46 protein-coding genes and 2 pseudogenes (1 of these 48 running past the window's edge) are annotated in these 57671 nt (G+C 63.5%); 20 read left to right on the top strand and 28 right to left on the bottom strand.

What is annotated here, in order from left to right:
• The 3 genes in view from OZ411_RS22965 to OZ411_RS22955 are tightly spaced (at most 7 nt apart) and all read right to left on the bottom strand, a layout consistent with a single transcriptional unit that may run on beyond the window.
• Positions 1-500: the start of an iron chelate uptake ABC transporter family permease subunit gene (locus OZ411_RS22965; RefSeq protein ID WP_282529765.1), read on the bottom strand. 601 nt of this gene lie to the left of the window's left edge; 500 of the gene's 1101 nt are visible here — the first part of the coding sequence; the start codon lies at positions 498-500; its stop codon lies off the left edge, out of view.
• Positions 497-1447 carry a hemin ABC transporter substrate-binding protein gene (locus OZ411_RS22960; RefSeq protein ID WP_282529764.1) on the bottom strand — a complete coding sequence of 317 codons (951 nt, stop codon included), beginning with the start codon at positions 1445-1447 and terminating at the stop codon, positions 497-499. The genes OZ411_RS22965 and OZ411_RS22960 overlap by 4 nt, the downstream gene beginning before the upstream one ends.
• A gap of 7 nt (positions 1448-1454) precedes the next feature.
• A complete protein-coding gene (locus tag OZ411_RS22955) occupies positions 1455-1661 on the bottom strand; it encodes a hemin uptake protein HemP (RefSeq protein ID WP_282529763.1) in 207 nt (68 codons plus the stop codon).
• Positions 1662-1923: 262 nt separating this feature from the next.
• Here OZ411_RS22955 and OZ411_RS22950 point away from each other — a divergent pair, with 262 nt between their 5' ends.
• The 6 genes and pseudogenes from OZ411_RS22950 (at position 1924) to OZ411_RS22925 (ending at position 7566) form a co-directional block, all read left to right on the top strand.
• Positions 1924-4317, top strand: a complete 2394-nt coding sequence (locus OZ411_RS22950) for a TonB-dependent hemoglobin/transferrin/lactoferrin family receptor (protein ID WP_282529762.1) — start codon at positions 1924-1926, stop codon at positions 4315-4317.
• 179 nt (positions 4318-4496) lie between these two features.
• On the top strand, positions 4497-4832 hold the full coding sequence (locus OZ411_RS22945) for an antibiotic biosynthesis monooxygenase (RefSeq protein WP_130581534.1): 336 nt from the start codon (positions 4497-4499) through the stop codon (positions 4830-4832).
• A gap of 10 nt (positions 4833-4842) precedes the next feature.
• Positions 4843-5339, top strand: a pseudogene (gene hutX, locus OZ411_RS22940) (heme utilization cystosolic carrier protein HutX); the annotation flags it as partial.
• 207 nt (positions 5340-5546) lie between these two features.
• Positions 5547-6278 carry a tonB-system energizer ExbB gene (gene exbB / locus OZ411_RS22935; RefSeq protein ID WP_130581545.1) on the top strand — a complete coding sequence of 244 codons (732 nt, stop codon included), beginning with the start codon at positions 5547-5549 and terminating at the stop codon, positions 6276-6278.
• A 3-nt stretch (positions 6279-6281) separates the two neighbouring features.
• Positions 6282-6728 carry a TonB system transport protein ExbD gene (exbD, locus tag OZ411_RS22930; protein WP_282529761.1) on the top strand — a complete coding sequence of 149 codons (447 nt, stop codon included), beginning with the start codon at positions 6282-6284 and terminating at the stop codon, positions 6726-6728.
• 7 nt (positions 6729-6735) lie between these two features.
• Positions 6736-7566 carry a TonB family protein gene (locus tag OZ411_RS22925; protein WP_282529760.1) on the top strand — a complete coding sequence of 277 codons (831 nt, stop codon included), beginning with the start codon at positions 6736-6738 and terminating at the stop codon, positions 7564-7566.
• A 142-nt stretch (positions 7567-7708) separates the two neighbouring features.
• Here OZ411_RS22925 and OZ411_RS22920 read toward each other — a convergent pair whose 3' ends face one another.
• The 4 genes from OZ411_RS22920 to OZ411_RS22905 all read right to left on the bottom strand — a co-directional run bounded on the left by OZ411_RS22920 (position 7709) and on the right by OZ411_RS22905 (position 12199).
• Positions 7709-8605 (bottom strand): carbohydrate ABC transporter permease, encoded by an 897-nt coding sequence (locus tag OZ411_RS22920; RefSeq protein ID WP_282529759.1) that lies wholly within the window; start codon positions 8603-8605, stop codon positions 7709-7711.
• Complete coding sequence (locus OZ411_RS22915) at positions 8598-9554, bottom strand: sugar ABC transporter permease (RefSeq protein ID WP_130583112.1); 957 nt, start codon at positions 9552-9554, stop codon at positions 8598-8600. The genes OZ411_RS22920 and OZ411_RS22915 overlap by 8 nt, the downstream gene beginning before the upstream one ends.
• 123 nt (positions 9555-9677) lie before the next feature.
• On the bottom strand, positions 9678-11018 hold the full coding sequence (locus tag OZ411_RS22910) for an extracellular solute-binding protein (RefSeq protein ID WP_282529758.1): 1341 nt from the start codon (positions 11016-11018) through the stop codon (positions 9678-9680).
• A gap of 137 nt (positions 11019-11155) precedes the next feature.
• A complete protein-coding gene (locus OZ411_RS22905) occupies positions 11156-12199 on the bottom strand; it encodes a C-terminal binding protein (RefSeq protein WP_282529757.1) in 1044 nt (347 codons plus the stop codon).
• 240 nt (positions 12200-12439) lie between these two features.
• On the opposite strand from OZ411_RS22905, the gene OZ411_RS22900 reads away from it, so the two are divergent.
• Complete coding sequence (locus tag OZ411_RS22900; RefSeq protein ID WP_282529756.1) at positions 12440-14125, top strand: methyl-accepting chemotaxis protein; 1686 nt, start codon at positions 12440-12442, stop codon at positions 14123-14125.
• Between the two features lie 253 nt (positions 14126-14378).
• Here the strand turns inward: OZ411_RS22900 and OZ411_RS22895 are convergent, their stop codons facing one another.
• Positions 14379-15332 (bottom strand): tripartite tricarboxylate transporter substrate binding protein, encoded by a 954-nt coding sequence (locus OZ411_RS22895; RefSeq protein ID WP_282529783.1) that lies wholly within the window; start codon positions 15330-15332, stop codon positions 14379-14381.
• 122 nt (positions 15333-15454) lie between these two features.
• The gene (locus OZ411_RS22890) at positions 15455-16405 is read right to left on the bottom strand and encodes a DMT family transporter (RefSeq protein WP_282529755.1); all 951 of its coding nucleotides are present in this window, start codon (positions 16403-16405) and stop codon (positions 15455-15457) included.
• Positions 16406-16540: 135 nt separating this feature from the next.
• Between OZ411_RS22890 and OZ411_RS22885 the strand changes: the two genes are divergently transcribed.
• Positions 16541-16942: a DUF1330 domain-containing protein gene (locus OZ411_RS22885; RefSeq protein WP_282529782.1), complete on the top strand. Its 402-nt coding sequence runs from the start codon at positions 16541-16543 to the stop codon at positions 16940-16942.
• A 128-nt stretch (positions 16943-17070) separates the two neighbouring features.
• Here OZ411_RS22885 and OZ411_RS22880 read toward each other — a convergent pair whose 3' ends face one another.
• On the bottom strand, positions 17071-17880 hold the full coding sequence (locus OZ411_RS22880) for an MlaD family protein (protein ID WP_282529754.1): 810 nt from the start codon (positions 17878-17880) through the stop codon (positions 17071-17073).
• Positions 17881-18052: 172 nt separating this feature from the next.
• Here OZ411_RS22880 and OZ411_RS22875 point away from each other — a divergent pair, with 172 nt between their 5' ends.
• Positions 18053-19717, top strand: a complete 1665-nt coding sequence (locus OZ411_RS22875) for a GMC family oxidoreductase N-terminal domain-containing protein (RefSeq protein WP_282529753.1) — start codon at positions 18053-18055, stop codon at positions 19715-19717.
• Between the two features lie 153 nt (positions 19718-19870).
• Entirely contained in the window at positions 19871-21232 is a 1362-nt protein-coding gene (locus tag OZ411_RS22870; protein ID WP_282529752.1) for an FAD-dependent monooxygenase, read from the top strand.
• A 53-nt stretch (positions 21233-21285) separates the two neighbouring features.
• Here the strand turns inward: OZ411_RS22870 and OZ411_RS22865 are convergent, their stop codons facing one another.
• From OZ411_RS22865 to OZ411_RS22810, 12 genes and pseudogenes are all read right to left on the bottom strand, one after another.
• Positions 21286-24654 carry an adenylate/guanylate cyclase domain-containing protein gene (locus OZ411_RS22865; protein WP_165421140.1) on the bottom strand — a complete coding sequence of 1123 codons (3369 nt, stop codon included), beginning with the start codon at positions 24652-24654 and terminating at the stop codon, positions 21286-21288.
• 310 nt (positions 24655-24964) lie between these two features.
• Positions 24965-25804, bottom strand: coding sequence for a DUF2066 domain-containing protein (locus tag OZ411_RS22860; RefSeq protein ID WP_130579403.1), 840 nt, complete (start codon positions 25802-25804; stop codon positions 24965-24967).
• A 546-nt stretch (positions 25805-26350) separates the two neighbouring features.
• Positions 26351-27343 carry a copper homeostasis membrane protein CopD gene (copD, locus tag OZ411_RS22855; protein WP_245476212.1) on the bottom strand — a complete coding sequence of 331 codons (993 nt, stop codon included), beginning with the start codon at positions 27341-27343 and terminating at the stop codon, positions 26351-26353.
• Between the two features lie 43 nt (positions 27344-27386).
• Positions 27387-27734: a copper resistance CopC family protein gene (locus OZ411_RS22850; protein WP_130579399.1), complete on the bottom strand. Its 348-nt coding sequence runs from the start codon at positions 27732-27734 to the stop codon at positions 27387-27389.
• A gap of 3 nt (positions 27735-27737) precedes the next feature.
• Entirely contained in the window at positions 27738-28742 is a 1005-nt protein-coding gene (locus OZ411_RS22845; protein WP_130579397.1) for a hypothetical protein, read from the bottom strand.
• 54 nt (positions 28743-28796) lie between these two features.
• On the bottom strand, positions 28797-29165 hold the full coding sequence (locus OZ411_RS22840) for a DUF2946 domain-containing protein (protein WP_130579395.1): 369 nt from the start codon (positions 29163-29165) through the stop codon (positions 28797-28799).
• A 236-nt stretch (positions 29166-29401) separates the two neighbouring features.
• Positions 29402-30832, bottom strand: a complete 1431-nt coding sequence (locus tag OZ411_RS22835; protein ID WP_282529751.1) for a DUF1254 domain-containing protein — start codon at positions 30830-30832, stop codon at positions 29402-29404.
• 353 nt (positions 30833-31185) lie between these two features.
• Positions 31186-33417, bottom strand: a complete 2232-nt coding sequence (locus OZ411_RS22830; RefSeq protein ID WP_282529750.1) for a hypothetical protein — start codon at positions 33415-33417, stop codon at positions 31186-31188.
• Between the two features lie 343 nt (positions 33418-33760).
• Positions 33761-35518: pseudogene (locus OZ411_RS22825) on the bottom strand (adenylate/guanylate cyclase domain-containing protein).
• A gap of 319 nt (positions 35519-35837) precedes the next feature.
• Positions 35838-37067 carry an ABC transporter substrate-binding protein gene (locus OZ411_RS22820; RefSeq protein WP_282529749.1) on the bottom strand — a complete coding sequence of 410 codons (1230 nt, stop codon included), beginning with the start codon at positions 37065-37067 and terminating at the stop codon, positions 35838-35840.
• A 449-nt stretch (positions 37068-37516) separates the two neighbouring features.
• A complete protein-coding gene (locus OZ411_RS22815) occupies positions 37517-37987 on the bottom strand; it encodes an SgcJ/EcaC family oxidoreductase (protein ID WP_282529748.1) in 471 nt (156 codons plus the stop codon).
• A 71-nt stretch (positions 37988-38058) separates the two neighbouring features.
• A complete protein-coding gene (locus OZ411_RS22810; protein WP_282529747.1) occupies positions 38059-38514 on the bottom strand; it encodes a cupin domain-containing protein in 456 nt (151 codons plus the stop codon).
• A gap of 404 nt (positions 38515-38918) precedes the next feature.
• Between OZ411_RS22810 and OZ411_RS22805 the strand changes: the two genes are divergently transcribed.
• Together OZ411_RS22805 and OZ411_RS22800 are read left to right on the top strand one after the other, a co-directional pair.
• Positions 38919-39788 carry a GNAT family N-acetyltransferase gene (locus OZ411_RS22805; RefSeq protein WP_282529746.1) on the top strand — a complete coding sequence of 290 codons (870 nt, stop codon included), beginning with the start codon at positions 38919-38921 and terminating at the stop codon, positions 39786-39788.
• A 172-nt stretch (positions 39789-39960) separates the two neighbouring features.
• Positions 39961-41049, top strand: a complete 1089-nt coding sequence (locus tag OZ411_RS22800) for a substrate-binding domain-containing protein (RefSeq protein WP_130579385.1) — start codon at positions 39961-39963, stop codon at positions 41047-41049.
• 157 nt (positions 41050-41206) lie between these two features.
• Here OZ411_RS22800 and OZ411_RS22795 read toward each other — a convergent pair whose 3' ends face one another.
• From OZ411_RS22795 to OZ411_RS22785, 3 genes are all read right to left on the bottom strand, one after another.
• Positions 41207-42136 carry a DMT family transporter gene (locus OZ411_RS22795; protein WP_282529745.1) on the bottom strand — a complete coding sequence of 310 codons (930 nt, stop codon included), beginning with the start codon at positions 42134-42136 and terminating at the stop codon, positions 41207-41209.
• Positions 42137-42350: 214 nt separating this feature from the next.
• Positions 42351-42755: a helix-turn-helix transcriptional regulator gene (locus OZ411_RS22790; protein ID WP_130579381.1), complete on the bottom strand. Its 405-nt coding sequence runs from the start codon at positions 42753-42755 to the stop codon at positions 42351-42353.
• A gap of 8 nt (positions 42756-42763) precedes the next feature.
• Complete coding sequence (locus OZ411_RS22785; RefSeq protein WP_282529744.1) at positions 42764-43741, bottom strand: LysR family transcriptional regulator; 978 nt, start codon at positions 43739-43741, stop codon at positions 42764-42766.
• 166 nt (positions 43742-43907) lie between these two features.
• Between OZ411_RS22785 and OZ411_RS43375 the strand changes: the two genes are divergently transcribed.
• The 4 genes from OZ411_RS43375 to OZ411_RS22765 are packed head-to-tail and all read left to right on the top strand — an operon-like array spanning position 43908 to position 47133.
• Entirely contained in the window at positions 43908-45125 is a 1218-nt protein-coding gene (locus OZ411_RS43375; RefSeq protein WP_349017029.1) for a GNAT family N-acetyltransferase, read from the top strand.
• A 5-nt stretch (positions 45126-45130) separates the two neighbouring features.
• Complete coding sequence (locus tag OZ411_RS22775) at positions 45131-45724, top strand: isochorismatase family protein (protein ID WP_282529743.1); 594 nt, start codon at positions 45131-45133, stop codon at positions 45722-45724.
• Complete coding sequence (locus OZ411_RS22770; protein ID WP_130579376.1) at positions 45717-45935, top strand: hypothetical protein; 219 nt, start codon at positions 45717-45719, stop codon at positions 45933-45935. Before OZ411_RS22775 ends, OZ411_RS22770 begins: the two co-directional genes overlap by 8 nt.
• A 13-nt stretch (positions 45936-45948) precedes the next feature.
• Positions 45949-47133, top strand: a complete 1185-nt coding sequence (locus OZ411_RS22765; RefSeq protein WP_282529742.1) for an MFS transporter — start codon at positions 45949-45951, stop codon at positions 47131-47133.
• A gap of 8 nt (positions 47134-47141) precedes the next feature.
• On the opposite strand, the gene ybaK is transcribed toward OZ411_RS22765, so the two are convergent.
• Entirely contained in the window at positions 47142-47615 is a 474-nt protein-coding gene (gene ybaK / locus OZ411_RS22760) for a Cys-tRNA(Pro) deacylase (RefSeq protein ID WP_282529741.1), read from the bottom strand.
• Positions 47616-47901: 286 nt separating this feature from the next.
• On the opposite strand from ybaK, the gene OZ411_RS22755 reads away from it, so the two are divergent.
• Genes OZ411_RS22755 through OZ411_RS22745 form a run of 3 tightly spaced genes read left to right on the top strand, consistent with a single transcriptional unit; the run spans position 47902 to position 51284 of the window.
• A complete protein-coding gene (locus OZ411_RS22755; protein WP_282529740.1) occupies positions 47902-49194 on the top strand; it encodes an adenylosuccinate synthase in 1293 nt (430 codons plus the stop codon).
• A 36-nt stretch (positions 49195-49230) separates the two neighbouring features.
• A complete protein-coding gene (locus tag OZ411_RS22750; protein ID WP_282529739.1) occupies positions 49231-50817 on the top strand; it encodes a hypothetical protein in 1587 nt (528 codons plus the stop codon).
• A gap of 47 nt (positions 50818-50864) precedes the next feature.
• Positions 50865-51284 (top strand): DUF5413 family protein, encoded by a 420-nt coding sequence (locus OZ411_RS22745; RefSeq protein ID WP_282529738.1) that lies wholly within the window; start codon positions 50865-50867, stop codon positions 51282-51284.
• A 451-nt stretch (positions 51285-51735) separates the two neighbouring features.
• On the opposite strand, the gene OZ411_RS22740 is transcribed toward OZ411_RS22745, so the two are convergent.
• Positions 51736-52008 carry a hypothetical protein gene (locus OZ411_RS22740; RefSeq protein WP_282529737.1) on the bottom strand — a complete coding sequence of 91 codons (273 nt, stop codon included), beginning with the start codon at positions 52006-52008 and terminating at the stop codon, positions 51736-51738.
• Between the two features lie 143 nt (positions 52009-52151).
• The gene (locus OZ411_RS22735; protein ID WP_282529736.1) at positions 52152-56114 is read right to left on the bottom strand and encodes an autotransporter domain-containing protein; all 3963 of its coding nucleotides are present in this window, start codon (positions 56112-56114) and stop codon (positions 52152-52154) included.
• 377 nt (positions 56115-56491) lie between these two features.
• Between OZ411_RS22735 and OZ411_RS22730 the strand changes: the two genes are divergently transcribed.
• Positions 56492-57367: a helix-turn-helix domain-containing protein gene (locus tag OZ411_RS22730; RefSeq protein ID WP_282529735.1), complete on the top strand. Its 876-nt coding sequence runs from the start codon at positions 56492-56494 to the stop codon at positions 57365-57367.
• Positions 57368-57671 lie beyond the last annotated feature (304 nt).

Here is a 57671-nt window from a genome sequence, read left to right as displayed (position 1 = left end):
CTGTAGAGGATGATCGTCGTCACGAGCGAGCCGGCGAATGCTGACAGCGGCAGCAATTGGTGCTGCATGAAGCGGACGCTCTCGCCGATGTGGCTGTCGGTGAAGACGATCGCGGCTGCTGCAGCAAAGGCGCCGCCGCTGGAGACGCCGACGAGCGCGGGATCGGCGAGAGGATTGCGGAACAGCCCCTGCATGATCGCGCCGGATGCCGCCAGGAGGCCGCCGACCATCGCGGCGGCGACGATCCGCGGAATCCGGATCGACCACAGCACGAGCTGGTCGCGCGCAACCAGCGGATTGGCCGCGCTGTCATTCCATAGGCCGAGCGCGGCAGGCAGGCGGGCGAGGGGAATTCCAGCCGCACCCAGCGTCACTGCAATGAGCGCAACGCCGACAAGCGCGGCGCAAAGGCAAAGCAGTGTCAGCGATGCTGGCGGGCGCAACGAGCGCTTGGTGCGAGGATCGGCGGTATTGCCGCGCGCGTCCGCCAAGGCGCTCATTGCCGGCAATTCGCCGTGAGCGCCGCGGGCACGAACTTCTCCGCCTGCGGCACCAGCGCCGGATATAGTTTCGTCGAAAGGTCGCGCGCTGCGGCCGCCGTGCGCGGCCCGAAGCCGAGCAGATACAGCCCTTCCATCGAGATGAAGCTCTTGTTGGCCGCGACCGGCGTCAGCGCGAAGGCCGGATGAGCATAGATCGCCTCGGCTTCCAGCGAATCCTTGCCGCGCTGGATCGACAGCACGACGTCGGGCTTGGCGGCGACGATCGCCTCGTCGCTGACGATCTTGTAGCCGTCATAGCCTTGGACCGCATTGACGCCGCCGGCGAGCTGGATGATCTCGTTTGCCGCCGTCTTCTGGCCCGCCGCCATGGCGCGGCCGTTGAGCAGCGACATCACGAACATCACCCGCACCGGCTTCGTCACCTTGGCGCGCAACTCGCGCAATTGCGCGAGATCATGCGCGACGGCGGTGGTCAGGCATGCGGCGCGCGGATCGGCATCCATGGCGTGGCCGACCAGCTTGATCTTGTCGAGCAATCCCTGCTCGGAGAAGGTCTCGGGCACCAGCACCAGCGGCACCTTGGCCGCTTCCAGCACGTCCATGGTCTCCTTCGGTCCCGAGCCCTGCACCGCCAGCACCAGCGAGGGGTTGAGTCCCAGCACGCCTTCGGGCGAGAGCTGGCGCATATAGCCGACATTGGGTTTGTCGCGCAGCGCCGCGGCCGGATAGAGGCTGGTCGCATCGACGCCGGCGACGCGGTCCTCGAAGCCGAGCGCATAGAGGATTTCGGTGATCGCCCCGCCGATCGAGACGATCCGCGACGGGTTGTCGATGATGACGTCGCGGTCGCGCGCATCATGCACGGTGGTGCCTGCGGCCGGCGCCGCCTCAACGGGCACGAGGCTGGCGATCAGCAGGACTGCGAGCGTGCGACAAATTGCCATCGAGGGATCACTTGGTCAGGATCAGCTTGTTCTGCGAGGTCAGACGCAACCGGTAAATCTCGTCGCCATGCGCGATCATGATCTCCCGTTCGCTCTGGAACAGCTCGCGGCTGTCGATCCGGTTGCCGGTCATGGAGAGGTTTCTCACGGCGGGTGAGGCATTTGCTGTGCGCGCCCCGGCGCCTTCGGTATCGTCTCCGGAAGTTGCCGCCATATCCTCTTTGCTGCGCCCCGAACGTTCTCTGGATGGCTGTTTGTACAGGTCGCCCGCACCGCAATCCAATCACTGCAGTTTACAATCGATATAAACTGTGCCGTGCCGTTGTTGACCACTTTGTTACCGCGACGTAACGAATGTGAACGTGGCGCGGGCGGGTGGCCCGCACTGTATATTTTGGTAGCCAGCAAGCCGCTCGCATCATTTCGCGAGCGCACGCCAGCCAGACCCAAAAAGCAGATCTTTGGATTGGGGCAATATGGCTGACGGGGCTAGGATTTCGCGCGCCCTCATTTTGGGCGCATCAGTGGTTTCAATCGGGTTGCTGCTTTCCGAGTCCGGGTTCGCCCAGACCGCGGACGCGCAGCCGGCTGGTCGTGCGTCGGAGCGCGCCAAGCAGGCGAAGCGCAAGCCGGCGAAGCCGAAAGTGGAACAGCAGGCGGCGGCGGCCGTGATGAATGCGCGCGCGCAGATCGGCGGCACGCCGGTGCAATCGCTCGACACCATCACCGTTGCCGCATCGAAGATGGAGGAGCGCGCGATCGACGCGCTTGCCCCGGTCAGCGTCGTCACGCTCGAGCAGATCCAGGGCCGCCTGCCCAACACGGTCGGCGATCTCCTTTATAATCTGCCCGGCGTTTGGGTGCAGAATCGCGGCGACGAGCCGTCAACGTCGATCAACATCCGCGGTCTGCAGGATTTCGGCCGCGTCGCGGTCGTGGTCGACGGCGCCCGGCAGAACTACCAGCGCACCGGCCACTTCGCGAACGGCTCCTTCTTCCTCAATCCGGAGCTGATCAGCAGCATCGACATCGTGCGCGGCCCGACGGCCAACATCTACGGCTCCGGCGCGATCGGCGGCGTCGCCTCGTTCCGCACCAAGGACATCGAGGACGTGGTGCGCGCCGGCGAGCGCTGGGGCGTCGACGTCAACAACGTGTTCGGCAGCAATGAGGGACGCTGGCTCACCTCGACGTTCGGCGGTGTTCGCGTCAATCCCAATGTGGACGTGTTCGCGGGCGGCACCTACGGCACGCAGGAGAACTACAAGGACGGCACCGGATTTGAAGTCGCCAATACCGGCAACCGGCTCTCCAGCGGCATCGCCAAGCTGACGGTGCGCCCGGCCGATGGGCACGAAGTCAAGCTCGGCACCATCTTCCAGGAAGATATCTACAGCGTCGGTCAGCCGGCGCGGCGTGCGGGCGACCCCAACTCGACCAATGCGAACGGAACCAACAATCTCTCCGGCACGTCGGTCTACGCGAGCAACGTGAAGAACTACACGACGACGCTCGGCTGGACCTATTCGCAGCCCGATGACCGGTTGTTCGACTGGGATGCGAAGGTCTACTGGAATCGCACCGAGAACGACCAGGTCAAGACCGGGCATACCACCACCACGCCGTCGGCTTTCTGCGGTGGCGTGCCCGGCAACGCCGTCTCCGGCTGTATCGGCAGCAATCGCGGCTATCTCCTCGACACGTTCGGCGTCGACATCCACAACACCTCACGTTTCGATTTGTTGGATTGGCACAATGCCATCACCTACGGTCTTGATGCGTTCCAGGACCAGGTGAGCACGAACGACAGGAGCGGCACGTCCGAGGTGACGACGCCAGGCGGCCGTCGCACGGTGTCCGGCGGCTTCGTGCAGTGGAAGGCCAATTACCAGAACCTGGTCGAAACCATCTCGGCGCTGCGTTACGACAATTACCAGTTGGAATCGGGGACGACGTCCTCCAGCGGCGACCGCCTTTCGCCGAAGATCACGGTCGGACTGATGCCTGCCGCGATGCTGACGCCCTATGTCAGCTATGCCGAAGGCTACCGCGCGCCGTCGATTACCGAGACGCTCGTCAACGGCCCGCATTCCGGCGCCACCATCAACGATTCGTTCTTCCGTTGTCCGTCGGGCACGCCGGGGCCCGGCGCCGACTCGACATTCTGCTTCGTCCCCAATCCGAACCTGAAGCCCGAGATCGGCAAGAACAAGGAGATCGGCTTCAACCTGAAGAAGAACGACCTGTTCGTGCCGGGCGACAGCATCCGCGGCAAGTTCAACTTCTTCCGCAACGATATCGAGAACTACATCGATCTGGTTTCCTATGGTCCTCCGCTGGTGGTTCCGACCGGTCCGCCGCCCGCACCGCGCATCACCGTGTTGCCCTTCGTGCAGTACCAGAACATCGCCGAGGCCCGCATCGAGGGGTTCGAAGCCGAAACGATGTACGACGCGCGAACCTGGTTCGTCGGTATTGCCGGGAGCTACATGCAGGGCAAGAACCTCCAGACCGGCCTCGGGCTCTACAGCATCCCGCCGCAGAAGATCACCACCACGGCCGGCGTGCGCCTGCTCGACAACACGCTGGTGATCTCCGCGATGTGGACGTCGGCGCTGGCCAATAACAATATTCCGCCGACCTTCACGCCGGCGACGTCCTACGATCTCGTGAATCTCTACGTGGCCTACACGCCGACGCGCGATCTGGTGCTCAACTTCTCGGTCGAGAACCTCCTGGATCAATACTACCGTCCCTACGCCATCCCGGTCGGCTCCACCGGCGACACCCAGAACGACGTCAAATGGGCCAGCGCGGGGCCGGGGATCGTCTTCAAGGGCGGCCTCAGATATCACTTCGGAGGGACCTGATCGAGGAACCGGCAGCCCTGACGGGAGGGCCATCACCATCATGCCGCCGGCCGCGCTGATGCCAGCGCGGCTTGGCGCGTTCTTGTTTTCAACCAACTTAACCGGCAGGCTGCGCAAGCGGCGCAGCGCCGAAAACCCAACGAGCGGCCAGCGCCGCAAACCAGAAGGAGAATTCGACAATGTTTATCGCCATGAACCGCTTCCAGGTGAAGAAGGGCTCGGAGCAGGCGTTCGAGACCGTCTGGGCTACCCGGGAATCCTATCTCGGCAACCTGCCGGGCTTCGTCGAATTCCATCTGCTCAAGGGGCCTGAGGCCGAGGACCACACGCTGTATTCGTCACACACCACCTGGGTCGACAAGGCGGCGTTCGAAGCCTGGACGCGCTCGGAAGAATTCCGCCGCGCGCATGCCCGTGCCGACAACAAGACCGGCGAGAGCCTCTATCTCGGTCATCCCAAGTTCGAGGGCTTTGAAGTGATCCAGACCGAACGCAAGGCGAGCGCTGCCGCGTAAGGAGACCGCCATGTCGAGTACGGAGCTTGCCGATCTCAGGGCCTACATGGCCGACAATCCCGGCGCCGTGATCGAGGACGTCGCGCGTGAGCGAAAAGTTTCGCCGCTGGCGGTGATCGAGGCGCTGCCGGGCGAGATGGTGCGGATCGGTGCAGGCGGCGAATTCGCCGCCGCCATGCAGGACATTGCCGGTTGGGCGAGGTGACGCTGATCGTCCACACCGACGATGCGATCTTCGAGTTCACCGGCGCAATACCGGGTGGCGAGATCGGCCGCGGCTATTTCAACCTGATGCAGCCGAAGGGCTTGCACGGCCATCTCCGCCACGAGCGTTCCGGGGCGATCGCGTTTGTCGAGCGCCCCTTCATGGGCAAGTCGTCGGCCTTCATCGCCTTCATCAATGTCGACGGCGGCATCATGTTCAAGGTGTTCGTCGGCCGCGACGAGACCCGCGCGCTGCGCGGCGACCAGCTCCAGCGCTTCCGTGCACTCGCGGAGCGGATCGCGCCTAGAGCGTTTTCGAGCGGAGTGGACACCGGTTCGCATGAAGAAAACGCGTCAATACAAGAGTCTAGAGCTTCGGTTCTGATTCAATCAGAACCGAAGCTCTAGGGGCGGGGCCTGAGGAAGCAACGGCGGGAAGCGATCATGCAAGCATGGTTCGATGGATTTTGCCGGCGCCCGATCGTCACGGCGCTGATCGCTTCCAGCGCAATGCTGTGGCCGGCTGCTTGCTTCGCCGCCGACGATAACGCGCTATTGCCTCGCAACCTCTCGCCCTGGGGCATGTTCCAGAGCGCCGACATCGTGGTGAAGGCGGTCATGATCGGCTTGGCCTTCGCCTCGCTGGCGACGTGGACGATCTGGCTGGCGAAAACCATCGAGATCCGCCGCAAGACGGCACTGGCGAAACAGCGGCTGCGCCTGCTCGAGAAGGATACGCTGCTGGCTGAGGCGGAGCAGGCGAGCCGCGGCGGCGACGACGCGGTGGCGCAGATCATCCAATCGGCGGCGCGCGAGGCGAGCCTTTCCGGCGGCGTGTTCGATGACGGCTTCAAGGAGCGTACCGCGCTCAGGTTGGAGCGGGTGGAGGCCGCGATGGCACGGCAGATCGCGCGCGGCACCGGTGTGCTCGCGACCATTGGCGCCACCGCGCCCTTTGTCGGCCTGTTCGGCACGGTCTGGGGCATCATGAATTCCTTCATCGGCATCTCCGAGGCGCATACGACCAACCTCGCGGTGGTCGCGCCCGGCATTGCCGAAGCGTTGCTTGCGACCGCGCTGGGGCTGGTCGCGGCGATCCCCGCGGTCGTGATCTACAATCATCTGACGCGGTCGATCGCCGCCCATCGCGCGCTGCTTGGAGATGCCTGCGCGATGGTGCTGCTCCTGGTCAGCCGCGAGGGCGACCGTGGCCTGTTTCGCCTCGCCCGCGCCGCGGAGTGAATGATGGGCGTCAGGCTCGGGGCGGGCAGCGCAGGGGGCGGACGGTTTCGAGCCGAGGACGATCTAGTCGAGGCGCATGAGATCAACGTCACCCCCTTCATCGATGTCATGCTGGTGCTGCTCATCATCTTCATGGTCGCGGCACCGCTCGCCACCGTCGATCTCGGCGTCGACCTGCCCGCGAGCACCGCCGAGCCGCAGCCGCGCCCCGACAAGCCGGTGTTCGTCACGGTGAAACCCGATCTCTCGGTCGCCGTCGGCGAGGACATCGTCGCGCGTGACGCGCTCGCCACGACTATCGACGGCGCCACCAAGGGCCGCAAGGACGAGCGCATCTTCGTGCGTGCCGACAGGGCGGTGAGCTACGGCGAATTGATGGAGGTGATGAACCTGTTGCGCAACGCGGGCTATCTCAAGATCGCGCTGGTCGGCCTCGACGGCCGGAGCTGATCCTCAAATGAACGCCTTCGCGCTGCATGACGTCACCGACCAGACCGCGTTGCGGCGCTGGAGCATCTCGGCACTCGCGATCCTCGCCACCCATGCGGCGCTGATCGCGGCCGGCATGAAATGGTATCGCGAGCAGCCGCTGCCCGGTGTCTCCCTGCCTGCGATCATGGTCGACATGGCGCCGGCGACGTCGGCGCCGCAATCGACGCCGCTGGATCTCGCGCCGGGCCCCGAGATGCAGGCCGCTGACGCTTCGCCGCCCGAACCGGCGCCGCAGCAGGCGGTGGAAGAGCTGATCCCGCCGACCCCGCCGCAGGAAAAGCCGGAGGTGGTGGCGCCACCGGAGCAGAAGGTGCAGCCGGCGCCGCCGACGCCCGAACCTGCAAAGCCCGTTCCCGACCATAAGCCGGCGCCGGTCAAGCCGAAGGTGGTCCGCCCCGACGCCAAGAAGCCGACGGAGGCACCGCCGGCGCCGCGCACCACTGCGTCACCACGCGTCGAGCGCCAGGGACCGACCATGTCCGCCGTCAGCAGCGGCGCATCTGCTGCCGCCGTCGCCTCCTACAATCAGATCGTCCGTGCCCATCTCCTGCGCTTCAAGCAATATCCGCCGGGTGCCAAGTCCGCCGGACAGCAGGGCGTCGCAAGCGTCGTTTTCACACTCGGCCGCAATGGACAGGTGACGTCGAGCCGGCTCGGCCGGTCGTCGGGCAATCCCGCGCTGGATGCGGAGGTGGTGGCGATGGTTCGCCGGGCCCAGCCGTTTCCGCCGTTCCCCGCCGACATGAAGCACCCCGCGATGGGCTTCAACGTGCCGATCTCGTTCTCGCTGCGATAGGCGCCGCATGTAGCCCGGGTGAAGCGCCAGCGTAACCCGGGACCGCTGGTAGACGTTGACGCAGATGCCCCGGGTTGCGCGGAGCCTGTCATCGGGCGCGCGTTCGCGCGACCCGTTGGCTCCACCCGGGCTACACTCTCATTTATTCCTTCACCGCGCCGGTGAGCGAGGAGACGTAATAGTCCACGAACAGCGAGTAGAAGATCGCGACCGGCAACGAGCCGAGCAGCGAGCCCGCCATCAGCGCCCCCCATTGATAGACGTCGCCGGAGACGAGCTCGGTCAGGATCGCGACCGGCACGGTCTTGTTGGCGCTGCTCTGGATGAAGGCGAGCGCGTAGATGAACTCGTTCCACGACAGCGTGAAGGAGAAGATGCCGGCCGAGATCAGCCCGGGCACGGCCAGCGGCAGCGTGATCCGTCGCAGGATCTGCAGCCGCGTCGCGCCGTCGACCAGCGCGCATTCCTCGAGCTCATAGGGGATCGACTTGAAATAGCCGATCAGCAGCCAGGTGCAGAACGGCACCAGGAAGGTCGGATAGACCAGGATCAGCGCGAGCGGGCTGTCGAACAAGCCGAACTGCACCACGACGGTCGCGAGCGGAATGAACAGGATCGACGGCGGCACCAGATAGGCGAGATAGATGCCGAGGCCCACATAGGGGCTGCCGCGGAAGCGCAGCCGCTCGATCGCGTAAGCCGCGAGCGTGCTCGCGAGCAGCGACAGGAAAGTAGAGCCGATCGCCACCAGCATCGTCGTCTTCAGCCAGCGCGGATAGGCGGTGTTGAACAGGAGGTGCTGGATGTGCGCCAGTGTCGGCGAGGAGATCCAGAACGGGTTGTGCTCCTTGTAGTTCAGGAGCTCCGCGTTCGGTTTGAACGCGGTCACCGCCATCCAGTAGAACGGGAACAGCAGGATGATGACGAAGCAGGCCAGCGGCAGGTAGATCATCATCACCCGCCGCGCGCGGGAGTCCCACGCCATGGTGTCGGGGGCGGCGCTGGCGACGTTGGTTGGTTGCGCGACTGCGTCAGTCATCGCTCTCTCCCTGCTGCCATTTGCGCCGGGCCAGGCCGAAATAGCTGAACAGCGTCGCGAACACCAGGAACGGCACCATCGACACCGCGATCGCCGCGCCCTCGCCAAGCTCGCCGCCGGCAATGCCGCGCTGGAACGCCAGCGTCGCGAGCAGGTGCGTGGAATTCACCGGCCCGCCGCGGGTGATGGCGTAGACGAGCTGGAAATCGGTGAAGGTGAAGATGATCGAGAACGTCATCACGATGGCGAGGATCGGCATCATCATCGGGAAGGTGATGTAGCGGAAGCGCTGCCAGGATGAGGCGCCGTCCAGCATCGCCGCCTCGTACAGTGACGGCGAGATGGTCTGCAGGCCCGCGAGCAGCGAAATCGCCACGAACGGGATGCCGCGCCAGATATTGGCGGCGATCAGCGAGAACCGCGCCGGCCAGGCCGAACCGAGGAAGTCGATATTGGTCGAGCGCCAGTGCAGCACATCGACCAGCAGATAGGAGATGATCGAGAATTGCGGATCGTAGATCCACCAGAATGCCAGCGCCGACAGCACGGTCGGCACGATCCATGGCAGCAGCACGATGGCGCGCAGGATGCTCTTGAACGGGAAGTGGTTGTTGAGCAAGAGCGCGAGCCAGAAGCCGAGTGCGAATTTTCCGAAGGTCGCGACCGCCGTATAGAAGACGCTGTAGAACACCGCGCCCCACCACAGGGGATCGCTGAGCAAGTACTGGAAGTTCTCCAGCCCGACATAGATGCCGCGCCGCCCGATCGTGGTGTCGGTGAAGGCGAGCCAGACGCCGAGCCCGAGCGGATAGGTGAGGAACACGGCGAGTAGCCCGATCGCCGGCGCAAGGCACACGACGATCAGGAACGGCTTGTAGTCGAGCAGGCGCGCGAACCAGTTCGGCTGGCGCAGCGCGATGCCTCGGGGAGATAGTGTGGTCACGGACATGAATACGTGTCCTGCTTTGGGCTGTCATTCCGGGGCGATGCGCAGCATCGAACCCGGAATCTCGAGATTCCGGGTCTGGTCCTTCGGACCATCCCGGAATGACGGAACGCGACTAGTGCGGTCTCATCTGCGGAAATATCGCTTGCAGCGCCGCTCGGCTTCAGCGGCCGCGGCCTCCGGCGTTGCGGCATCTGTCGCGACCGACGCGCACATCTGCACCAGCACATAGTCGGCATTGACGGCGCCGGTCGCGGTCGAGATCGGGCCCTTGTAGCCGGCGTAATACTGGCTCTTCATGGTGTCCTTGAAGATCTTGACCTTGGGATCGCCGGACCACACGGCAGCATCCGCGTAGGCCGCGAGCGGCTGCGACCAGTACCCGCTGTTGGCGTTCAGCCACGGCTCGTACTGCTCCTTCTCCAGCATGAATTGCAGGAAGGCTTTGGCGGCGTTCGGATAGGGACTGTGTTTGAACACCATGGCGTTCAGCGTCAGCCCCGACATCGGCGTGGAGGCTGCGAGGCCCTTCGGCAGGAACTGATGCTCGGTGTCCTCGGCGATCGCAGCGGTCGCCGGATCGTTCTTCAGCGCGAAATAGAGCGAGACGCCGTTGGCCGTCAGCGCGATTTCCTGCGAGGAGTAGGCGCGATTGTTGGAGACGTCGTTCCAGGACGGCGTGCCGGCGATGAAGGTCGGATACAGCTCCTTCAGATATTTCAGCGCGGCCACCGTCTCCTTGCTGTTGATGGTGACGTTGCCCTCTTCATCGAGCAGGGAGGCATTGTGCGACCACAGGATCCAGTTGGCAAAGCCGTTGCCGTCGCCGACGGCGTTGCCGAGCGCGTAGCCTGCGGGCTTGCCGGCCTTCTGCAGCTTGCGACAGACGTCCAGCACGCCCGCATGATCTTCCGGTATCTTGTCGTAGCCGATCGATTGCAGCACCGACTTGCGGTACACCAGCGGCCCGCCGCTGGCGCCGAACGGCAGTCCGATCCAGGCGTTGCCCTTGGCGCGCTTGCCGTATTTCTGGGCCAGCGTCTGCCAGCCGCCATAGCGCTTGCCGAGATACTCGGCGACATCGGTGAGTTCGATCAGCTTGTCGGCGTAGATATGCGGCGCGTCCGAGAAGCCGATGATGATGTCGGGACCGGCGCCGGAGTTCGAGGTCACCGCCGTCTGCTGGTTGATGTCCTCCCAGCCGACGAAATCGACCTTGACCTCGACGCCCATCTTCTCGGTGAACTTGGCGGCGTTGGTGCGGAACACGTCCTCGTCGGCCTTGACGAAGCGGACCGGGCGCAGCATCCGCAGGCTCGCGCCCTTCTCGATCGGTAGCGACGGTGCGGCGATGTCGGCCGCCTTGACGCGCGATTCGGTTGATTGCGCCGAAGCGCCGGTTGCCGCCAGCGCCGCGGCCGAGAGGCCGAGCACCAACGCGTCACGACGGGTGAGGTCGTTCCCCATAGTCTCCTCCCTTGTTTTTCGTTCCCGGCGTTACTCGCCGGTGAACGTGAGCCTCAGTCCTCATGGGGCCGAAGCGATCGCCTTGAGACTTTTGCCCCGCAATTTCCGCGTCACGGGAAACGCGCGTTCCCCGCCGGCTAGCTGTTCGGGCCGCGATCCATGCTGACAGGCTGCCAGCGCCGGAGCGAGGTATTCTGCAGCACCGACGGATTGACGCAGCTTACCGGCCACAGCCCGGAAAGCACCAGTGACAATTCGTAGCCCACGCGGCGCTTGCGCGCTTCATCGAAACGTGCAGATGCGGAGGCGACATGGGCGGTCAGCGTGACGTTGTCCATGCGGAGCAGGGGATTGTTGTGCGACGGCGGCTCTTTCTCCAGCACGTCGAGCGCGGCATGCGCGATCCAGCCTTCCTGCAGCGCCTTGATCAGCCCTTCCTCCTCGACCGTGGCGCCGCGTCCGGTATTGATGAAGATCGCGCTCTTCTTCATCTGCCGGAAATGCTTCTCGGTGAGCATGTGATGCACCTCGGGCCGTGCCGGCGCATGCATCGAGACGAAGTCGGATTGCGACAGCACCTCCGACAGCGTCGCCGGCAGCACGTTGTGTTCCGACATCAGCGTTTCCTGGATGAACGGATCGTAGGCGATCATCCGCAGGCCGAACGGGGCCGCGCGCTTCGCCACCGCGCGCGCCACGCGTCCGAACGAGATGAAGCCGAGCGTCTGTCCCATCAGGCGCGGAATTTTCAGCAGCGCCGGGCGTCCTTCGGTCCAGCGTCCTTCGCGCACCATCTTGTCCTGCTCGACCAGGCGGCGGAAGCCGGCAAGCAGCAGCATCATCGCGTGATCGGCGACTTCCTCGATGAAGGTGTCGGGGATGTTGGTGACGGGGATGCCGCGGGCGGTTGCCGCCTTGATGTCGACGCTGTCGACGCCGACGGTGCCAAGCGTGATCACCTTGCAGTTCTCGAGCGCATCGATGACCGCCTTGGTGATCGGCATGCCCTTGGCGTAGATCGCATCCGCCGTCCTGGCGGCGGCGATGAATTCCGCCTCGTTGGCGGGCGCCTCGATGATCTCGGCGCCGATCGGATCGAGCGCTTCCTTTTCATAATCGTAGCCGCCGCCGGCCACCGTGAAGCTTGCGCCCTTCGGCGTCACCACCCTGAACTTCGACATCTCCTGCTCCGATTTTCTTCTTCGGTTGTTGGTTGTTCGGCCGTAATTTCGGCCGCGACAAGTCGTCGCTGCCGCGTCCTCGCGAGCCGAAGCGCTCCGCGCCGTTCCCGGTTGCCTTGGGGGCGGCTTTCCCGGGCTTTTACGGAGAGGCTTCGTAACCTGACGCTAAAGGCTCTCACATTAGGGTGGGCCGAATCAATCCGCCAAACACGCAAGCGCGCCATTCCCCGGAGACGCCCTGTGAAGCTGACCAACCTCAAGATCACCCCCAAACTCGGCATTTTGGTGGGGGTGACCATCCTTGGCCTCTGCGCCGCCGGCGTCCTCGCGGGTCATCTGATGCAGCGCGAAATGATGAAGGCGCGCATCGACCAGACCAAGGCGATGGTCGAGATGGCCGTGAACATGGCGGCCGGCCTGAAAAAGGAGGTCGATGCCGGGCGGATGACCAAGGAGGCGGCGCTCGCCGAGCTCGGCAAGCGCGGCAACTCCATGACCTATGACAACGGCTCCGGCTACCTGTTCGGCACCTCCTATGATGGCATCACCGTCCTTGCGCCCGATCCCAAGCAGATCGGCGCCAACCGCATGGACGTGGTCACCAACGGCCGCAAGCTGTCCCGCGAATTGATGGATGGCGTGAAGGCGAAGGGCGAAATCCTCCTCACCTACGAATATGTGCGGCCGGGCGAACAGAAGCCGATCCGCAAGATCGGCTATGCCGTCGCCGTTCCCGGCTTCGACATGTATCTCGGCACCGGGGCTTATATCGACGATATCGATGCCAAGCTGGCGCCGATCGCCTGGCTGCTTGGCCTTTCGATCCTCGGCATCGCCATCATCTCCGGCTCGATCGCCTGGCTGATCGGGCGCAGCATTACCAGGCCGCTCGGCCAGCTCGGCACAAGGATGCGGGAACTCGCCGACGGCAAGCTCGATGGCGATATTCCCGGCGTCGGCCGCGGCGATGAGGTCGGCGCCATGGCGGCGACGGTGCAGATCTTCAAGGACAATGCGGTTCGCATCCGCGGCCTCGAGCAGGCAGAAGCGGAGACGCAGGCCCGCGCTGCGGCCGAGCGCCGTGCCGCGATGGAGAATATCGCCAACGATTTCGAGCGCAGCATCACCGGCGTGGTCCGTTCGGTCGCGACCGCTGCGGCCGGCATGCAGACCACAGCGCAATCGATGACGGCGACCGCGAGCGACGCGAGCGCGCGGGCTGCGACGGTCAGCGCGGCGTCCGAAAGCGCCTCGAACAATGTCGGCACCGTGGCTGCCGCGGCCGAGGAACTGTCGAGCTCGGTGACCGAGATCTCCCGCCAGGTCGCGCGATCCAGCGAGATCGCGAGCAAGGCGGTGGCCGATGCCGAGCGCACCAACGCCACCGTGCAGGCGCTCTCCACCGGTGCGGAGAAGATCGGCGAGGTGGTGAAGCTGATCCACTCGATCGCCGCGCAGACCAATCTGCTGGCACTCAACGCCACCATCGAAGCCGCGCGCGCCGGCGAATCCGGCCGCGGCTTTGCGGTGGTCGCTTCAGAGGTGAAGGCGCTCGCCAACCAGACCGCGAAAGCGACCGAGGAGATCTCCGCCCAGGTCGCCGCCATGCAGGCCTCGACCACGGAGGCGGTCGCCTCGATCGGCGGCATCACCGGGACGATCGCCCAGATGAGCGAGATCACCGCCAGCATCTCGACCTCGGTCGACCAGCAGGGCGATGCGACGCGCGAGATCGCGCGCAACATCCAGCAGGTCGCGACTGGCTCGAGCGAGATTTCCACCCATATCGGCGGCGTCACCACGGCCGCCACCGCCACCGGCACCGCGGCGTCCGACGTGCTGTCGAACGCCCGCGAGCTCGACACCCAGTCCGGCATGCTCCGCAACGCCGTCGATCAGTTCCTGGCGAAGGTACGCGCGGCGTAAGCTTGGTCTATTATCTCGCGTCATTGCGAGCGCAGCGAAGCAATCCATCTCACCGCTTGTGGAGGCATGGATTGCTTCGTCGCTGCGCTCCTCGCAATGACGAATCCGGGCGAGGTTCTATCGTAGGGTGGGCAAAGGCGCGTCAGCGCCGTGCCCACCATTTAGCGCGACGCTCGTGATGGTGGGCACGCTTCCGCCTTCGCTCTTCGAGCTACGGCGGACAAGTCGCTTTGCCCACCCTACGGCACCACAACTATTGCTTCTCGATCCCGGCTTCCGTGATCAGCTTTTCCCAGAGCACAAGCTGTTCTTTCAGGAATGCGTCGAATTCCTCAGGCGTGCTCGAAAATGCTTCCATGCCGCGTTCGGCGAGCTGGCTCTTGATGTCGGGACGCTCGACGACCTTGCGGATCTCGGCGTTCAGCCTGACCACGATGTCCTTGGGCATATTGGCCGGGCCGAGATAGCCCTGCCATGAGGTGATGTCGAAGCCTTTCACAGTATCATCCATGGTCGGCAGCTCCGGCAGCAGCGCCGAGCGCCGCTTGGTGGTGACGGCCAGCGGTTTCAGCGCCTTGGCGTTGACGTGCGGCAGCCCGGTCGGGACGTCGACGAACATCATGGAGACGCGGCCGGCGATGACGTCGGTGAGTGCGGGCGGCGAGCTCTTGTAGGGGACGTGCAACAGATCGATGCCGGCGAGGCGGGCGAAGGTCGCGCCCGACACGATGGCCGATGAGCTGCCGCTGGCGTAGGAGTATTTGCCCGGCTCCTTCTTGGCGAGCGCGATCAGTTCGGCGACTGAGTTGGCCGGGATTTCCGGATTGATCACCAGCATGAACGGCAAGTCGCCGGTTCGCGCGATCGGCGTGAAGTCCTTGACCGGGTCGTAGCTCATGGTCTTGAGCAGATAGGGATTGGCCGAGTGCGTCGTGTTGGTCGTCACGAACAGGGTGTAGCCGTCGGGCGCGGAGCGGGCGACGTAACTCGCCGCGATCGAGCCGTTGGCACCCGCCTTGTTGTCGATCACCATGGTGACGCCGAGCGCAGTGCCGACCTCCTTCGAGATCAGGCGCGTCGTGGTGTCGGTGCCGCTGCCGGCCGCGAACGCCAATACCAGCGTGATGTTGCGGTTCGGGTAGCCCGGTGCCTGCGCCGTGGCCGCGCCGGACAGCAGCGCGAATGCCAGGGATGCCGCCGCCAGCATGTGCCAATGGTGTTTCAGTCCAGAGATCATATCGTCGTTTCCCCCGCTGGGTTTATGGGCAGTTGGTTGCCGGGGAAACTAGCCGGTCACGGCCGAAAGCGGAAGGCGTTGCCGTGCCGCATTCACCGTTTGGTCGAGCTCCGCCGTGACGCGATCACGACGCCGGCCAGCACCAGCGCGTAGCCGATCAGGTGAAACGGCTGCAGCGCCTCGCCGAGCAGGAAGATCGCCATCGCCGAGCCGAACACCGGCACCAAATGGAAGAACGGCGCGGCCCGGTTCGGTCCGATCATCGCGATGCCGCGGTTGAAGAACAGATAGGCCAGCGCCGAGGGGAAGATCAGGACATAGGCCAGCGTTCCCAGCGTCAGCGCGTCGAACTTGAGCGTGGCGCCGGTCAGATATTCCCAGATCGAGCCGGGCACCAGCATCAAGGCTCCGCAGCCGGTGGTGAACGCGATCAGCGAGAGCTGATGCGTCACCGGGCGCCGCATCATCAGCGCGGAATAGAGTCCGAACGACAAAAGCGCGGAGGCGAGCATCACATCGCCGCGATTGAAGCTGATGGAGGCGAGCGCGCCGAGATCGCCGCGCAGGATGATGGTGAGGACGCCGGCCAGCGAGAGGGTGATGCCGGCGAGCTGCGCGCCGGTCAGCCGCACGCCGAACAGCACCAGGGCCCACAGCGCCACGAACAGCGGCCCCGCCGACTGGATCAGGAGCGCGTTGAGGGCCTGGGTGTATTGCAGCCCCCAATAGGAGATCGCATTGTTGAAGGCGAAGCCGGTCAATGAGAGCAGCAGCATCAGCGGCAGGCGGGCGCGCAGCGCCGGCCAGTCCTGCCGCAGATGCGGCCAGGCAAAGGGCAGCAGGATGAGGCAGGTGCCCGACCAGCGCAGGCAGGACAGCGTCAGCGGCGGCACGTGATTGCCGACATAGCGCGCGATCACGATATTGCCGGCCCAGAACAGCGAGGTCAGACTGAGCAGCAGATAGGGCTGGTTGTTGAGCCAGGCGATCGCGGAGCGGCGTGTGGGAGCTGATGCGGACGGCAAGGCGCGGAGATCGGTCATGCTATCAGCCCTTTTTGCCGGATTCTCCCCGTGCGACAAGACGCTCCGGAAGAGAGCAGCCATGCGCGCTGCCGCTGGCGCGTCATGGAAGCGACATATGCGATGCTGAACTGCAAGGAATCATCGGAGAGATGGATGGGCGTGGACCTCTTGAACGTCGAAGGCCTCAAGGCGCTGCAGCCGCAGGAGCCGGTCGTGATGGTGAACCTGATGCGCTTTCGCGAGCGCTCGCTCGATGGCGACGGCTCGGGCTGGGACGCCTATCTGCGCTACAGCGCGCTCACGGTGCCGATGATCAAGGCGCGGGGCGGCACGCTGCTCTGGACCGGCAATGCCAAAACGGTCGCGCTCGGCCGGCCAGACGGCAACCAGTGGGATTACCTGGCGCTGGTCTATTACCCCGCCGTCTCGGCCTTCATCGACATGATGACCTCGGCCGATTACGAAACTCTCTGCGACCCCCACCGCCGCAACGGCTGCGCCGAGCACGTGATCATCGCGACCAGCGAGGCCTACAGCAAGTTCAAGAGCGGGTAGGCGCCGTCATTGCGAGGAGCGCAGCGGACGAAGCAATCCATTCCAGCGGCTTGCAATGACGTCTGACGCTGCCGATCAAGACCGTCGTGCACGGCGGGCGTTTCCGTATTTGTTATCGTCGCCCCACGTTAGCGCCCGCCGCCGGTTCCGCCAAATTTCCGGTTCGCCTGGTTCACGGACTGGCTGATATCGCCGAGCATCTTCCTCGTATCGGCCATCATCGCACCTGACTTCTTGTCGAAGCTCTCGATCAGTTCGCGCAGCGAGATGACGGTCGGCAGCAATTCGCCGCCATATTTGTCGCTGCCGAGGCTCTTCAGGAATGCTTCGGTGCGGCTCATGCCGTCGTCGACGGCATTGACGCCCGCCTCGGCGGTGCTGATGACGCTGCTGATCTTCTCGCCATTGCTCGACAGCGAGGCGGTGAAGGTCTCGAACCCCCGCAGCGTGTCCCTGATCGCATCCTCGTTGTCGTCGATGACAGTGTCGACATTGCGCAGCACGGCGCGGATCTTTTCCTGGATGCCCATCGTTCCCAGGGGATCGGCGGTCAGTTCCGGAATGCCGTCAGCGCCGGTCGGCGGAAGCGGCGCCTCGTCGGTGCCGCCGGTGAAGGAGATCGCGGCGATGCCGGTCAGGCCCTGGAATTCGAGGCCGACCTGGGTGTCCTTCTTGATCGGTGCGGTTTTCTCGATCCGCGTCATGGCGATCACGCGGTGACGGTCGAGCCTGATCGACTCCACCTCGCCGATGCGCACGCCGGCGAAATTCACGCTGCCGCCGCGGCGCAGGCCCGAAGCCGAGCCTTCAAAGATCACCCGGAACGGCACCTGCTGCTGGATTCCGGCATATTTGCGGTAGCCGAGCCAGCCGCCGAGCGCGCCGGCGATCAACGCCAGCGCCAACGTCCCGATCATTACATTGCTGGCGCGCACCATGTTTCGACCTTCGAAGTGGGCCGCAAAAATAGCGGATTTGCGGCGGCCAGTCACCGCAGTGATCGAACAATTCGGCAGGATCGTCGTGATGTTCCGTAACCACTTTGCACCGAGAGGAAAAGCGTAAAAAGAATGGCGCAACGAAGCGAGCTGTGAAGGCGGGGGGTGACCAATGACCAGCACGATCGCCGGCGATCATAGCGGCGGCTTCACGAGCCGGCCGGTCAATCGCCGCAACGCCCTGGCGGCAACGTTCGGCGGCGGGCTCGCGCTGTCGAGCCTGGCTCGGTCCGCAGGCGCCGGGGCAGGGGCCGCATCCGGCGTCCGCATATTGCATTCGCCTGAGCAGCCCGGTTCGTCTTACGACGACATCATTGTCGGTGCGGGCTCGTCCGGTTGCGTCATGGCGCACCGGCTCGCTCTGGCTGGACGACGGGTGCTCCTTGTCGAGGCCGGCGGAGAAACGAAGCTGGCGGCGGTCAGGGATCCGCAGGAATGGCCCAAGCTGCAGGGCAGCGAGCTTGACTGGCGCTATTTGACGACCCCTCAAGCGGGATTGGGAGGCCGCATCATCCGATGTCCGCGCGGCAAGGTCGTGGGCGGCTCCAGTACGATCAATGCGCTCGCCTATCAGCGCGGCCACCCGGCTGCGTATGACCGCTGGCCCGCGGGGTGGCGTGCGGCGGACCTTCTGCCATATTTCAAACGCGCCGAGACTTTCTCCGGTGGTGCCAGCGCATGGCGGGGAGGCAGTGGTCCTCTCAACGTCTTGTCGCTCGCGGATGTCACGGATCGCAATCCGGTGGCATCCGCCTTCGTCACGGCGTCGCAAGACCTCGGGTTCCCGATGTCATCGGATATCGGAGGAGAGGTCACGACCGGCGTCGGCTGGAATCAACTCAGTATCAAGGACGGCGCCCGCCACGATGCGGCGACGGCGTATCTCGGAAGTCTCGAAAGCGTGACGGTCGATCTGCTGGTCGACACGGAAGTGCTGGGTCTCGTGATCGAAGCTGGACGGTGCATCGGCGTGCGGCTCGCCGAACGCATCGTGCGGGCCGCGAGCGAGGTGCTGCTTTGCGCCGGTGCGATCGATTCGCCACGCCTTTTGATGCTGTCGGGAATCGGCCCGGCCGACCAGCTCCGGTCATTCGGCATTCCCGTTGCCGTGGATCTGCCGGATGTCGGCCGCCATCTTGAGGACCATCCATTGGTCGCGGGCGTGGCGTACGCCGCACGGCGCGAGGTGCCGCGCTCGCACTACAACCATGCCGACGCTGTCCTCTACGTGCCGCGCAGCGACCCAAATGACAGCCCGGAACACCTTGTGATGTGCCTGTCCTTGCCGTTCGTCCTGCCGAGCGTCGGCCCGTTGCCTCCACCGGCTTACGTGCTCGTTTCTTGCCTGATGCGACCCCGCAGCCGCGGCAGCGTGAAACTCGCTTCGGGTGATCCGCGGGCTCCTGCTCTGATTGATCCGAACTATCTCTCCGAGCCGGCCGACATGGACCTTCTTGTCGAGGGCGTTTCTCTCGCCCGCGAGATCGGTGCCGGTAAAGCGTTTGCCGACTGGCGCGCACGCGAAGTCTATCCGGGGCCCGAGGCAAAGACCGCCGGTGACATCCGCAAGTTCATTCTTCGCGCGACGGATTCGTTCCATCATCCTGTCGGCACGTGCCGCATCGGTGCCGTCGTCGACGAGTCCTTGCGCGTGAAAGGCGTTGCGGGTCTGCGCGTCATCGACGCCTCGCTGTTCCCCGGGATCCCGCAGGCGATGACCAATGCCGCCGCCATCGCCGTCGCCGAGAAGGCCAGCGATCTGGTGCTCGCAGGGTAGAGCAATCTCAGATGTACACTTTGTGCTCAGATCAGGCGGTCATCGCCTCGCGGCACTACGATCGTAACGCGCTTCTTCCGCGCTGAAATCACGCTGTAACCCGTTCGTCCCCTCATGATGCGACACCGCTGCGCGGATGAGGAGAGGACTGCGATGGTAGTCAGAGCGATCGGTAAGCAGGCCGTAGTGATCGGTGCGAGCATGGCTGGTTTGGCCGCAGCGCGTGCGCTGGCCGACCACTTCGAACGGGTGATCGTGCTTGAGCGCGACCGCCTGCCTGAACAGGCAGTGCCGCGAGCCGGCACGCCGCAATCCCGGCATCTGCACGTTCTGCTGCCAGGCGGCCAGCGGGCGCTGACCGATCTGTTTCCGCATTTCGAGCGGGATCTGGCAAATGCCGGCTCGGTGCCGCTTCGAATGTCACGCGACGTACGTATGGAGATCCCGGGTCTCGGTCCACTCCCGTCGCGTGATTTCGGCTGGTTCCTCTACTGCGCATCCCGTCCGCTGATAGAACTGATCACGCGCCGACAGGCCGAGAGGCTGACCAACCTGACGATCCGGCCGGGATGCCGGGTGCTCGAGATCACCGCTACGTCCGATGGCGCCATGGTCACAGGCGTCATATGTGAAGATTCTGATGGGCGGCAGGAAACTCTCGCGGCCGATCTCGTTGTCGACGCTTCCGGACGCGGTGCGCCAACCTTGGCGCTGCTCCGTTCGTCCGGCCAGCCGGTGCCGGATGAAATCGTCATTGGTGTCGATCTCCATTATACGACGACCACCTTCGCCATTCCCCAGGATGCATCCACCGATTGGGGCGGCGTAGCCACTCACCCGCACGCGCCGGAACGCAGCCGCGGCGGCTATCTGATGCCGGTCGAAGGCAACCGCTGGGTCGTGACGCTCTCGGGACGGCTCGGCGAACAGCCGCCGGCCGAGCCGGACGGCTTCATGGATTATGCCAGGCGACTCGAGACGCAGACGGTCTACAACGCCATTGCGCATGCCGAGCGGCAGGGCGGATTCGAGCGCTATGCCTTCCCAGCCAGCGTATGGCGCCGTTTCGACCGGCTGAGCGCATTCCCGCGCGGCCTGCTGCCGATCGGCGATTCGATCTGCCGCTTCAACCCCGTCTATGGCCAGGGCATGAGCGCGGCGGCGCAGGAAGCTCGCCTTCTGAGGCAGCTTCTGCAGGGGCGCGCGACCAAGGCCGATCCGCTTGCCGGACTGGCGCTGGCGTTCTTTTCCGAAAGCCTGCCGTTGGTCGAGGGTCCCTGGAACATGTCGGCGATCCCGGATCTGGTCTATCCCGAGACACGCGGCGAACGCCCGGCAGATTTCGAGAGCCGGCTCCAATACAACGGAGCCCTGCTTCGGGCCGCGATGCGCGATCCCGCCGTTCACCGGCTGCTCGCAGAGGTTCAGCAATTGCTGAAGCCGCCAAGCGCTCTCCAGGAGCCGGCCGTCGAGCGGCTCGTTCAGCTTGAACTGTCCCAAATGGCTGCCGAATAATTCAGACCTTACGCAAGGTTTGAGAAGGGCGAAGCTTCGTTGCGGAAGGGCTGTCAACGAAGCTCGCCGAGCAAGGCTCGGGCGTTCCGCAAATCGCTTGTGTCAAAGCCTTCGGTGAACCAATCGTACACTGGGTCGAGAAGGTCGCGGGCCGCTTGTCGATTGCCCTGCTCAGCCAGGAGACGTGCCAGGCTCATCGCTGCGCGCAATTCCCACGACTTGGCCTGCTGGGCGCGCGCAAGAGTGAGGGATCGCTCGAAATACGCTTTCGCTTTCGCCACGTCCCGCTGCGGCGATTTGAGCGCGATTTCACCGGCAACACGATGCGCCTCAGCCTCGCACCACCTTTCCTTGGTTGCTTGCATCGCCGCCATTGCCTTGTCGATGCAGCGCCAGGCATCATCAAATTGGCCCGAATCCGCATGCGCAGTTGCCAGCATGAACTGGTGCTCCGGCGTGAATATGGTCGACCCGGCCGACCGCCATAAATCGATGCCTAACGTGACTGTCTCGACCGCCTCTGTGGCTCTTCCCATGAGGGTGAGGACATAGCCCCGCCGCAATACACCTTCCGCCTTTCGAAATGGGGCGCGCTTCTCCTCTGCCAGGATGGCAAGTTCCTTGAGATACTCGTTTGCCGCGTCATAATTCCCGCAATAGGTGTTAACGAGAATGGGGAAGTTCAGCGTGAACATCAAAGTGGCGGCATGTTCAATCTGACGCGCTTCCATCAGCGCGCAGTCTGCATCCCTGAGCGCAGCGTCGGGATAGCCGAGCAGCCACACCGCCATTGAACGAAAGCCCAGGCACGTCATCCGCAGATCCTGGCCAAAACGCGTCATTAATCGCCGGTGCTCGGCTGGACGGTAAAGCGCGAGCGCCTCGTTGTAGTGCGCCAGAGCCTTGACCTGATCCCCCATGAACGCGAGCGTACTACCCATGGTGCGGTGTCCGACCATGAGCGGTACCGTCGTCCCCTCCTTCTCACCGAGAGCAAGAAACCGCGCCGCGAGCTCTCGCGCAGCCTCGCCATCAAAGCTTATGAAATTGACGAGCCATTGCCCGAACAGCGCCGAGAGCAGCAGTGAAGCATCATCGGGAGATTCTCCGAACCGTTCGGCCTGCTCGATCAGCGTTCTCACCTGAGCCACCGCAGCCTTGGTTTCCGGCGCGCTATAGCCCTTGACATGCATGAGCGTGTTCACGAGCGCAATTTGCCAAACGATCTGCTCGCGCCGCAGGTCGGGCGTGCTGGGCAAGGTTGCGACTTGCGCCAGGGCATGGGTGAGCTGTTCTGCGGCTTCGGCCAGTGCCGAGCGCTCCTGTGAGCGCTGTCCCGCCTTGCCCCACAGGAGCGCCGACTTCTCGATCAGGTCGGCGTTCATGTAATGACGCGCCAGCAACTCGGGCTGGCTTTCAGCGATTTCCGGAAACTGACTCTCGAGGACCTGGGCGATACGCGCGTGCAGCATGCGCCGTGGCTCGCGCAGCAGCGTGCTGTAGGCTGCGTCCTGCACCAGCGCATGCTTGAACAGATAGCTCACATGTGGCGGGGTGCCCTGCCGAAACAGCAAACCCGCGGCTACGAGCCGGTCAAGCTCGTCGTCCAATTCCGCTGGCGGCCTTCGCACCACCGCGGCCAGCAACATGTGGGGAAATTCCCGTCCGATCGCAGCGCCAACCTGCGCCACGTCTTTCGCCGGGCCGAGCCGGTCGAGCCGCGACATCAGCGAGGCCTGCAGGCTGGCCGGGACCGGCACCACGGACCTTGGCTTTCCCGCGGCGGCCCGCTGCGCTTCGTTCTCACCCTCCGCATCCAGCACCGCCTTGGTCATTTCCTCGGCGAACAGTGGAACGCCGTCGCTGCGCTCGATGATGTCCAGGCGGATGCCTGCCGGCAGCGACCGGATGCCGACGACTTCCTTGATGAGGGAATCGATGTCGCGCCGCGTCAGCCGATTGAGCGTCAGCGCAGCCACATGTGACCGTCCGATCCAGGGCTGGCCAAATTCCGGCCTGAAAGTGACGAGCATCAAGAGCCGGTGTCTTGCGGCCAGATCCACCACCCGGGTGAACAATTCGTGGCTGGTTGGGTCGGTCCAATGCGCATCTTCGACAATCATCAGCACGGGACTGATCCGCGCCAGCGCCTCAAGCTGCGAACAGAGAGCTGCCAGCGTTTTCTGACGACGGAGCTGCGGCTCGACTTCAACCGGAGGGTAGCGCCCATCGTTGGGCAGCGACAGCAACTCGGCGATCAGGGACGCATCCTCGGACGGGGTCGAGCTCTGCGCCAGCAGCGCATCGAGCTTGTCCAATTTCGATTGCGGGCCGTCATCGTCTTCCAATGCAGCGACGCGCATCAACTGGCTGATGATCGGATGAAGCGCGCTATCGGTATGTTGCGGCGAACAGACGTAACGCAGGCGTATGTGCGGCTCGCGAGCAAGCTGCTCGAGCAATCCGAAGGTGAGCCGTGACTTGCCGATCCCCGCTTCGCCGGAAATCAGCACCACCTGACCTTCGCCGTCCCTGGCCTTTGACCAGCGTTGAAGCAGCAACTCGAGTTCTTCTTCCCGCCCCACCAGCGGCGTCAGGGCACCCACGTGCAGCGCCTCAAAGCGGCTTGCCACCGAGCTCGGCCGCAGTGCCGCCCACACGCGCACGTCGCCCTGGATGCCCTTGAGGTCTCTTGTCCCGAGATCCTGCAGCTCGAACAGATTTCCGAGCAGCCTCCGGGTGCCGTCAGCAATGACCACCATGTTCGGCGACGCGACCTGTTGCAGCCGCGCGGCCAGATTTGGAGTTTCCCCCACAATGCCGCGTTCCTGGGTGCCCCCCGACCCGCCGAGATCTCCCACGACCACCACTCCGGTCGCGATCCCGATGCGGATTTGCAGAACGACCGGAGCCTTGAGGGCGGATAGTGCCGAGATCAGCCCCAGTCCGGCCCGTACTGCTCGCTCCGGGTCATCCTCGTGCGCTCCGGGATAGCCGAAATAGATGAGAACGCCGTCGCCCATATATTTCGCCACGAAGCCGTCGAAGCGCCGCACGGTCTCCGTGACACATTTCTGGTAGGCCGAAATGATGTCTCGTAGATCCTCCGGATCCATACGCGTCGAAAGTTCCGTCGAGCCCACCAGGTCGACGAACATCACGGTGACCTGACGCCGCTCCGCGGTGTCCTGTGTCTTCGGCTCCATGGACGACGCAGGGCGTTCGGGTGCAGCCTGCGCAGGAGCCGCAGGCTCGCCGATGGCTGCAAGGATTTTCCGCCGGTGCCCGAGCGGAATTGCGATGTCCTTCAGGTCCTCATCTGTCAGGTGGGGCAGAACGGAGACGTCAATCGCGTGGTCGGCAAAACGCTGCGCGTATTGCCCGAGACCAAGTCGATCAAGCCACTCGGCAATCTCCTGCACGTCGCCTCCCGGCTGAGCTGCTGTCAATCATGGCCTTGCCGGCCGACCTGAGTTCCCGCGCGGCAACGGGACAAAAAGGTGCGCTCGCCACGCCGCCATCGATCGGAACATTGCACTTGCGGGGCCGGCCCGTTCGCCGCACCCCCAAAAGGAACTGCATCCGGGCTCGTCATAGCCCTGGGCTGGATTACCGCAGATTACATCGATTGAGAGTGAAATACCGCACAGATCGGACGGGCCAGCGCCATTGAGCCGACTGTTCCGCCGGCGGTCAAAAGCGGCGTCTTGACCAGTGGCCGGTCGATTCCGCCTATCCCGGATCGCCGTTTCCCGAGAGGATTTGAGCCGCGCCGCCGATGCCGCGGCGGAAGGCCTCATCAAATGTGACGCCGCGAAGCTGCCATCGGTGCGCCCGGCCGTTCCAGTCCATGCGCCACTCCGTCGCCCATCCGAGCTCCGAATCTTCCCACGTCAGCCGTCCGACCAGGACGACTTCGCCACCCCGTTCGGCCGCCACGGATGCCAATGTCGAGGATGGTGTCGTCAAGAGCTCTGCGGCGTCGATATTGGCTTTCGCCAATGCTGCCACATCGGGCAGCACGATCATCATGCCCCGCTTCAGGGCCGCGGCGAGGAGTGAGTCACGTTGCAGGTCGGACTGCTTTGCATCCGATGTGGCGATGAATTGTCTTGAGCCCTGCTCCATCTCGACGAAAACGCCAAGGATCGGGCGGCGCGAAAGCCAGGGCGTGACGCCGAGCGAGTTAAGAACATCGTTGATCTTGTTGTCATCGAAATCGACGATCAAATCGTACGGCCGGTCGCGGGTGCCCTGCTCGTCGCGCTTCGGCTTGCCGGACATCTGGTCGCGGTAGCTATAGGCGCTGACGAAATCGGCCGAACGCGATTTGTACGTGTCTAGTCGAGGATCGCTCTCCAGTTCGAGAGCTCCGGACACCTTGATGAGAACGTCCTCGAGACAAGCGGCGAAGCCGATGGTGCGATTGGCTTCACCCTGTCCAGTGACGATTGTCTGTGCGCGATAGAGATTCTCCGCCGCGGCTGCGGATGTGCTGGCCCAGTTCGCCAACGCAGCTATCAGCAATATCTTGACGATGACGGCGACCACACCTGGACATCGCTTGGTCATATGCCCGAGCCGCCACTTGAACGGATGCTGAACAAGATCGGCGACCTCGCGCCGAGCGGGATAGGCTGAAAAAAGGAGCAGCCCGCCACTCGAGCCACTTGGTGGCGACGCGGCCGCAATACCGGTCGCCAGCGCTACATTGAAGTGCTGACCGATCCGCACGGCTTTAATGTTTTGATCGAGCGCCCGTGCAAGCACCCTTCATGTTGCTGGGCGAGGGCAAGCAAGCCCATGATAATCAAAGCCACCAAGACACACCCGGCCACGAGGTTCTGCATCATGGCTGTCACTCCACGGGGTTAGCAGACTACGTAGTAGATGACCGCGGCCAAGGATGATGAACACCATGGGCGCGGCCGTCAATACGCGGCAAAGCCGATCGAGGCCGGTCGACCGGAGGCCGGAAGGAACGTTGATCAAGATCGACACAGGTCCGCCGTGGGGCAAAGCGGCGGTCGAGGTGGGCGCACAGATGTCCGCCCTGGTTCAGACAGCCGACGTGGTGAGGGCTGGAGCGCGGTTCAGTTCAGGGCCACAAGCCGACTCTCAGTGATGACCGTGTGCGCTAGACAATGTTTGCGCGCGACAGGGGCCAATGTAGCTTTGATAGTCGCCGGTCATCGCGAGGTCGTAGTGAACGGCGGGATGCATGGTTCCGAGCATCGCAACAATGACAAGGATGCCCAGTCCGAATGCTGTCTCGATCGCGCTGTTGTGGATCAGTTGACGAAGCGCGTTGGACGATTGCTCGTTTCCAAAGGAAGCGAGCTGCGGCGTCAGGCGAAACCGGTTGATAGCAGCGAAGACGAGCATCACCGCGAACATCGCGACCTTGAGCGTCAGCACGCGCCCATATTCGGTGGCGACGAGCCCGTGCAGGGAGCCGACCAGGATGGCGGCGTTGATAATGCCGCTGAGCATGAGGATTGCTACGCTGACGATGCCCAACGTCGAAAATCGGGCAACGACATTGCGAGCGAGCGACATTGCGTTGTTTCGATGGGCGATGGCCAGGAACAAGCTCAGTGCCACCAAGCCGCCGATCCAGGCCGCGGCGGCAATCAGATGGAGCGTATCTGCGGCGAGGTGCAGGTAGCCCATCGCTCCAAGTGTCGAGCCAGCGTGACCAGTCCAGGCGAGACTTGCGGCGAAACCGAGCGCCGCCGCAAGCGCTAGCCACTCCGCGAATGCCACGCGATAACATGCAAGGCAGGCCGCCAGACCGATCGCAAGGCCCAGGCGAATTGTCGTGACCTGGCCGAACTGCGTTTCATTGATCACCGTCGACAATACGTCCGTGCTCATGGCCTCATTCGATGGCAGTCCGCTCATCGACCCCGCCTGCAGCAACAGCCAGATCGCCCCGGAGATCGTCGCGGCAGCAAGAGCAAGCCATAGGACCCGAAGCGTTTGGGTCTGGAGTCGATTGGCGATGCCTTCCTCCGAACGCAAAACGGGTTTCGCGACCACCATCCGGAAAACCAGCGTTCCGGTCATAGTTGCCGTCGCCGCGAAGTGGATCGCTCGCGTCGCGATCATGGGCGCCCCTGCTGCGGACCAGTCCATCGGCGCCTCGCGCGGCCTATTGGCCGACCAGGAAGCTGAAGCTGCCATCGGTCGTGTGGGTGTCCACGGACAGCACGCGCCAATTCACGTGGTACGCGCCAGTGCCACCCGGCTTTAGCGCGACCGACATCTGGTTGCCACTGACACGAGCCTTGCCGGTGTCGACGCGCTGCCCGGCCGGGCCGGTTACGGTGACGGTGCTGAACGCCGGCTCCAGCTTCTGCGTGAACCAGAGCGTCACCTCGCGCGGAGGGCTTGCGACCTTGTTGCCGACGCGGGGCTCGGCGTGGTCGAGGAAGGCGTGAGCGGCCGCCTCGCCGGTCGCGAGCAATAGCAAAAGCAGACTCAGAGTTGGGCGTCGCATGGATCAATTCCTTGGAAAGGGGCTGGCGGGCTGGACCGCGGGACCGAAGATTGGTCTTCCAATTCCATGAGGATCAATGTCGTCGAGGTAGAGATGCAGTTGGGCGATCACGCCGACATTGGTGCCGCTTTGCCTGTTGATCGGGATTAGGGCTTCGACACCGACCTGGAATTTGTTCCCGACCCAAAGGACTCCGGGGTTGATGGTCCCGGTCGTCTTCGTGCCCGAGGTCAACGTGTTCGACACCGGCGTCTGCAGCGTCGCTTCGACCAGTGGGATCAGGTGATTGACGAATTCCGGCAGTCCGAGGTCGATCACCGCGGACCTCAGATAGGGCATGCTGTATTGGATCGTTGCGCCCCAGTTCAGCACCCGGGGATTGAACTCCGTGTCGGCCGTTATCTCGCCGATGTCTGGATCGAACCCGAATGTCGTCGTGGAGCGCCTGCCCGGTATGGCGTAGCCGACCTGTCCGGTAACAGCGACCGGTCGCAGCCATGACAGGGTGTCGGGTAGATCGCCAAAGCCTTTGCCGAACCAGATCGTCGGCGTGTAGGTGTTGAACGGATCGGCGCCGACGCTGTCGGCGCCGGTGCCGCCCCATTCGATGCTCAACCCCACCGACATGACGAATTCATGCGCGGGGTCCTTGAAGACGCGGTACTTGAACGTGGTTTCGAGGTTTTGAAATCCGTGCGCGCCCGTTCCGGTGGGCCCCCCGGGTGGACTAAAGACGCTATAGGTCGACCCGATCGAGATCGCAAAGGCCTCAGTGATCCGCTTGGAAAATTCACCGGAGAAATCGCGCTGTCGAAACGACGGATCGTCGCCGGTCTTGAAGCCGGATACCGTCGGTAATGAAAGCTCGTCATTCACGCCGGGATCGTCGATGGTGAGCGTGGCCGGAAAGAAGCGGTTGCCGACGATTTCATGGGCCGCGCCTCCGGAAAGAGGAATAAGCGCGATCGCTGCGCCCCATAGGCCCGCTCGCACGTGACAGATGGACATGGAAGGTCTCCGCGAGTTTGATGTGCAAACGCAGCGGCCATGGGCCGCCATGCTTTACGCAAATCGCGGGGGTGCACGCGCCTGGGTATTCGAGCCGATGCGGGACGCTACGCGCGTCAGTTCTTTATCGGCCCAAAGAATTGGCCTGAACTGACGGAGGAGCACAACGAGGGCGACAGGCCTCGGCGCATCAACGGCGGTCCCTGCATGGGCTACGCAGATCGCGCAAAGACCATCGTGAGCATGTTGCTCGCGATCCTGATCGCCGGAGCCGGTGGTTGCGTCACTATGGCAAATGCCGGCTGATTGCAGCGGATCGGCAATCGCGATGCCCGCGGCCCAGCATGCCGCGATCGGCGCCACGATCTGCATCGCCAGCGCGAGCAGGACGATCGGAAGAAATCCCTGTAGCCGTCGAGACATCTTGTCCACCCACGACGAAGGCTACCACCGTGCTGCGTCGGGGTCGAGCCATCCGGACCAGCGTACGGCGCAATCCGTCTTAGCGATCAGTCCGAACGGACGATCTTTACGGGCCGAAAGAGCCATTCGAGAATGGCCGGTCGTGTGAAGGGTTTCGGATGCCGGCCGCCGAGCACGCGGCGCTGTCCCTCAAGCGGCCGGCATCCGAAACCCTTCACAACAGCCGACAAGCGAAGTCATGTCTCTTGCTTTGTCACGGCCGGAATTTTCCACGAACCATTGAGAATGGATGGGGTGCCTTCCTTGGGCCAATACATGCGGAGCATCAGAATGAACTTGCCAGCCGGTGCTGGGAGCCAATTAGATTCCTTGCCAGGTCCGGGTGAATCCTTCTGGATGTAGAGGTCGGTGGACCCGTCGGGATTGGTCTTGAGATTCTGTCGAGGACTGATCGAGTAGCGGTTCAGCGGATTGCTCACGAAGAAATACTTGTCATCATACATTGTAAGGGACCAGAAGCCGCTTACCGGGGGTAGATGTCCTTTCGGAAAATGCATGACGTACTTGTTCGCACCATCGTAGGAACTGTCTTCGGCGTCCTTCAGCGAAGTCGGATAGACCGCATCTTGCGGTCGATTAGCTCCGAGACCAATGGCCGTCACCAGGGCCCGCATGAGGTAGTCGGTGCCGTAGATGCCCGTTTTTGTCGTAAACCCCCAGCCGTTAATGTCCTTGACCTCACTGTTGAGCTTGAACTGAGCCATGATCCGGTCGAAGGCGACCTCAGGGATTCGCTTGACAAAATCCGCATTGAGCTTGCTTGCATCGAAATCTTGGCCCGGAACGAGTCCGATCTTTGCAAACCGTGCCAGAGCGGGGGCATCCTCTGGTGCGGGCGGATTGGTTTTCATCAATTGAGCAAGCAAGGTGAAGTAAGCCTTCGCGTCCATCCGGTTCACCTGATCGCGCACCGCGGTCTTGGTATCGATGGACGGATCAACCTTCCCTTCGGGCGGGGTATACGTCTTTCCGTAGGAACTGAGCGGCACCAGCTTGCACTGGTCTTGCAATTCGTGGACCGCTTTGTAGTCCTCGGGTGTGCCGGTGCAGTAGATACGGCCCAGAATCCAAACGATATTTGTCGGCGATTTATATTCTCGAACGCCCTGTGGAAGCACACCGTTCCAGCCTGGGCCCGTGATAGCGTAAGTTTGCGCGCCCGTGCCCGTCGTGCGCTTTCCGGGAACCTGAAACACCGTGGTCCACCCATCGAGCATAGGGAACAGGAAGTACCGGTCCTTCATGTCGGGGATGCTGAGCACCCAAGGCTCGTTTCCGACATCCAGGAATGCAGTCGTATAGAGAGTGTCGGCGTTCGGCGCAGTCACATCGCGAAAGGAGGCGTTGGGATACTCACGCAGTCTGATCAATTGTCCCATCGGCGCCTTGGTGCCTTCGGGCCGTGCGACATTAGTGATGACCCTGCGGGTCATTTCCATCGTCACCAAGGGGTAACCATAGATGTAGGCATCCGTCGCCAGCCAAAAATCCTCCAGCCCTTCGCCGAGATTGAGTTCGCCCCATTCGGCTCTGGATATGGTGCTGATAGAAGAGCCAGCGAGCAGACTCAAACCGCCAATGGTGGCTGCACGTCGGGTGATCGTCATCGCAGACCTCTTTTTGTGCTCGGGTACGACGCCAAGAAAAGAAGCGACGGATGGCTTGCTGGGGAGCCCGGAACAGAATCCCGGACTACCTTTAAGTCTCCTTATGCCCGAGCTGGTTCAATGGAAATTGTGAAGTCGCGGGTCCGCGCCGCTCAGGTTGTTTTCCAACAGCGGTCAAAACCTTCTGTGGCTGCGTCATGTCCGCTCTGACCCGGCTCCGTATTTCTCCACGCTCACCCCCTGAACATGCGCTGCTGGACGTGGAGGAGTCTGAGCCCAGCCATCGGCTACCGCGCGGCGCTCGTCACCAGCCGCCGCGCCCAGCCGATCTGGTTTCCGCCCTCCACGAGGTCTCAGTTGCCGGCCCGCAAATAGACGTTGGCAATCACATCGGACTTCATCTTGCCGAATGGCTTGGCCGAGTTGTCGGGCACAGCGAAGAGCTGCACGTTGCCGTCGGCGACGATATAGGCCTTCGCGACCGGACGGCGCTCAGGCGGAGTCACCGCTGACGCGCCTTGCAGCGTCTTGGCGCTGCTGCCGGGATCGAGGGTCAGCCGGAGCGCCGTCGCGATATGGCGGGGGTTCGAGGGATAGATCCTGCCGGAGCTGCGGATCGCTCCAATCATCAGATTGAAGGAGGCGAGTGCGTCCTTCCTCTCGCCATGGTCGAGCAGCACCAGGCCACGGGCATAGTCAAGCATAGCGCTGAAGAGAGGCTGTGAGCCGCCCTCCGCCTCGCCACGTTTTGCCCACTCCGTGCCCTCGGCGTAATTCTGGCTGATCCAGTCGTGGCTTGCCTTGTCCAATGCGAAGATCCCATCGTACTCCACGATCCGATTGTAGAAATAGTAGGCGGCGGTTTCGGCGGTGAAGTCGATCCGGCAGCGGTTGAAATTGGGCTGCAGCGGCAGCGCCTGCAGGATCGGATGGAAGTGGTCCGAGGGATAGAGTTTCAACAACCGCTGTGCGGCACGGCGGACATCTTCGTCCGAGCTGCACAGGGATTCGACGACGATTCGATAGTCATCGAAACGGAAGCCCGGAATGTTGCGCTTGTTGGAGAGGCGATCGGGCTTCACCGACTGATCCCAATTGGGCCGCAGCGTCGGCGGAAGGTATTTCCCGTCGTCGATCACGCCCAGCGCATTCGAGAGCAGGTTCAGATAGGGGGCGACCAGTGCTGAACCTTTGGCGGATTCATCACGCAGGCCCTTGACGACGTAGTCGGCAACCTGGCCCCAAGATTGGTACAGCTGGGTGCGGTCGCGGTCTTCCCCGCGGACATACGCATCCACCTGCTCGTTGAGCGATCCGCTGTCGGTTGCGGAGGTGGTCTTCGGCTCGGAGTGCACGGCGGGAGTGGTGGTGGCGCCCGGAGCGGAGACCGAGGCCGGAGCAGGCGGAGCGGGTGCGCGCTGCTCCGCCCGGGGCTCCGCAGACGACGCGGCTGTTTTCGGAACAGGACCACCCGCTTGCGCCACCTGCGTCAAGGCCGACGCACTTGGTGGCGGCTCCGGCGGGCTCGCCGCTGATGATACCTTCGCATGCCCCGGCACCGGCCGCGCTTGCGGCGGCAGGTCGGGCTGAGTGTCCAGTGGTTCTGAGTTCGCGCGGTCGCGCGCCAGCACCGAATAACGCGGCAGCGGGCTAAACCGGGCGAAGTTCAGGGCCCTGCTGCGTACGCTGTTGGTCTGGAGTGTGAAATGTCCGTCGAGGGGCGTCTTGTCGGACTTGGTCGCCACGCGTCCCTCCACGCAGGCTTCGTCGGCGACGAGCTCGTTGCGCTGCAGCGCGGCGGTGACGGTTTGCTCGATGTAGTGCTGCGAGAAATAGAGGTGCGGTTGCGGAGAGCTCTCCACCGACAGTAGATCCATCGGCGTCGGCCCGTTGCGCTCGCCCGCGATTATCTCGAAGCTGAGCTCGCATCGGGCGAAAGTGCGGGATACGTCCTTACCGACCGGCCGGTAGACGGCGATCAAGAGCTTATGCGTGCCGACGCGGGGTGGGATCTTGAGCGAGACGTTGTCGGGATCCCGGCTGAATGTGATGTCTGAGTTGTTCGCGCCGACGAACACTCGATACTCGTCGCTGCCGACCGTCTGGCGATCCGGCACGCCGTGAATGTCCAGCGCATACAGCGGCTCGTCCAGAGGCGGCTGGCCGAGATAGGCCAAGGCAAACCCAACAATAACCATCGCGACCGCTCCGCCCACGGTCGCGCGCACCGGACTGCCCGGAATTCTCAGGGTCGAGCGGACGACCGCCGATCCACCGAGCAGGGCGCCGGCGCCTCCGCACAGTAGCGCGAAGATCAACTCGATCATCCAGTAGGTCACGCGGTTTCCGACGAAAAGGGTACCGACGACGAAAACGGTCGCGAACGAGATCACGGCAACGAGCACGAGGGCGGCGACCGCCATAATGATCTGGACGGGCGATGGGCTTGCCTCGATCCTGCCGCCGTCGAGGACGGCGTCGGAGTCGGAGTTGCTCGTTTCTGTTCGCCGTTTGCTTGCTCGTCGGATGTCGGATTTGCCGGGCATCTGCGTGCTGTCGGCGTCGTGTGCGCTACCCTCGGTCATGGCCAACACTCCTGGTGCTGCGCGTGGATGCACAGGATGAGACTATTCCCGATCGATCACTGCTCGTGTGAGCTATATTACAATCGAGGGGCAGGCGGCGTGGTGACGCAGGGGAGAAGCCGGACGAGAGGCGCCGTCGCTTGGCAGGCATTGCGAGCACCGCTGCCGAACGTCACGGTATGCTGTCTGCGCGTCGGTGTGCTTGGGTCCGGCACGCCTGACGTCCGCTTGTCCGCCAAGAGCGGCGCAATCGCGGGCGTCGACCGGGGTTGCAAAAGGGCCAACAGCGGAAGTCGCGCTCATTCGATCACCTCGTTGCGCAGATAAGCACTTGGCTCCGATTTCATTCCGGCAACCCAGCTCGCCGCAATGCTTCTTCGTATCGCGAGAGGCCTTCGGCGTGCCAAGGGCCCAGCACGTCTTTGAGATTGGACACACGTAGCGCGGGATTGAGTTGCCGCAGCCGAGCCATTGCCTTGTGTGCTTGCTCCGGCCGTCCGGCCATTGCATTGCTTGCGGCGGCGACGCGTAATCCAGATTGATGGTCCGGATTGTCCTGCAATGCCACTGCCGCTCACGATGCCGCTTGGTCATAGCGGCCCAGGAAGAAATGGGCGACCGCGGTCCCAACCCGCATTCCTGTCACCCGCGGATCAAATGGGCTTAGGCGCAGAGCACGCGCGAAGCGCTCGATCGCCGCCTCGTGCTCGCCGAGAAAGGTTTTTGCCCAGCCGCCGTAGTGCCATGCCTCAGCCGAATTGGAATTGAGCACAAGCGCACGATCGATTAAGGCGGCGCCTACCTCGAGATCGCGAACGACATACGCTATTGCACGCCCGCCCTCGGCGAGCGCGGTCGCGTCATCCTTGCCCAACTCAACCGCCCGTTGGGCGAGCCTCTTCACTTCGGCAATCTCGTTTGCTGTGTCTGAAAACCAGCCATTGACTTTGGCAAAGTGGTAGCAAGAGGCGGCACGGCCGTAGGCGGAGGCAAAATCGGGGTCGAGCTCGATCGCGCTTTTGAACAGGCGCAATGCCTCGTCGTTCACTTGCCGGCTACCATACTGATAAAGCCTGGCCAACCCGCGTAAATAGAGGGCATAGGCGTCGAGACTCTCGGTCGGCTTGCGCTTGGCACGCTCGATCTCGGCTTTTTCCACCACCGGCGCGATCGCCCCGACAACGCTCTCGGTCACCTGGTCCTGCAGATCGAAGATGTCGCCGAGCCCACCATCAAACCGGTCGGCCCAAAGATGTGCCCCGGTGGCGGTATCGACGAGCTGTCCCGTGATGCGCACCCGGTTGGCCGCTTTGCGAACGCTGCCTTCCAGCACGTAGCGCACCCCAAGCTCGCGCCCAACCTGCTTCACGTCGACGGCGCGCCCCTTGTAGGTGAAGCTCGAATTGCGGGCGATGACGAACAGCGCCTTGAAATGGGACAGCGCCGTGATGATGTCCTCGGCCATTCCATCGGCGAAGTAGTCCTGTTCGGGGTCGCCGCTCATGTTCTGGAACGGCAGCACGGCGATGGATGGTTTGTCGGGGAGCGGAGGGGCCGAACTCAGCCTCTCGGTCAGCGCGCGACGCGGTCCCGTACTTACCGCGTATGCGCGGACCGGCCTGGAGATGTGCTTGAGTTGCTGCTTGCCGCGATCCTCTAAACCAACGTCCAGCTTGCCTTCGACTTCGCTGTACACCTTTTCGGAAATCAGGATGCCGCCCGGATCAGCGATCCCCTCCAGCCTGACAGCAATGTTGATCCCGTCGCCGTAGAGGTCACCGTCCTGCCCAACGATAACGTCACCAAGGTTGAGCCCGACGCGCAACCTTAGGGGACTGCTGCCCAGGGCGAGATGATCCTGTATCTCGACCGCGCATCTCGTCGCGGCTAAGGGACTCGCGAACTCAGCGAGCGCGCCATCACCCGTTGTCTTGATAAGTCTTCCTTCGTGGCGGGAGAGGCTAGGTTCGATCAATTCTCGCTTGAGTCGCTCGAACTCGGCGTAGGTAGCTTCCTCAGCGCGTTGCATCAACGCGGAGTAACCGACCACATCGGCGGCCAAGATTGCCGCTAGTCGCCTTTGAACCCGCTGCTCGATCACAGTACCCTCTAGATCACAGCACCCTCCAAACGACCAGACTAACCGCGCTCGGGTGGGGGAGGAGCCTGCGAACATCAGCGCTTTTGGCGCGTAGGGTGTCCGGAACTCTCATGGGGACCTCCGCGCGAGGCGTCGGGCGATTCTGAGCTTACTACTTTCCGAAGCGGTTGCCACACTGCGATGGGCCTAAATTCCCGGCCCGCCCCCAAGATCAGCTGTGCTGATCGAATAGCCTTCGCAGCAACCAGCGCCACCACCATCCGCAGCCACGCGATAACCCATAAGATCGACATCCGCCGCTATGATCGAATAAAGCGCTCTAGCCTCCGATTTCGCTGCTGAGCATGGGCCCGAACAGCTCCCATTTCTCGCCCTTGAACCTCCTGAGCTGGACCTGCTTGATCGGCGCGAAATCGATCGGGCTGGTGTTGATGTTGGTGCCGGGCAGCAGGTTGGTGGTCCTGAAGTCCTTGAGGTTTGCAGCCTGCTTCATCACGTTCTCGCGCGTGAGGTTATCGCCGCACTGCCTGAGTACCTGAACCAGCGTCTGGGCCATATTGAAGCCTGTCATCACCAGACTATCAGCCCGATTGCCTTCGGGAAAATTCTTGGCGAGGAATTCGTCGAACACCTTCATTCCGGGATCATCCTTCCATTGCGGGTCGAGCGGGTCCATCAGATAGGCCACCGAAATGATGTCCTGTGCGTTTTCGAAGCCGGCGGGCTTGATGACGGCACCGATGGAGGTGCTGACGCTGTTGAGGACGTGCAGTGGCTTCCAGCCGATCTCGGCTGCCTTCTTGATGGCCTGCGCCGCGAATTTCGGCGTGGTGATGTTGACGAATACGTCGGCATTGAGCGACTTCATCTTGACGACGTGCGAGTCGATGGTCGGCTCGGCCACCTCATAGGCGTCCTCGGCAACGATCATCGACGCAGCCTTGGCGCCGAGGCCATCCTTCAGGCCTTTGAGATAATCCTTCCCATAGTCGTCGCTCTGGTAGAGGACCGCGATCCTGGCGTTCGGCTTTTCCTTCAGAATATACCTCGCGTAGATCCGCGCCTCGTTCTGATAGTTGGGCGACCAACCTATAGTCCACGGGAAGTTCTGCGGATCATTCCATTTGGTCGCGCCGGTCTGCACGAACAGCTGCGGCACCTTCTTCGCGTTCATATATTTCTGAATGGCAGTGTTGGACGGCGTGCCAAGCGAGCCGAAGATCAGGAAAACCTCGTCGCTCTCAACCAGTCTGCGCGCCTGCTCGACCGCTTTTGGTGGACTGTAACCGTCGTCATAGGAAATGAAGTTGATTTTGCGGCCGTTGATGCCGCCTTCGCCGTTGATCTTGCGAAAATAGGCCGCCTCGGTCCTGCCTGTAGTGCCGTAAGCCGACGCCGGCCCGCTGTAGGGCATGATGTTGCCGATCTTGATTTCGGTGTCGGTTGCGCCGGCATCGTATTTCTTCTGGGAAAGTGCGCTGCCTCCGCTGGCGGCAAGCATTATGATGACGGTCGAAAACGCCGCCAATCGTCGCGCGACGAAGGACATCTCGTTTCTCCCTATGAACCAATGAATGTGTCTATTGTTATTGGAGACCTCCCTCGGATCTCTTCTCCGAGAGTGAACACCCTTCATCAGGCGTTGTCGATCTTCACGCCACTCGCGTGCGCTTTCGGCGTCAGTTCGCGCGATTCGTCAACGGAGCTGACCCTAATTCTCAAGACTAAGGCCCGCCAAGCTAAGTGCGACGATGGGGCGGATAGATAGACCGAACACAGTCACTGCCGCCGCTGGAGATCAAACAACCGATGGGACTTCTGCTCAGGGTCACTCGCGTCGTTTTCGGCCCGTTCGAGGGATGTCTGGTTATCCCTTAACAGCGGTGGAATAGCAGACATCCACCAACCGCCGCTTGGGGCCAAGTCCGGACGAACAGATAACCGCGAATCCCCGCAGCTGAGCCCCTACGGGGGGTCACCACTCGATAACCTTGTGAGCTATCTCGGGGTCGATGGCATAGCCGAGGAATGGTGGTCGACGATCAGCCAACGCTCGCCGTTCTTGACGTAGGTGAAGCTGTAGCGCGCCGGCAAGCTCTTCGTCTCGCCATCCTTGACGTAGGAGAACGTGTAGTAACCGGTATTGACCGCCGCGTTGCCGTACACCCGGATCAGTTGATCGCCGAAAGCGACCTTGAGCCCGGGTAGAACTTTGAATGCGGTCACGAAATAGTCTCGCAGCGCCGCCCGGTCGGATCGCACGGTCGGCGACAGCGTGCCCCAGAGCACGGCATCGTCCGAATAGAAGGGTAATACCTTTTCGGGATCGTCTTCGCCTAGAGCCTGCCCCCATGCCAAGGTTGCGGCCCCCACGTCCGCTTTCGGCTCGACCAAAGCGCTGGAGGAAAACGATAATGACACGATGCACAGCACAAGTGCTGCGCTCGCAACTTTTGGAGAAGATCGCATGACATCCTCCCTTGCAAATGCCGGAAAGATAAGTGTCCGCTTGAGACGGCCTCTTACAATGCGGGCGGCTACTATTTGCGCGGATCGTCAGCTGGATTGAGGTAATCGATGCCACCTGGGCCAATAAACTGAACCTGAAGTATCCCTTCCTCGCTTCCAGTCCAGGCGTAATGCCCGTGTTTTGCGGGATACACCCATAACGAGCCTGGCTTCAGAAGATCACCCTTCTTTTCAAATTTGTCACCATGACTGGTGCCGACGGCTCCGCTTATGATGGTGACAACTTCAGAATAGGGATGAGTATGCGGAGGCATTTGGAAGTTCGCTGGAAACTTGATGCGCAAGACAATAACGTCGCCCGCCTTTGCGGGGTCACCGACCAAGGTGGCGATCTGAACGCCCTTCGGAAAGGCTGGATTATCCTTCCATGCGAGCGTATCGGGCATCACCCGGACCTCAGTATCTTGCGCCGTTGCCGGAATGCAGAGCGCAATCAAACTGGTCGCCGCCAGAAGTAATCTTTTCATGCGAGTGTCTCCCAAGCTCTATGCAGCAGGAGACGCAAGTCGCAATGCGGCCAGTGTGAGATTGAGATTGCGCGCCGCAACGATGCGTGCGTCACAGCAGAGAAAGCTACACTACCTTCAGGCGAACCATAAGTCAGAAACATTGACTTAACAGGCTACCAGACAGGTTGAGGTCGGCTTCGGGTCCAGGCCGTGTGCATTTTCACACGGCCTGGGTCACAAGCGGCCGTCGAGACTTCGCTGCTTCATGTCCGCTCTGACCCTAACAGCCGATGTGGCAAAGGCCCAAGCGGTAGTCGTCGGCTCTCAAGCCAGAAGCGGATGTTTTCCAGGGAATCCCGGGCGCCGCGGCCATGGCGTTTCTTTGGTTGCCGGTAACAGCTCACTCGTGGTGATATCGTTTCATGAGTCCATCCGTACGATCGCCCGCCACGAGCGGCCTGCGCATCCGGACGATGCGGCCGGACGAAATCTCTATTGCCCTGGACTGGGCGGCGGCCGAAGGCTGGAATCCGGGCCTCGCCGACGCCACCTGCTTCGCCGCGGCCGATCCGGAAGGCTTCTTCATCGGCGAACTCGATGGCGCTCCGATCGCGACCGTCTCCTGCGTCAATTACGATGAGAGCTTCGCGTTTCTCGGTTTCTACATCGTGCGAAAAGACCTGCGCGGCCGTGGCTACGGTCTGCGCATATGGAACGCGGCCATTGCGCACGCTGGCCGACGCGTGATCGGGCTCGACGGCGTGGTGGCGCAGCAGGAGAACTACAGGAAGTCCGGGTTCGAGTTCGCTTATGCCAACGTCCGTTACGGCGGCACCGTCGCGGCTCCGGATGCGCCGCAGGCAAATGTCGTCACGCTCGCCGACGTCCCGTTGGCGAGCGTGGAGGCGTATGACGCGACGGTGTTTCCGGCTCGGCGCACTGCGTTCCTGCGCGCCTGGATCGGCTCGCCCGGGCATGTCGGTTGCGCGCTCGTGCGCGATGGCGGGCTTGCCGGCTGGGGCGTGATCCGTCGGTGCCGGAGGGGCCGCAAGATCGGCCCGCTCATGGCCGACGACCGCGCGAGCGCCGAGGCAGTTCTGTCGGCTTTGCTGGCCCGCGTGGGCGACGGCGAGATCTTCCTCGACGTTCCCAGCATCAACTGCGACGCTGTCGCGCTGGCGCAAGACTTGGGCCTTGCGCCAGTGTTCGAGACCGCGCGCATGTATACCGGCGCAATACCGCCATTGCGACTGGAGCGGATATTCGGCGTCACTACCTTCGAGCTCGGATAGCGCAAACGCCTCTGCCTCAAATGGACGCGATAGCCAAGGCTCGAGGCTTTGGGCCGGGTCAGTCGTAGGCTACTCTGGTATCGGCTGGGCCTTTGGGATAGGTCCTTATGCCGTCGGGCCGGCTGCGGAAGCGGTGCCCAGTCGAATTGCAATCCGAAGGAGTGATGACATCATGAAGCGCCGTACGTTTCTCACAGGCAGCGCCGTGGCCGGCGCGACGACGCTGGTTGCGGCACCTGCGATCGCGCAGTCGATGCCCGAGATCAAGTGGCGCTTGACGTCGAGCTTTCCGAAGTCGCTCGATACCATTTACGGCACGGCGCAGACCTATGCGAAATACGTGGCAGAGGCCACAGACAACAAGTTTCAGATCCAGACTTTTGGGGCTGGCGAGATCGTGCCCGGCTTGCAGGCGCTTGACGCCGTGAGCGTCGCGTCCGTCGAGATCGCGCAGACGCCGCTTTATCTCTACATCGGCAAGGAGCCGGTGCTTGCCTATGCGACGGGCGTGCCCTTTGGTATGAACCATCGCCACCAACATTCCTGGTGGACATTCGGCGGCGGTGCCGAACTCTGCGCCGAAGCCCTGAAGCCTTTCAAGGTGCACGCCATCCTGTGCGGCAACTCCGGCACGCAAATGGGCGGCTGGTTTCGCAAGGAGATCAAGACGGTCGATGATCTCAAGGGCCTCAAGTTCCGCATCGCGGGCATGGGCGGCCATGTGCTCGCAAGGCTCGGTGTCGTGCCGCAGCAGATCGCTGGCGGTGATGTGTATCCAGCGCTCGAGAAGGGGACGATCGATGCCGCGGAGTTCGTCGGTCCCTATGATGACGAGAAGCTCGGCTTCTACAAGGTGGCGAAGTACTACTACTTCCCCGGTTGGTGGGAAGGAGGCGCCATGCTGCACATGATCGTGAACGACGAGAAGTGGAATGCGCTTCCCAAGCAATACCAGGCGATCCTCACCCAGGCCGGGTCGGCAGCAGGCGCCTGGATGCTTGAGAAGTACGACAGCGTAAACCCCGCGGCCCTGAAACGGCTTATTGCGAACGGAACGGAGCTGCGCGCGTTTCCGCAACCGGTCATGGAGGCCAGCTACAAAGCCACCCAGGACTATCTGAACGAGATTGCCGAGAAGAGCCCGCTCTTCAAGAAAACAAAAGAGAGCCACGACGCGTATATGAAGGACGTGCTTTTCTATACGCAGATCGCGGAAAACTATTACGACAACTATCTGCTCAGCAAAATGCGCAAGGGCTGATTTCGCCCGATCTCGCCCAGAACAGCTTCGGGTCTGATTGAATCAGAACCGAAGCTGTTGATTTTTGTTTTGACGCACTTCCTGCGCAGATAAGTTTAAGCAATCTGCGTAAACTTGATTGCTATGCGAACCGGTGTCCACTTCGCTCCAAAACGCCCTAGGCCGGCTTCGGCTTGCGCGAGGCGACGAACACGCCTGACAGCACCAGCGCAAAGCCGATGAAGTGGAACAGTTGCGGATGCTCGCCGAGGAAGATGATCGACAACACGGTGCCGAACACCGGCACCACATGGAAGAACGGCGCCGTGCGGTTGGCGCCGATCAACTGGACGCCGCGGTTGAAGCAGAGATAGGCCAGCGTCGAGGGAAACACCGCGACATAGATCAGCGAGAGCAGGTTGCTCACGTTGAACTGCATCACCGGGCGTGTCAGCAATTCCCAGACCAGGAACGGTATCAGGCAGGCTGCGCCGCAGCCGAAGGTGAAGGCGACGAATGACAGGCCGTGGATCTCCGGTCGCTTCAGCGACAGCACCGAATAGATCCCGAAGATCGTGAGCGCCGTGATGAAGATCAGGTCGCCCTTGTTGAACTCGACCTTCGACAGTGCGGTGAGGTCGCCGTGCAGGATGATCACCAGCACGCCCGCAAGCGACAGCAGAACGCCGAATGCTTGCGCTGCCGTTAGCCGCACGCCGAGCAGGACCAGCGACCACACCGCGATGATCAGCGGCGCCGCCGATTGCAGCAGCAGCGTGTTCAGCGCCTGGGTATATTCGAGCGCCCAGTACTGCATGGTGTTGAAGACGCCGATCCCCGTCAGCGAGAGCAACACCATCAGGCCGAGACGGCCGCGGATCGCCGGCCAGTCCTGCTTCAGGTGCGGCCAGGCCCAGGGGAGGATCAAGAGGAACGCCAGCGACCAGCGCAAGAAGGAGAGCGTCACCGGCGCAATATGGCCGGCGGCGAGGCGGCCGACGATGGCGTTGCCGGCCCAGAACAGCGCGGTGAAGCTGAGCAAGAGGTAGGGCTGGTTGGCCAGCCAGTTGCCGGAGCCGGCGGGAGAGGTGGTCTCGGAAGCAGACATGCGTCGGGCCCGGTTCATGGCGCCGTGGCCCGCCCGGCGGGTTCACGCGCCGGGCCGGAATGTGAGAGGACCCGGCCGAGGCCACAGACACGGATTTTACGGCGACGGCAATGCTGTTGGCTGCATCTCGACCATGCGCGGGCTCTATCCCGGCAAGCCTGTCGGCTAGTTTCGGTGACTGCTTCGCGGGGCGCCGGCGCGCGGAGGGGCAGCGTCAGCCGGCCTCGCCGGAAGGATCGGCCTGGCGCTTGACGATCTGTGCGGTGAGTTCGATGAGGATCCGTTTCGTATCGACGTCATGCAATTCACGAAACAGCCGCAACAGGCGCAGCTCGAGCAGCGACTGCAGCGATGCGGAGCCCGGCTCGGGCAGCCGCCGCGCCCGGGCGGCGGCGCTGGCGGCGCGGCCGTTGAAGAGATCGACGGAGACGCCGAGCGCGCTCGCCACCTGGCGCAGGCGCTCGATATCAACCGCATCCCGGCCGTTTGTGCGCTCCGTCCGTGGCGGGGGCGGGGGCGTTGCTCCCAGCACTTCCGCAAGGTCGGACTGCGATAATCCGATCTCGCGCCACTTGGCCTGCACCAATTGATCGATGTACCCGTCGGTCGATTTGCTCATTGGGTTGCTCAGCCGATCTTGGAGCGTGTTTCGTTCACGAAGCCTGCGAACAGATTTACCAGTGGCTCCCCCTTGTAGGTTTTCTGCAGATCGTTGGGATGCACGAACTCGTCGCGGAACCACGGATACTTCCGGCCATCGAAGGCCTGGATGGTCCAGTCGATCAACTGCTTGACGCGCGGAATCCGCTTGGCGTCGGGGTGATAGGCAAGCCAGATGTCGAGCGAGAAATTGATGCCGATGTCGAGCGGGATCAAAGGCCCCGCGACCGCCGGCACATAGGTCGGCAGCCAGCCGATGCCGGCACCCTTGGCGACCGCCCAGACATGGGCGCTGCTGACATTGTTGCGCATGGCGACGAAGCCGACCTGCTCGCGGCCGGCATATTGCTCGTACATCTGCTGCGCGCGGGTCTGGTCGGCGTCCTGCAGCACGATGCGGTGGTTCTGCCGGATGTCGTCCTGGTCCTTCGGCATGCCGTAGATCTCGACATAGGACGGGCTGACGAACGGCATGACGTGGAGACGGCCGATCTTGACGCGCTTCAGGTCGGGCTTGTCGGGCTCTTCGAGCTGCACCGCGACGTCGGCCTCGAGCCTGAGCACGTCGGCGGAGCGCATCTCGCATTTGAGATCGACGAGCAGCCCCGGATAGACGCGCTGGAATTCGATCAGCCGCGGCGCGACCCAGAAGGTGCCGAGACCTTCGGTGATGGCAAAGCGCACCTCGCCCGAGAGCGCCGGCGTGGTCTGGCTCAGCGCGCGGTCGAGGCCGAAGGCGGCTTCTTCCATCCGTCGCGCCGCCTCCAGCACCTTCTCGCCCTCTGGCGTCAGCCGCACGCCGTCGACATGGCGGGTGATCAATGTCGTTTTATAGGCACTCTCTAGTTGCAGGATCTGCTTGCGCAGGAAGTTGGCCGAAGCGTTCAGCTCGAGGGCTGCAGCGCGGAAGCTGCCGATCCGTGCAACCTCAAGGAAGATCCGCACCGAATCCCACTGGGCGATGCGGCCCGGGGGGTGTGCACGGTGGTGAACACCCCTGCGCTCAGGTGAGTGCATACAAATCGCCTCGTTTGTCGCCTTTTAGCTTAACGGGAACACCCCTCTATTCTTGGCAGAAACGCGGCAAAACCACAACCGCGAGAGATGATCGATGACTGCTCTGGACCTCGATTTTATTCGCAAAGCCGCCACCAGGCGTCAGGGGGCGGGTCCCGCCCGTTCGCTCGACAAGATGACCATGCTGCAATTGGCGAAACGCACGGTGATTTTCACCGTCGATGCCGCCGGGATTGCGGCGCTGATGGATGCGGCGAGGGAAGATATTCCGGGACTGACCACCAACCGCGTCGTTCAGACCGTCGCCAACCATAATCCGGACGCGTTCTGGGCGATCGCGCGGCGTGATCAGTTCGACATTGCCGCGCCGAAGGGCGAAGGTTTCCTCGCGGTGCTGCCGCTGACGCAGGAAGGCACGCGCCGCTTGATCGACGGACGGCTCGATACCAAGAATCCCGATCTCGCCTTCGTCACGCGGCAGTCGGAGCGGCCGGCGGGCATCTATGTCTGGTGCATCCACGCCAAGGGGCCGACGGTCGCTGCGATCCCGCTGGTGCTGCAGAAATTCTCGACCCCGCTCTACCAGGGCATCAACATCTATTCGCGCCCGATCACCAAGGAAGGCCTGCGCGTGCTCGAGCCGCTCGGGTTCACTCCGGGCGCCCGCTATGACGGATTGTTCGCGCCGCATCTGCAGATGCTCGATCGCTCGCACGAGATGCCGCCGCCGAAGCCGGTGCCGCCGGATCCGATTTCGGTGCGGGTGGTGCGCTCGATGGACGAGATGGCGCGCGTGATGGCGATCCGCAGCGCCGTCTACATGGGCGAGCAGCATTGCCCGTTCGAGGAGGAATTCGACGGCAATGATTTCTCCGCGACGCATCTGATCTGCCATCAGGGCCGCGAGCCGGTCGGCTGCCTGCGGATCCGCTACTTCGCCGATTTCGCCAAGCTGGAGCGGCTGGCGGTGCGCAGCGAAAGCCGCAGCAGCGGCATCGCCGGGCGCATCGTCGATGCCGCGATCGAGCTCTGCCGCAAGAAGGGTTACAACGTCCTCTATGCGCATGCGCAGAAGCGATTGCTCGGCTTCTGGGAGCAGCGCGGCTTCGAGCGCATGTCTGGCTCGCGCGAATTCGTGTTCTCCGATTTCGACTATGTCGAGGTCAAGCTTCAGACCGAGCGGCATCCGCAGCGCATCACCCTTGGCGAGGATCCTTACGTCCTGATCCGCCCCGAGGGACAGTGGGACGTTCCCGGCATCCTGGAAATGTCCGCCGGCCGCGGCCCGGCGGCGCAGCCGGCCGCGATGTGACCGCCATGGCCCCGGTGATCGACCTCAAACCCTATGTTGGCGCTTCCAACAGCCGGCTGTTGGTCATGGTGGACCTGCAGGAGGAGGCCTATTTCCGCGGGGCGGCGGGTTGCGCTGACGATCTCGAGCGCTCGCTGGAAAGCTGCAGGGCCGCGATCCAGCACGCCCGCAATGCCGGGATGCCGATCGCCTTCACGCGGCGGGCTGAAGGCTTGGATCTCGTCGACAGGAAGGCGCAGTCGCGCTGGATCATGGGTCTCGAGCCGAAGCGCGCGGACATGGTGTTCGAGCGCAGGCAGCCTTCCTGCTACGCCAATCCGCTGTTCGAGGACGTCGTCTCGCGGATCGGCAGCTTTGCGATCGGCGGTCTGGCGGCGGAAGAGGTCTGCCTTGCCACCGCCATCGACGCTTCACACCGCGGCCATCGCGTCACCTTCCTGACCGATGCAGCCGCGAGCCGGCAGCGGCGCGATGCCGATCCTGGTTCAGTGCACCTTGTCGCGACGAAGGCGATCGAGTTGTTCGCCGACGTCGCCACCACCGCCCACTGGCTGGTCGCGACCGCGCAGCGGCCTCTGAGAGGGCATCGATATGGATGAATTGAGGGCCCGTCGCTTGCGTAACGTGATTCCGGTACTGACCGAACAGCGTAACATTCTGGTTTCCGGCGGGCTGTCCTTTGCCGGCCACCTCGTCGATCTCGCGATCATGCAGCTCCAGCTCTCGCTGCATGAGATATCAGAAGACGAACTGTCCGAATTCTCCGACGCTGTCAGCCTTAATCTCGTCAGCGGCGACCTCCAGGATTGATCGGGAGGCAGAGATGCCCCGCAGATGGATCGTGCTTGCAGTGCTGTTCGCGGCGCGCGCGGCGACCGGGTTTCAATTCCAGTCGGTCGGATCCACGACCAACTTCCTGATGCACGATCTGGCGCTCAGCTACGTCCAGCTCGGCATGCTGCTCGGCGCTTATCTGTTGCCCGGAATCGTCGTCGCCTTTCCGGCCGGCCTGATCGGCCAGCGCGTGCGCGAGACGACGCTCGGGCTCGGCGGGCTGGCGCTGATGGCGGTGTCGGGCGTCGCTCTGTCCTATTGCGACAGCTTCGCCGCTGCGCTGGTCGCGCGCGTGATCGGTGGCGTCGGCGCCACCATCGTAATCCTGGTCGCCACCAAGATGACGACCGACTGGTTCGCCGGCCGCGAGATCGTGCTGGCGATGTCGCTGTTGCAGATGAGCTGGCCGTTCGGCGCGATGCTCGCGCTGCCGGCGCAGACCTATCTGGCACAATCGCTGGGGTGGCCGGCGGTGATGGCGTCGAGCGCGATGTTGGCCCTGGTCGTGCTCGGCGCCTTCGCATTGCTGCCGCGGAGTCCCGTTCAGGCAGAGACTGCCGCGGCGGCCGCGCGCACCGGCCTGCCGGTCAGGACCCTGGTCCCGGTCCTGGTCGCGGGCGTCATCTGGGGCGCGATGAATCTCGCCTGCGTGCTGTTCTTCAGCTATGCGCCGCCATTGATGGTGGCGCACGGCTCGAGCCCGACGGGCGCGGCCTCGCTGGTCAGCCTCGCGATCTGGTTCACCATCATTGCCATTCCCGCCGGCGGCTATCTGGTCGAGCGGTCGGGGCGGCCGGTCGCAGCGATCATTGCTTGCGGACTTCTGGCGGCGCTGGCGCTGGCGCTGTTCGTCGCAAACATCCATCCAACGATCGCCTGCCTGGTCTTCGGCGTCGCCATCGGCCCATTGTCCGGCGCGATCCTGTCACTGCCGACGCGCGTGCTCGCGCCGCGCGACCGCTCGCTTGGCTTCGGCCTGTTCTTCACCTGCTTCTACATCCTGATGGCGATCGGACCTTCCGCCGCCGGCCGGCTGCAGGATGCCTGGGGCAACCCGTCGGCCGCGCTGATCGCGGGCGCCGCGCTGCTGGCGGCAATGGCGCCGCTGTCGCTGGTGTTCTCGCTGCTCTCGAAGCGCGGCGAGGTGCTGACGCTCAAGCACGCGACAGCCTGAGCCTCACCTTACGCCGTCAGCGGCCGTACGATCGCGCCGACAGCCTTCACGGCATCGTCGGGCGCAAGCTCGATTTGCAGGCCGCGCTGGCCGCCATTGACGAACACGCTCGTCTCGTTAAGCGCCGCCTGTTCGATCGCGATTGGCACGCGCTTCTTCTGCCCGAACGGGCTGATACCGCCGACATGGTAGCCGGTCAGCCGCTCGGCATCGGCCGGCCGCATCATCTTCGCGGTCTTGCCGCCGAAAGCGCTCGCGAGCTTCTTCATGCTGACCTCGCAGTCCGACGGCACCACGGCGCAGACCGGCTTGCCGTCGACCTCCGCCATCAGCGTCTTCAGCATCCGTTTGGGTGCCACCCCCAGCGCCTCGGCGGCCTGCAGGCCGATGCTCTCGGCGTCAGGATCATAGTCATAAGCGTGCAGGGTGAATGTCACGCCGAGCTTTGCCAGCGTCTCGGTGGCGCGCGTGCTCCTGGACATCTGGCTGGCTGTTCCCTTAAACCTTGTCCATGATCCGGCCCTGCCTTGCGGCGGCCACAAATTTTCCGGGGATATCAAAGGCTTGGAGATCGTCGAAACGGCGCAAAAACTACCCTTCTTGCTTGCTTAAGCGTAGCGCTTCCTTTATCGGGTTAGCGACCTGTGTGCGAGCGGCCACCGCCGTGATTTCGGCCGGGCAGCTTAAACCATGATCCGGAAAGTTCGGCACCGCTTTTCCGCTGTGATCATGATCGAACCTTGAAGTGTTGCAGGGAACGCTTGCGAAATGGCCAATGTTGTCGTGGTCGGCGCCCAGTGGGGCGACGAAGGGAAGGGCAAGATCGTCGACTGGTTGTCGGAGCAGGCCGACATCGTCGTGCGCTTCCAGGGCGGTCACAATGCCGGCCATACGCTTGTCATCAATGGCGAGACCTACAAGCTCGCGCTGTTGCCGTCGGGCGTGCTGCGGCCGTCGAAGCTGGCCGTGATCGGCAACGGCGTCGTGTTCGATCCGCAGGCCTTCCTGGACGAGGTCGAGCGGCTGAAGGGGCAGGGCGTGGCGGTCAGCCCGGATAACTTACGAATCGCCGAGAATGTCACGCTGATCCTGCCGCTGCACCGCGATCTCGATGCACTTCGCGAATCATCCAACGCCGTGACCGCGATCGGCACCACCCGCCGCGGCATCGGCCCGGCCTATGAGGACAAGGTCGGCCGCCGCGCCATTCGCCTGATGGACCTCGCCGATCTCGACACCCTGCCGCACAAGATCGACCGCCTGCTGGCGCACCACAACGCGCTGCGCCGCGGCCTCAATCTCGAGGAGGTCGACGGCAAGGGCATCCTGCGCGAGCTGACGGCGCTGGCGCCGAAGATCCTGCCCTATGCGGAAACCGTCTGGCGCCTGCTCGACCTCAAGCGCCGCGAGGGCAAGCGCATCCTGTTCGAGGGTGCCCAGGGCGCTCTGCTCGACGTCGACCACGGCACCTACCCTTACGTCACTTCCTCCAACACGGTGGCCGCACAGGCGGCGACCGGCGCTGGCCTCGGCCCCGGCGCGGTCGGCTATGTCCTGGGGATCTGCAAGGCCTACACCACCCGTGTCGGCCAGGGGCCGTTCCCGACCGAGCTGACGGACGAGATCGGTGAGGAAATCGGCCGCCGTGGCAAGGAATTCGGCGTCAACACCGGCCGCAAGCGCCGCACCGGCTGGTTCGATGCGGTGCTGGTGCGCCAGACGGTGCGCACCTGTGGCATCACGGGGCTGGCGCTGACAAAGCTCGATATTCTGGATGGATTCGATACCATACAGGTCTGCACCGGCTATAAGCTCGACGGCAAGGAAATCGACCACCTGCCGGCGGGCGAGGGTGCACAGGCCCGCGTGGTGCCGATCTATGAGACTATCGAGGGCTGGAAGCAGCCGACGGCGAACGCCCGGTCCTGGGCCGACCTGCCGGCGCAGGCCATCAAATATGTCCGCCGGGTGGAAGAATTGGTCGGCTGTCCGATCGCGCTTCTTTCCACCAGCCCGGAACGCGAAGATACTATTCTGGTACAAAATCCGTTCGAGGCTTAACGGGATATTACCTATATCCCACCAATTTGAATGGAAATGGCTGATTACTACCCGCTGATTGCCCGCGCCATCGCCGGATTGGACCCCAATGCTCCCGGTGAGAGCCGCCGCGCGCTTTATGAGCGCGCGCGGGCTGCGCTGATCCAGCAGCTCCGCGGCGTCCAGCCGCCGCTTTCCGAGTCCGAGATCACCCGCGAGCGCCTGGCGCTCGAAGAGGCCGTTCGCAAGGTCGAATCGGAGGCCGCCCAGCGCGCCCGCGAGGCCACCCGTCCTGGCACCGGTTCCCGCAGCGGCGACGCCTTCCGCCGCGCCACTGCCACCGCCGCCACCACCACCCGCCCGCCGGAAGGCGCTCCGGCCCCGGCAGCCACCCCGCCGCGCCCGCGCACTCCACCGCCGCCGCGTCCGCCTGGCGGCGAGGATCGCCCGCCGCGCAATCTCCGTGGCGAGGCGCCGCCGGTCACCCCGCGCCCGCCGGCGCCACCAACGCCCGATCCGCAGCGCCCTCCCGGCGCGCGCCGAGGGCCGGACAATAACGGTGCCGCGAACAATGGCGCGCCGCCGCCGGCGCCGCAGCCGCCGGCTCTGCGTGGCTTCCGCGATCTCGCCGCCGACGCCGACGATCTCGGCCGCGCCGCCGCGCAGGCGAACCGCAATGCGCGCAAGACCTACGCCAATGTGCCGTCTCCCTCGCCGGAGTTCGACCGGCTCGAGCCGAACATGGAGAATCGCGGCGCCGATCCGGACGCCCCCTATTCCTATGACGAGTCGAGCGAGGAGGCCGAGCGCTACCCGCAGGGATCGCAGCCGCGGGCGCGGCTCGGCAATGGCGGCGATCGCAACGTCAAGAAGAGCGCGCGGCTCGGCTCGGCATTCCCGTTCAAGAGCGCGATTGCGGTCGGCATCATCCTGATCCTGGTCGGCGCCGGCATCCTCTGGGGCAAGCAGGCGGTCACGGTGGTGAGCGGCCTGCTCAAGTCGTCACCCTCGGTGGAGGCGCCGAAGGATGTAGCGACGCCCGCGACCAAGCCGAAGATTCCGGACCGCGTCGGCCAGCCGTCGTCCAGCGAGCCGGTTGCACCGGTGGCGCAGCGTGTCGTGCTCTATGACGAGGACCCCAGCGATCCCAAGGGCAAGCAATATGTGGGCTCGGTGATCTGGCGCACCGAACCGATCAAGGCTTCGGGCAACGCGGCACCCGACATCGCCGTGCGCGCCGACATCGAGATCCCCGACCGCAAGTTCAAGATGACGATGTCGTTCCGCCGCAACACCGACTCGTCCTTGCCCGCGAGCCACACCGCCGAGCTCACCTTCATCCTGCCGCAGGATTTCCCGAACGGCGGCGTCGGCAATGTGCCGGGCATCCTGATGAAGTCCAACGAGCAGGCCCGCGGCACGCCGCTCGCAGGCCTGGCGGTGAAGGTCACCGACGGCTTCTTCCTGGTCGGCCTCTCCAACGTCGATGCCGACCGCTCGCGCAACCTGCAGCTCCTCAAGGAGCGCTCCTGGTTCGACGTGCCGCTCGTCTACACCAACCAGCGCCGCGCCATCATCGCGATCGAAAAAGGCGCCCCCGGCGAGCGCGCGTTCAACGACGCGTTTGCGGCGTGGGGGGAGTGAGGGGAGTTCTTTCCTCTCGCTGAGTTGTTTTGCAGTGAGTAGGCGCCATGAAACGCTACCTGATCTTCGCCGCTATCGGTCCGCTCATCGGTGGTCTCATTCTGCTGTTCGCGACCAGCTATCAGTCTGGTTATTGGAACGAGACCGGCGTGCACGAGGTCGGAAAGTTCTTCCTGGCTTTCGCCAAGACGCTGCAATACGCGTATCTGTTCGGCATCGTGCCGTCACTGATGCTGGCGGCGATCGACGACATCCTGATGCACGTGCGGAAAATCAATCCGTTTGCGCGGATGCTGACCATTGGCGCAATCGGATTCATCGCAGCCGAATTGCTCTACGGTTCGCGCGGCCCGGACTCCGGCGCGGTGCAGTTCATTCTGTATGGGCTCGTCGGCCTGGTGCCGGCAACGCTGTCGTCCTGGCTGGCGCACAAATACGCGGAAGAGCCGCAGCCGGCGACCACGTAACCGCTTTCGCCGTCATTGCGAGCCACCGGGGCGGCGCTACGCGCCGACCCGTTGGCTCGCAATGACGATGTGGCTGCTTTGGGTGCGACAATCAACCCGACGGGCAAATCAGCTAAAACCTTCGCCCAAAAATAGATCGCTTAACCCGTCGGCCACCGTCATGCCCGCCACCGGGTCTCGCCTTCGGCGAGCCCGATGACAGGCTCCGGCGGGCATCCGGTAACCGGCGGCTTCTCGGCTCAAGCACTGCTGCCTCTGGAATACTGGATCGTCCGGTCAAGCCGGACGACGACAGCGGAAGCTGTTTGAAAGTTGAATCAGAAACCTCCCCGTCATTGCGACCCGTTGGCTCGCAATGACGGCGTCGTCCCGGCTTGAAGTGCGCGGTGATGTCTCGTCAGAACCGCCGATCGATGAAGACGACTATCTAACAGCCATAGGCTGCGATGCTTTATTGCAGGCCGTACTTATGCAACGCGACGATCATGAGGCGAATGATGCAGTCCGAGATCGTTTCGCCTCGCAGGCGCACTTGCTGCAGCCCCGCCAACGTTGCCTCGTTGACCGGTATGAGCCAGTTGCCGTTTGGCAGGCGCCGTCCGGTCGGGGCCCCAGCCGCACTCTCTATCAAGGCGCGGCACTCCTCGGTGATCTCAATATTCGGCATCGCTTTGATCGGAGTCCTCGCGGGATTAAAGCGGGCGGTGTTGGCCTGAGCCAACATCATAGCTCGCGCTGCGCGCGCCCCGGCAACTGCACATCAGAGAATCCATTTCACCGCATGCTCTGCTGTTGGATGGGTTCCGGGCTCGTCCTTCGGACGCCCCGTCTCGGAGAGGACGGCGGCGATCCTGGCGCGGTTCATGTTCAGAACGTTAGGCGGAACCGGGCGGACAGCCCGTTTTCCTCGGTGTGAGCGCCGAGCCGACCCGTATAGGAAAAACCCAGCGTGGCGTCCTTGCTGAGGGGGATATCGAGCCCGGTCTGGATGAGCGCGGCATCGCGGGCGATCGGCACGCCTGTCACCGTAAAGGCATCGGAGCTGACAAAGGCGTGGGTGGTCCACGGCGTGACATCGCCGAACGCATGCTGCCAGCCGAGCGTGCCGTGCAGATTGCCGCTGAACGATCCCAGACTGACGGGGAGTGCGCCACGCAGGCCGATCGTGGAATAGGTGACGTTCTGGGTCTCACCGCCGCCGTGCAGGCCGGCGGTGCCGTTCTCGTCATAGCCGTTCGTGTGCAGATTGACCCAGGCAAAGCCGGCAAACGGTTCAAGGGCGGCCCCGCCGGCATGGAAGGTGTAGCCGGCATCGCCAAAGATCTGCGTGGTGCGGGCATTGTAGGAGGTCTTGTCGATTTCGACGAAACCGGGGAAGGCGACGCTGCGGCTGGTATCGATCGCATGCCAGGTGTTGGCCACGCCGAGATGCAGGCCGAGATCGTTGATCCGGGCGCCGGCATAGGCCCCGAGCGTGGACTGGTCGACGTCGGCCGACGAGGCGCGTCCATCGACGCTGTAGAATGAGCGGCCATAGCCGCCCATCACGCCGATCCGCCAGCCGTTGTCGATGAGCTTGTCGGCGCCGACGAAGAAACCACCCGCGGCGCGGTCGAGGCTGGCGGCGTTGCCGCCTCCGCTGCCGAGCCGGGCCCAGCTACCATAGCCGGAACCCCAGACGGCGAGGCCGTCGCTGAGCTTTCGGACATTGTCGGCGGATGATCCGCCCGCCTCGCCGAAGGCGGCGAGCAGCCGGCCGGTGACGGCGTCGCGGGCAAAATGGCTGTCCTCGATCAGGCCGCTCTTCAGACTGGCATGGATCTCGCCGTCGAGAGCGTTGTAGGCGCCGCGGGCTTCGCCGGCGTCAAGCAACAGCAGCTTGTTGTAGAGCGCAAGCGACGAGCCGGATTGCGCCAGCGTGTCGAGTGCAACCGCCGTGCGGTACTGGTTCGCGGTGTGGGCAACCGTCTCGAAAATGGCCGGGTTGCCCGAGCCATCTGTGTTCGTTGGGGCCAGGGCAACGGTGAGATAGGCGCTATCGGCGGTGTAGCTGAGGCTGGTCGTGAGGAAGGCGGAGGAGATGGCGGAGCCCGCGAAGGTGCCGCTCACGCCAGTGCCGGCCGTCAGGATCGTGGCGGTCTGGCCTTTCTGGTAGCTGACCGAAGGATCAAGTGTGGAGACCACCACGGTGCCGCCTTTGAGAGTGGCTCTGCCCGACACCGTGGTCAGGTCGCTGCCGGACCCGGCAACATCCGCCGCATAGATCGCGCCGCTCTCGAAGGTGAGGTTGCCGTTGACAGTCAAGCTGCCGATCGTGCCCGCTCTGCCGGGGGCGAGAATGCCACCGCTGTTGATCGTCGTGGTGCCCACGCTGCCGGTGCCGGCGAGGGTGGCGCCGGCATTGACGATGGTCAGCGCACTCGAGGCGATGGAGCCATCCACGGCCAGGGTGCCGGCTGCAATCGTCGTCGTCCCCGTGTAGCTGTTGTCGCCGGTCAGGACCACGGTGCCCGCCCCACGCTTGGTCAGGCTGCCGGTCGATCCCGCGGCGTCGGCGAGATCGGCGTTCAGGGTGAAGGTGTCGGCGGCGGCGACCGCTTCGACGTTGAGGTTGCCTTGCAGGGTGACACCGCCGCTCGCGGTGAGCGTGAGAGAGGTCTTGCCGCCGGTGGCGATCAGGGCTCCGCCGCCGTCGACATTGGCATTGTCCGTTGCGGTTCCGCCGCGGAGCGTGGCGCCGTTTGCCAGCACGATGCTGCCTTCGGTGGTGATGCTGTTGTTGCCAGCGGCGACCAGGGTGGCAGTGCTGCCCAGGGTAAAGCTGGAAGAAGAGCCGTCCAGTTGGATCGCGCCGGCGGTCACCGTGGCAGCGGCGTTGGCTGAAGTGGCGTTGCTGACCTCGCCGGCGGCATAGAGGTAGAGCCTGCCGGCGACGACATCGAAGGTGGTCTGGCCGCCCGAGTTGGTGAAGACATTGTTGCCGCCGAGCTTCCAGGTGCCGTCGCCGGTTTGGGTGATGGCGAGGGTGCCGTTGGCCCTGCCGCCCATCGGATCGCGCATGTCCAGCACCCCTCCCGAGGCTACGCTCACATTGAGCGTGGCGGGCCCATTCAAGTAGATGGACGAGGCTTGTCCGCTGGCCGTATTGCCGGAGAAAATGGAGGTCCGGCCTCCGCCGACCGTCAGATTGATCGTGCCGTAATCGGTGTAGACCGCGCCGCCCAGCGTGCCGGTCGTGTTGCCGAAGAAGCTGCTGTCGGCGATCGTCACCGTGCCGCTTGCGTCGAAAATGGCGCCGCCACCATGGGCGGCGTAATTGTTGGAGAAGCTGCTGCCGGTGATCGTCGCGGTGCCGTTGATGAAGATGGCGCCGCCATAGGTGGCCGAGTTGCCGGAGAAACTGCTGTCGGTGATCGTCACCGTATGGTTCGTTTCATTGAAGATCGCGCCACCGGCGCCGGCGGAATTATTGGAGAAGTGGCTGTCGACGATGGTTGCCGTGCCGAAGTTGAAGATCGCGCCGCCACCATAGGTGGTGGACGAATTGCCGGAGAAGCTACTGCCGCTGATCGACGCCGTGCCAGTGTTGTAGATCGCTCCGTTCGCGTTGCCGGAGAAGCTGCTGTCGGCGATCGTTGCCCTGCCGGTGTTGTAGATCGCGCCGCCGGCACTGCTGGCGGAATTGCTTGAGAAGCTGCTGCCGGTGATCGACATCGTGCCGGCGTTGAAGATCGCGCCGCCCTGACTACCGGCGGTATTGCTGGAGAAGCTGCTGTCGACGATCGTTGTTGTGCTGTCGGCGTCGCTGTAGATGGCGCCGCCATAGGAGGTGGCCGTGTTGCCAACGAAGCTGCTGTTGGCGATAACCGTGCGATAATAGTTGATGACTGCACCGCCGGCATAAGTGGCCGAATTGTTGGAGAAGCTGCTGCCGTAGATCGACATCGTGTCGGTGTTGAAGATCGCGCCGCCGGTGACGCTGGCGGAATTGCCGGAGAAGCTGCTGTCGACAATTATCGCCGTGGCGGAGGAGGTGATCGCGCTGCCGCTACGGGCGGAATTGCCCGAGAACCTGCTTTTGACGATCGTTGCCGTGCCGGAGTTGTTGTAGATTGCGGCGCTATAGAAGGCGGCGGAATTGCCGGAGAAGCTGCTGTCAGCGATTGTGACCGTGCCGGCGTTGAAGATCGCGCCACCCCGCTGTACGGTCGTGTTGTTGGAGAAGCTGCTGTCGGCAATCGTCGCCGTGCCGCTGTTGTAGATCGCGCCGCCATAGGTGGCCGAGTTGCCGGAGAAGATCACGGACGAGTTGGCCCCGGCATCGCTCAGATCGGCCCTGGCGCTGCCGATCGAGAAAGAGGCGCCGGAATTCACATAAATCGCTCCGCCACTCGCTCCGCTGCCGCTCACCGAGTATGTCAGCGTGCCGCCCGCATTTACATAGTTCGCCGTCGCGCCGGATATGGTCTGCATGGTCGAGACCGATGTGGGCGTGCTGACGGTCGTGGTGGCGTTGCTGGCCACGGCCTGGTTGTAGGCCGTCAGCGCCGCTTGCATCGCAGCGGTGTTGGTCGCGCTGGGGTTGCCCGCGTAGGCCACGATGGTGGCTTGCAGCGCGCTGGACGCGTCGCCGACCGCATCGGCCCACGCCAGCGACGGCGCAAGGCTCAGCAGCAGTGCAGCGGCCGAAACGCCCCACTTCCACTCAGAGCCGACCCGGCGGCGATGCCGGTGCCCGGGACGATCTTTCTTGCTGAGAACCCTGACCGGTTCCGACGCCTGGACGAGGCCAACGACTTGATTGAAGGCAGGACGGGAGGCGCGATTCATGGGCAGCGATCGACCGGTAAGCTGAAGTTGTTCAGCAAACACACGAGCAATCTGGCGGCTACCCCCTGGTACGGAAAGCATGAAGTTTTGGACGGAATGCGAAGTTTTCGGTAGCAGTGCGTACGATCCGAACGCACGCCTCGCGGGTTGCACTTCATCACGCGGTGAGATGGTCTATGGTTAATGATTCGAACGATCGAGTGGAACCGCGCGCTTCCTCGCGGACATCTCCCGAATCGCCCTCACCGAAGCGCCCCGCGCGCTTCCTCTACGGAGAGCGAAGCAGCCTTGATCCCCGCGCGAACGGCGCCGACTATCTCGCGGACGCCAACCTGTTTCGTCGCAGCTATGTCCGAACCATCGGCGAATCCGAGGGGATGCCGCTCGACAGCACCACGGCATGGCTCGTCGGAAACAACGTCGCTTTCTACAAGCTGACATCCAATTCCTGCGTGGAGGCAAAGCGAACCGAAGCGGACGCCGCGGCCGACAAGATCGACGGCGTGGTATTCGACTACGTCCTGTCCGGAGAATATAGCGAGGAAACTGCAACCGATTTCGTCAGCCTGAGCGCCGGAGACCTTGGGATGGTCCAAAGCACGGTCGAGGTAACGGCGCGGTCGCGCCGGGTTCGCATGGCGACGATTTTCCTGCCGCGAACGCGTCTTGTCGCCGCACTCGAGACCGACCTCTCCGACGACCGCTTCATTCTTCGCTTTCTCAGTTCCGCTCCGCTGGCGCCCTTTATCGGCGCCCAGATGCGGTTGCTGTTCGAGTCCTACGGGAGGATGGACGCGCAGGACTTCGAGATCGTGCTGGAGGCGACGGCCGAACTCCTCATCCATCTGCTGCGCGGTGAGCTATCCCGGGGCGAGCAGTTTCAGGCACGACCAGGCAAGGAATTCATGCGGGCGATTGCCTACATCGAGGAGAACTATCATCGCCCCGAGCTGACGCCGGATGATATCTGGCGGGGCATCAACGTATCGCGGACCCAGCTCTACAAGCTGTTCTCGGAGAATGGCCTGACCGTGGCAGGATATCTGCGCGACGTTCGGCTGCGCCGTTTCGTCGATGCCTTGAGGACGACGGACGCGTCCGGAATCGGCCGCCTTGCCTGGACCTGCGGATTGGACATGCAGGCCGCCGACTTCACCCGTTTATTCAAGCGTGTCTATGGGATGACGCCTCGCCAGGCGCGAGCGGCTCTACAAGCTGGGCAGCCGGTCGTAACCAAGAAGGCTGGTACATAAATTGTAACAGTTCGCGTGGTCCCTTGCGGCGCTATGGATTGTTTCGCGGAGCCCGTCATCGGGCGGCGCTACGCGCCGACCCGCTGGCTCGCAATGACGATGTGGATGCAACGGGTGCGACAAATCAACCCGACGGGCAAATCACCCAAAAGTCTGTCCAGCCCTGCAGCGAAAAACATTCCGCTTTCGCCGTCGGGCAAATCAGTGATTAAACTCCGCGCGTCTCACGGCGAATGAGGGGCGGCTCGCGATCGTCACGAACGTTGCGGTGAGATGCGGTGGACGCGATGCGTGCGACTGACGA

The organism is Bradyrhizobium sp. Arg237L, assembly GCF_029990105.1.
GTDB lineage: Bacteria > Pseudomonadota > Alphaproteobacteria > Rhizobiales > Xanthobacteraceae > Bradyrhizobium.
This window is presented reverse-complemented; position numbering and strand designations above follow the sequence as displayed.

Bases quoted from the DNA above. Each gene is read 5' to 3' on its own strand.
- OZ411_RS22960 (WP_282529764.1), bottom strand. From the start codon at position 1,447: ATGGCAATTTGTCGCACGCTCGCAGTCCTGCTGATCGCCAGCCTCGTG.
- OZ411_RS22955 (WP_282529763.1), bottom strand. From the start codon at position 1,661: ATGGCGGCAACTTCCGGAGACGATACCGAAGGCGCCGGGGCGCGCACA.
- OZ411_RS22950 (WP_282529762.1), top strand. From the start codon at position 1,924: ATGGCTGACGGGGCTAGGATTTCGCGCGCCCTCATTTTGGGCGCATCA.
- OZ411_RS22945 (WP_130581534.1), top strand. From the start codon at position 4,497: ATGTTTATCGCCATGAACCGCTTCCAGGTGAAGAAGGGCTCGGAGCAG.
- exbB (WP_130581545.1), top strand. From the start codon at position 5,547: ATGCTGTGGCCGGCTGCTTGCTTCGCCGCCGACGATAACGCGCTATTG.
- exbD (WP_282529761.1), top strand. From the start codon at position 6,282: ATGGGCGTCAGGCTCGGGGCGGGCAGCGCAGGGGGCGGACGGTTTCGA.
- OZ411_RS22925 (WP_282529760.1), top strand. From the start codon at position 6,736: ATGAACGCCTTCGCGCTGCATGACGTCACCGACCAGACCGCGTTGCGG.
- OZ411_RS22920 (WP_282529759.1), bottom strand. From the start codon at position 8,605: ATGACTGACGCAGTCGCGCAACCAACCAACGTCGCCAGCGCCGCCCCC.
- OZ411_RS22915 (WP_130583112.1), bottom strand. From the start codon at position 9,554: ATGTCCGTGACCACACTATCTCCCCGAGGCATCGCGCTGCGCCAGCCG.
- OZ411_RS22910 (WP_282529758.1), bottom strand. From the start codon at position 11,018: ATGGGGAACGACCTCACCCGTCGTGACGCGTTGGTGCTCGGCCTCTCG.
- OZ411_RS22905 (WP_282529757.1), bottom strand. From the start codon at position 12,199: ATGTCGAAGTTCAGGGTGGTGACGCCGAAGGGCGCAAGCTTCACGGTG.
- OZ411_RS22895 (WP_282529783.1), bottom strand. From the start codon at position 15,332: ATGCTGGCGGCGGCATCCCTGGCATTCGCGCTGCTGTCCGGCGCGGCC.
- OZ411_RS22890 (WP_282529755.1), bottom strand. From the start codon at position 16,405: ATGACCGATCTCCGCGCCTTGCCGTCCGCATCAGCTCCCACACGCCGC.
- OZ411_RS22885 (WP_282529782.1), top strand. From the start codon at position 16,541: ATGGGCGTGGACCTCTTGAACGTCGAAGGCCTCAAGGCGCTGCAGCCG.
- OZ411_RS22880 (WP_282529754.1), bottom strand. From the start codon at position 17,880: ATGGTGCGCGCCAGCAATGTAATGATCGGGACGTTGGCGCTGGCGTTG.
- OZ411_RS22875 (WP_282529753.1), top strand. From the start codon at position 18,053: ATGACCAGCACGATCGCCGGCGATCATAGCGGCGGCTTCACGAGCCGG.
- OZ411_RS22870 (WP_282529752.1), top strand. From the start codon at position 19,871: ATGGTAGTCAGAGCGATCGGTAAGCAGGCCGTAGTGATCGGTGCGAGC.
- OZ411_RS22860 (WP_130579403.1), bottom strand. From the start codon at position 25,804: ATGACCAAGCGATGTCCAGGTGTGGTCGCCGTCATCGTCAAGATATTG.
- copD (WP_245476212.1), bottom strand. From the start codon at position 27,343: ATGATCGCGACGCGAGCGATCCACTTCGCGGCGACGGCAACTATGACC.
- OZ411_RS22850 (WP_130579399.1), bottom strand. From the start codon at position 27,734: ATGCGACGCCCAACTCTGAGTCTGCTTTTGCTATTGCTCGCGACCGGC.
- OZ411_RS22845 (WP_130579397.1), bottom strand. From the start codon at position 28,742: ATGTCCATCTGTCACGTGCGAGCGGGCCTATGGGGCGCAGCGATCGCG.
- OZ411_RS22840 (WP_130579395.1), bottom strand. From the start codon at position 29,165: ATGTCTCGACGGCTACAGGGATTTCTTCCGATCGTCCTGCTCGCGCTG.
- OZ411_RS22835 (WP_282529751.1), bottom strand. From the start codon at position 30,832: ATGACGATCACCCGACGTGCAGCCACCATTGGCGGTTTGAGTCTGCTC.
- OZ411_RS22830 (WP_282529750.1), bottom strand. From the start codon at position 33,417: ATGACCGAGGGTAGCGCACACGACGCCGACAGCACGCAGATGCCCGGC.
- OZ411_RS22820 (WP_282529749.1), bottom strand. From the start codon at position 37,067: ATGTCCTTCGTCGCGCGACGATTGGCGGCGTTTTCGACCGTCATCATA.
- OZ411_RS22815 (WP_282529748.1), bottom strand. From the start codon at position 37,987: ATGCGATCTTCTCCAAAAGTTGCGAGCGCAGCACTTGTGCTGTGCATC.
- OZ411_RS22810 (WP_282529747.1), bottom strand. From the start codon at position 38,514: ATGAAAAGATTACTTCTGGCGGCGACCAGTTTGATTGCGCTCTGCATT.
- OZ411_RS22805 (WP_282529746.1), top strand. From the start codon at position 38,919: ATGAGTCCATCCGTACGATCGCCCGCCACGAGCGGCCTGCGCATCCGG.
- OZ411_RS22800 (WP_130579385.1), top strand. From the start codon at position 39,961: ATGAAGCGCCGTACGTTTCTCACAGGCAGCGCCGTGGCCGGCGCGACG.
- OZ411_RS22795 (WP_282529745.1), bottom strand. From the start codon at position 42,136: ATGTCTGCTTCCGAGACCACCTCTCCCGCCGGCTCCGGCAACTGGCTG.
- OZ411_RS22790 (WP_130579381.1), bottom strand. From the start codon at position 42,755: ATGAGCAAATCGACCGACGGGTACATCGATCAATTGGTGCAGGCCAAG.
- OZ411_RS43375 (WP_349017029.1), top strand. From the start codon at position 43,908: ATGACTGCTCTGGACCTCGATTTTATTCGCAAAGCCGCCACCAGGCGT.
- OZ411_RS22775 (WP_282529743.1), top strand. From the start codon at position 45,131: ATGGCCCCGGTGATCGACCTCAAACCCTATGTTGGCGCTTCCAACAGC.
- OZ411_RS22770 (WP_130579376.1), top strand. From the start codon at position 45,717: ATGGATGAATTGAGGGCCCGTCGCTTGCGTAACGTGATTCCGGTACTG.
- OZ411_RS22765 (WP_282529742.1), top strand. From the start codon at position 45,949: ATGCCCCGCAGATGGATCGTGCTTGCAGTGCTGTTCGCGGCGCGCGCG.
- ybaK (WP_282529741.1), bottom strand. From the start codon at position 47,615: ATGTCCAGGAGCACGCGCGCCACCGAGACGCTGGCAAAGCTCGGCGTG.
- OZ411_RS22755 (WP_282529740.1), top strand. From the start codon at position 47,902: ATGGCCAATGTTGTCGTGGTCGGCGCCCAGTGGGGCGACGAAGGGAAG.
- OZ411_RS22750 (WP_282529739.1), top strand. From the start codon at position 49,231: ATGGCTGATTACTACCCGCTGATTGCCCGCGCCATCGCCGGATTGGAC.
- OZ411_RS22745 (WP_282529738.1), top strand. From the start codon at position 50,865: ATGAAACGCTACCTGATCTTCGCCGCTATCGGTCCGCTCATCGGTGGT.
- OZ411_RS22740 (WP_282529737.1), bottom strand. From the start codon at position 52,008: ATGTTGGCTCAGGCCAACACCGCCCGCTTTAATCCCGCGAGGACTCCG.
- OZ411_RS22735 (WP_282529736.1), bottom strand. From the start codon at position 56,114: ATGAATCGCGCCTCCCGTCCTGCCTTCAATCAAGTCGTTGGCCTCGTC.
- OZ411_RS22730 (WP_282529735.1), top strand. From the start codon at position 56,492: ATGCCGCTCGACAGCACCACGGCATGGCTCGTCGGAAACAACGTCGCT.